This window comes from Streptosporangium sp. NPDC000396 (genome assembly GCF_042898655.1).
Lineage (GTDB): Bacteria > Actinomycetota > Actinomycetes > Streptosporangiales > Streptosporangiaceae > Streptosporangium.
Map to the genome: position 1 here is coordinate 1 of NZ_JBIAZA010000006.1, position 56,695 is coordinate 56,695.

Here is a 56,695-nt window from a genome sequence, read left to right on the forward strand (position 1 = left end):
GGGCCTTCAACAAGGACCTGCCCACCGCGCTGGGCGCCATGGGCCTGGTCCCGGCGGCCGTCTACGTGGCCTCCTGGGCCGGCTGGTTCGCCTCCCCGCTGGGATGGGGCCGCAACTGGGCCCAGGCGACCTCCCAGGGGCCCGCCTACTTCGTCTTCGACTCGCTGCGCTCCTGGCTGTCGTACCAGGTGCAGGTCCTGAGCTACCACACCGGGCTGACGGAGGGGCATCCCTACCAATCGGAGCCGTGGAGCTGGCCGCTGCTGCTACGCCCGGTGGCGTTCTTCTGGGAGTCGCCCAAGAGCGGATGCGGGGTCCAGAACTGCGCGCAGGCGGTGCTCGGGGTCGGCACCCCGGTCATCTGGTACGGCGGGCTCGCCGCCCTCATCGCCATGATCGCCTGGTACGTCGCCACCCGCGACTGGCGGGCCGGGGCCGTCCTGCTGGCCTACGCCGCCGGCTGGCTGCCCTGGTTCTACTACGCCATCGCCGACAACCGGACCATGTATCTGTTCTACGCGATCCCGATGGTCCCCTTCATGATCCTCGCGCTGACCCTGGCCGCGGGGCTGGTCATCGGAAAGGCGGACGCCGCGCCCAACCGCAGGGCGATCGGGACGGCGTTCGCCGGGACCTTCATGATCCTGGCGCTGATCAACTTCGCCTGGCTCTACCCGGTCTTCGTCGCGGAGGTCATTCCGCACTCGCAATGGTGGGCGCGGATGCTGCTTTCGCGCTGGGTCTGAAGCCGACTCTGAACCCGTGGCGTAGGGAGATCGCGGCGGCCAGGCACGCCAGCGGCACGGCGGGCAGCACGTAGCGGTAGTCGAACTCGGCGGTCGCGGCCGGGGCCAGGAGGAGGCCGAAGGCGGCCAGCCACGGCAGGAGCACCGGGCCGCCCAGTCGGCGCCAGCGCGCCACCACCCCCGCCAGGCCGATCAGCAGCAGGACGCCGAGCACGAGGCCGGGCAGCCGGACGATCTGCTGGTAGCCCTTGATGAACCCGGCCCACGGCTTGTGGATCTCGGTGCCGATCACCCTCTGCAGGCCGTTGATCTCCTCGGTCGGCAGGCTCGGGTCGTAGCTCTGGGCGTCGCGGTCGGTGGTGCTCCGGGAAGGCGAAGACCAGGAGGGAAGCACCTTGGCCTCGAAGGGGAACTCATACTGCAGGAAGGTGGCGTAGTCGGGGAAGCGCGGCCGGTCCCAGCGGAAGACGCGGACGAAGTCGAGGCCGACCCTGGCGAGGTAGTCGCCGGGCTGGGAGAGGATGGCCCGCTTGGCGAAATCGCCGGCGGACTTGTTCACCTTCGACGTGAACGTGCTGCCCGTCCCGAAGGCGTGAAAGCGCTGGCCGCCGTTGGTGAACCAGAGGTAGTTCTGCCCGGAGAACGAACGCTGGTCCGGCGGTTTGTTGATGCACAGCAGCGCCAGATCCAGCTCCTCGCGCGGGTCGATCTTCATCTTGCCGCAGTCGGCGAACAGCGCGGTGCGCATGTAGAGGATCGCGCCGTCGCTGTTGGTCATCGCGAAGTTGCCGTGCGCCGAGGCGAACCAGGCCATGTAGCCCAGCACCGGGATCGCGCACGCGGTCACCATGGCCGTGATCGGCTTCCAGCCGGTGCGCTTGACCAGCATGTAGACCACGACCAGCGCGAGGATCGGCAGCCCGATCGACCGGGTGAGCGCGGTGAGCGCGAGTAGCAGGCCGATCATCGCACCGAGCCGCCACGACACCTTCCGGTGCCACAGCACCAGCGTCACGACGCCCACGACCAGCAGCATGAACATCGTGTCGGACATGACGAGGTGTTCGAGCTGGATCTGGTAGCCGTCGAACAGCACCGGCACGGTGGCCAGCGTCGCCCCCCAGCCGGGCAGCCCGAACTTCTTGCGCAGCAGCGCGTAGACCAGCACCGCGATGCCCAGCCCCATCAGGTGCTGGGTGAAGGCGACCAGGCCGAAACTGTGGAAGGGCCGCAGCAGGAGCAGCCAGAAGGAATAACCGTTCGGGCGCAGGGCACTGGGCCTTTCGGGGTTCACCGCCCCCGACACGTATTCGTAGGAGTCGTTGAACCACAGGGCCGGGCCATACCCGAGCATGGTGACGACACGTAACGCGAAAGCGGCCGCCAGGGCGGCCACGAAGATGTGATGACGGCGCACGAACGCCCACAGACGCGCTCTCCAGATGGCTGAAGGAGCGTCCAGGCGCGGGGGCTCGGCGACGGTCACCATGCAATACAGGATGCCAGTCGTTTCACGGAGTTGACCCGCGCACTAGGTGTTAGAGGGCATCATGATGAGATTGGCCTGTGCCGTTACTGAAGGGTTGAGACGTGGAACTGACCGTGGTCATGCCTTGTTTGAACGAGGCGGAGACCGTGGAGACCTGCGTGCGTAAGGCACTGGCCTGCATGCAGGAGCACGGGATCGACGGGGAAGTGGTCATCGCCGACAACGGGAGCACCGACGGCTCGCAGCAGCTCGCGCGAGACGCCGGAGCCCGGGTCGTGCACGTGGACGCCAAGGGGTACGGCAACGCCCTCATGGGCGGCATCCGGGCCGCCCGCGGCAAATACATCATCATGGGCGACGCCGACGACTCCTACGACTTCACCGCGCTGCTGCCGTTCGTCGAGCAGCTCCGCGACGGAGCCGACCTGGTGATGGGCAACCGGTTCAAGGGCGGCATCGCGCCGGGCGCCATGCCCCCGCTCCACCGTTACCTGGGCAACCCGGTGCTCTCCTTCATCGGCCGCCTGTTCTTCCCCAGCGCGATCGGTGACTTCCACTGCGGCCTGCGCGGTTTCCGGCGTGACTCGATCCTCAAGCTCGGGCTGCAGACCGGAGGCATGGAGTTCGCCAGCGAGATGGTGGTGCGCTCGACGCTGACCGGGCTGGACGTGCGCGAGGTGCCCACCACGCTGTCGCCCGACGGCCGGTCCCGCCCGCCGCACCTGCGCTCCTGGCGTGACGGCTGGCGCCACCTGCGCTTCCTGCTGCTCTTCAGCCCGCGCTGGCTGTTCTTCATCCCCGGCCTGATCCTGATGACCATCGGCCTGGTCGCGGGCGTCGCCCTGACCTTCGGCCCGGTCTACATCGGCAAGCTCGCCTTCGACGTCGACACCCTCGTCGGCGCCTCGGCCGCGCTGGTGATCGGTTTCCAGGCGGTGCTGTTCGCCGTGTTCACCAAGGTCTACGCGGCCGAAGAGGGGTTCCTGCCGGAAGACCGGCGGGTGCGTAAGCTCGTCGACGTGGTGACCCTGGAGAAGGGCCTGGTCGTCGGCGGTCTGCTGGCCCTGGCCGGTCTCGGCGGCCTGGTCGCCTCGCTGGTCCACTGGCAGACGCGGAGTTTCGGCACGCTGATCCCGTCGGAGTCGCTGCGTCTGGTCGTGCCCTCGGCCGCCGCGCTGGTCATGAGCTTCCAGACCATCTTCGCGGCGCTGTTCGTCAGCATCCTCGGCATCCGCCGCACCCGGGAGACGCCGATCGACGTGGCCGCCTCCGCCGCGGAGGAGGCCGCCGAGGCCATCACCCGGGAGAGCACCAAGGCCTGAGCCCCGCGTCCCTTAGGCTTGGCATCATGTCCCAGCACATCCTGACCGCGGTCGCTTGGCCCTACGCCAACGGGCCCCGCCACATCGGGCACGTCTCCGGATTCGGCGTGCCGTCCGACATCTTCAGCCGCTACCAGCGGATGGCGGGCAACAAGGTCCTGATGGTGAGCGGCACCGACGAGCACGGCACGCCCATCCAGGTGCAGGCCGACAAGGAAGGGCTGACCGCCCGCGAGCTCGCCGACCGCTACAACCGGGTGATCGCCGAGGACCTCCAGGCGCTGGGGCTCTCCTACGACCTGTTCACCCGGACCACCACGGACAACCACTACGCGGTGGTCCAGGAGATCTTCAAGGGTCTCTACGACAACGGCTACATCTTCCCGAAGACCACGATGGGCGCGATCTCGCCGTCCACCGGCCGGACCCTGCCCGACCGCTACATCGAGGGCACCTGCCCGATCTGCAACTACGACGGCGCGCGCGGTGACCAGTGTGACAACTGCGGCAACCAGCTCGACCCGATCCAGCTGATCAACCCGGTCAGCAGGATCAACGGCGAAACGCCGATCTTCGTCGAGACCGAGCACTTCATGCTCGACCTGCCCGCGTTCGCCGAGGTCCTGGGGTCCTGGCTGCAGTCGAAGCAGGGCGACTGGCGGCCGAACGTGCTGAAGTTCGCCCTCAACCTCCTCGGCGACCTGCAGCCCCGGGCGATGAGCCGCGACCTCGACTGGGGCGTGCCGATCCCGCTGGACGGCTGGCGCGACCAGCCCAACAAGCGGCTCTACGTCTGGTTCGACGCCGTCGTCGGCTATCTCAGCGCCTCCATCGAATGGGCCCGCCGTTCCGGCGACCCTGAGGCGTGGCGGCAGTGGTGGCAGAATCCCGACGCCCGCGGCTACTACTTCATGGGCAAGGACAACATCGTCTTCCACGCCGAGATCTGGCCGGCGCTGCTCCTTGGCTACAACGGCCGGGGCTCCCGAGACGGCGACCCCGGCTCGCTCGGCGCGCTGAACCTGCCCTCCGAGGTCGTCTCCAGCGAGTTCCTGACCATGGAGGGGCGCAAGTTCTCCTCCTCCCGCCAGGTCGTCATCTACGTGCGTGACTTCCTGGAGCGCTACGACGCCGACGCGCTGCGCTACTACATCGCGGTGGCCGGCCCGGAGAACCAGGACACCGACTTCACCTGGTCGGAGTTCCTCAACCGCAACAACGGCGAGCTGGTGGCGGCCTGGGGCAACCTGGTCAACCGCTCGATCTCGATGGCGGCCAAGAACTTCGGCGTCATCCCGGCGGCGGGCGACCTCACCGACGCCGACCGGGCGATGCTGGAGCGCAGCCGCGCGGCCTTCCCGAAGGTCGGCGCCGAGCTCGAACGCTCCCGGTTCAAGAACGCGACGAACGAGGCGTTCGACGTCGTCCGCGAGGCCAACAAATACCTGGCCGAGCAGGAGCCGTGGAAGATCAAGGACAACCCCGAGCGGGTCAAGTCCATCCTTCACGTGGCCCTGCAGGTGGTCGACGACGCCAAGACCCTGCTGACCCCGATCCTGCCCGGCTCCTCCAACAAGATCTACACGATGCTCGGCGGCACCGGCGTGTGGTCGGGCATGCCGGAGATCCAGGAGGTCGACGAGGAGAGCGGCCGGACCTACCCGATCATCACCGGCTCCTACGAGGGCGCCGCCCGCTGGGAGTCCACCCCGATCAAGGCCGGCATCCCGCTCGCCCCGCCCACCCCGCTGTTCACCAAGCTCGACCCGAAGATCGTCGACGAGGAGCTCGGCCGCCTGGGAGAGTGACGCCCTCGCGGTTCCCTGCCCGGGGATGACGCGCGGTTCGCCCTTCGGAGGGTGAGGTTCCCGTGTTCTCCCCGTCCGGGGTGACGTCTGCGCGGCCCGCCCGTCCGGGCGGATGACGTGCTCGTACGGCTCGCGCCCGACAGGCGGCGCGAGCCGTACCGGCTTCTCGGTAGGTTGGGGCTGTGAGCACGACGAAGCTTCCTCCCGCCCCCGAACCCCTGGCCGCCGAGGTGTTCGACAGCCACTGCCACCTGGACATCATGGTGGGCAACCGCCAGGCGTCCTCGGGAGACCCCGTCGCGCAGGCCGCCCAGGCGGCTCAGGCGAGCGTCGAGGGGATCCTTGAGCAGGCCCGTTCGGTTGGCGTGACCCGGCTCGTCACGATCGGCTATGACCTGCCGTCCTCGCACTGGAACGCCGCCACGGCCGGGCTTCACACCGATGTCTACGCCGGGGTGGCGATCCACCCCAACGAGGCGCACGCCTCGACGCCGGAGACCCTCGCCGAGATCGAGGAGCTGGCCCGTCTGCCGCACGTCAGGGCGGTGGGGGAGACCGGGCTCGACTACTACCGCGACTGGGCCTCCAAGGACGACCAGCACGCCAGCTTCCGGGCGCACATCGAGATCGCCAAGCGGACCGGCAAGGCGCTGGTGATCCACGACCGTGACGCCCACGACGACGTGCTGCGGGTGCTGGCCGACCAGGGCGCCCCGGAGGTCGTGGTCTTCCACAGCTTCTCCGGCGACGCCGAGATGGCGAAGAAGTGCGTCGAGGCCGGCTACTTCATGTCCTTCTCCGGCCCGGTCACCTACAAGAACGCCGGTTATCTCCGCGAGGCCGCGGCGATCGCGCCCACGGAGCTGATGCTCGTCGAGACCGACGCGCCCTACCTTCCGCCGACGCCGCACCGGGGCAAGCCCAACGCGCCCTATCTCATTCCTCTCACGCTGCGCTGCCTCGCCGAGGTCAAGCGGATGGACCCGGCCGAGCTGGCCACGGCCATCGACGCGAACGGGCAGGCCGTCTTCGGCCCCTGGTGAGCCGCCCGGCCGCCTCGTTCGCCTGTCCCAGCCGGCCTGTTCCAGCCGGCCTGTCCCCGCCGGCCGGGCCGGGTCCGGCCGCGGCCTCAGCCCACCGCCGCGCCGAAGTCGGCCTGACCGCCGCCGTCGAGGACGGGCACCCTGCCGTTCCCCGGGGAGAGCCAGACGCCCGTGTCGTCGTTGCGGCCCAGCAGCGCCACCGCCCCCGAGGCTCCCCGGTCCGGCACGCCGACCAGCAGCCGGTTTCCGCTGAAGGCGACCGACCAGCCGAAGTGGTCGCCGGGCTTGCCCTGGTCGATCAGCCGGGCCTGCCCCGGATTCCCCACCGGCACCAGCCGCACCCCGCCTCGCCGGTCCGGCCCGTCGAACGGGACTCCCACGGCCAGCCGGGCGCCCTCCTGCCCGGTGAAGGCCAGCGAGAAGCCGTAGCCCTCGCCCGCGGCACCCTCGGCACCCTGGTCGAAGGTGCCCGCGGGGGTGATCTCCGAGGTGCTGGACGCCTGGAAGAGCTGGACCAGGCCGGAGTCCTTCACCTGACCGCCGTCTCCGAGCGGCGCGCCCACCGCCAGGTAGCCCACGTCGCCCTCCTCCGCGTAGGCCATCGCGTAGCCGAACCTGTCTCCCGCGTCGGCGTTGACGATCTCGCGGAGGTCCCATTTCTTGCTGACGTACTTCTCCCGGGAGGCGCGCACGTCGAAGAGCACGGCGATCGACCCCGAGTCGAGCTTTCCCTCACCGTCCTGCCGTCCCGCCCCGTCGTCGTTCTCGTACGGCGCGCCCACCGCGAGGTCCGGTTCGGCGGCGGCACCGCCCAGCCTGCCGAGGGCCAGGGACCAGCCGAACATGTCGCCGCTCTCGCTGTTGCCGGAGACCCCCTCGGTGTCCTGGGAGATCCGCCGGGCCTTGTCGAGCGCTCCGGTCTCGAACAGGTAGGCCGCGCCCGCGTCGCTGACCCCGTCGGCGTCCTCGTGCGGGGCCCCGACCGCCACCAGAGTTCCGGCGGAGGCCAGGGACCAGCCGAAGTGGGCGTCGCGCTCCGGCGTGGGGGCGGCCAGGCGGGTCGGCTCCCGCCGCGCTCCGCCGTACACGGCGTAGACCGCGCCCGCGTTCTTCTGCCCCGCCACATCCGCGTACGGCGCGCCGATCAGCAGGTCCGCGCAGCGGTCGGCGTCGAGGTGGGTCAGCTTCACCGACCATCCGAAGCCGTCGCCCGCCTGGGGGTCGGGGGCGGTCACGACCATGCCGCCCTCGTCCCGGCCGAACAGGACGTGCACGGCTCCGGCGCCGGAGCGCCCGCCGGAGTCGGCGAACGGGTCGCCGACCACCGCGTCGTCCACGCCGTCGCCGTTGAAGTCGTTCGGGCCCGCCGCGGGGCAGTCGGCGGCGACCGGGAAGGCGGCGGGGGCGGAAGCTACGGAGGCGGAAGCCGAAGCGGGGAGGACGGGGTAGGGGAGAGCGAGGGCGGGGAGGGAGGGGATGGGGAGGGCGGGGGCCGAGGCGGGCAGTACCGGCAGTACGGCCGCGACCAGCAGGCAAGCCATGAACCTCACGACAGTTTCACCTCGATCTCGGTTCCGCCGTCAACCACGCGACCGGTCAGCTTCAGCGGCCTGCGAGCCGGGGGCAGGTCGTAGAGGAGGAGCCCGTCCACCTTGTCTCCGGGTGCCAGGGTGCTCGGCAGACCCGTCGAGACCGGTTCGGGGCTGTGGGACGCGCCGCGGTCGTCCACCAGGGTGAGGGGGGTCCCGCTGATCGCGGCCGGTTCGCCCGCGGTGTTGAGCAGGGTCCACCGGATCGCGCAGAACCGCCCTCGGACGGGGGTGGCTCCCTGGTAGGAGGTCAGGCCGCACCGGGGGGCCTGCGGGATGATCAGCTGCGGGTCCCCGATGAACGAGCCGGTCGCGATCCGCCGGCCCACGTCGGTGACGGTGACGGCTTTCGCCCCCGGCTCCTGCCCGGTCCCGCGGTCCGTGTCGGCCAGCACGACCGCCGTGACGGCCACGGCCGCCGCCACGGCGAGCCCGGCGAGCAGCCAGCGCCGCCGGGGGGTTCTCCTGGCGGCGGTCGTGCCGGGCGGGGGCGTGACCAGGTCGGGGACAGGGGAGGGCGGGGATGTGACCGGGCCAGGGCCAGGGAAGGGCGGGGGCGTGGCCGGGCCAGGGAAGGGCGGGGGCGTGGCCGGGTCAAGGACGGGAGAGGCCGGGGACGTGTCCGCGCCCAGGACGCCGAGAGTCTGTGTGGAGTCCGGCTCCACGTTCGCCGGGGGTTGCCACGACTCGCTGAGCACGTCGGCGGCGATCAGAGTGGGCTGCTCCGCCGCGCCGGATGCCGCGGTGCCGGATGCCGCGGTGCCGGATGCTGCGGCGTCGGATGCCGTCGTGCCCGATGCCGTCGAGCCGAGCATCACGCCGGACACGGTCGTGCCAGGTGTTCCTGTGCCAGGTGTTCCTGTGCCGGGCACTGTCGTGCCGGGTGTCGTCACGCCAGGCGTCCTCGCGCCGGGAGCCGCCGCGCCGGGAGCCGCCGTGCCGGGCGCCGCGATCCCGCCGCTGACCAGGGCGATCAGCAGGTCCTGGGCGGTGGGCCGCTGGTAGGGATCCATCGCCGTGGCCCGGCGGACCAGGTCGTTGAGCGGGGCGGGCAGCGCGCCCAGGTCGGGCGGGTTGTTCAGCAGCCGGGTGGCCATGGTGATCAGATCACCCCGGCCGTAGGGGTGGCGGCCGTTGCCCGCGTAGGCGATCAGGCAGCCCCAGGCGAAGATGTCGGCGGCGGGGGTGATCTCCAGGCCGCGCACCTGCTCGGGGGCCCACCAGCCGGGACTGCCGAGCACCTCGCCCGACCGGGTGAAGCTGTGGGTGGAGTCCAGTGCCCTGGCTATGCCGAAGTCGATCACGCGCGGCCCGGATATGGACAGGATCACGTTGGCGGGCTTGAGATCGCGGTGGACCAGCCCGGCGACGTGGATCGCGGCCAGCGCGGCGGCGACCCCCAGGGCCACGCCGTGGAGGGGCCCGGGTTCGAGCGCGCCGTACTGGGTGATCTGGCGGGACAGGGGCGTGCCGGCGATGTATTCGGTGACCATGTACGGCCGGCCGTCGTCGTCGTTGCCGTTGTCGAGCACCTGGGCGGTGCAGAAGGAGGCCACCCGCCGGGCGTTCTCCACCTCCGCGTGGAAGCGCGCGGCGAACCCCTCCTCGATCGCGAACTCCGGCTTGACCACCTTGACCGCCACCGCACGCCCGGTCGGGGCCAGCGCGAGATAGACAGTGCCCATGCCGCCCTCACCAAGGCGACCGAGCAGCCGGTATCCCCCGATCTGCGCTGGATCGCCGGGGCGTAACCCTTCGACACCCGGCTGGTTCACGTCCTCTTCACGGGGTGGATTCCCTTCCTCACCGATGACCCCCCGTATGGCAACGTTATCCATCATGTCTATCCATCATCTCGGGGGAGGGGGACGCCAGGTTTACCTGCCGGTGGAATCGCCTCCCTGCTACGGGTTTTCTGTTCGAAGCGGTCAGGGCTTGGCCGTCGCCAGCCTCGGCCGAGGGAGGCGAGAAGCCGTTCTCTTCGGGGAGCGGAGGAGTCACAGCGGAACCTCTCGTGTCCGTCACGCGTCGTCACAGGTTGTTCGATGCGCGAGACTTGTCGGATGACGTGGGGAGTACAGCCGTGAGCGAACGCAGCGAACGAGTCAGTGGGCACAGCGGCCCGGCGGGCGCCGGTTCCGTGCCGCCGGGCGGGGAACCAGCATGAGCCTTCTCGGCCCGGTAGAGATACGTAATTTGGCGGAGAAGCTGGATATCCGCCCGACGAAGAAGCTCGGCCAGAACTTCGTGATCGACGGCGGCACGGTCCGCCGGATCGTCCGGGTCGCCGGGCTGCGGCCGGACGACGTGGTCATCGAGGTCGGTCCCGGCCTGGGCTCGCTCACCCTCGCCCTGCTTCCCGAGGTCCGCAACGTGGTGGCCGTGGAGATCGACCCGGTCCTGGCCGCCCAGCTTCCGCTGACCGTCGCCGAGCACGCCCCGGAGCTGGCCGGCCGCCTCACCGTCGTGCTCGCCGACGCCATGCGCGTCCTTCCGGGTGACCTGCCGGAGGACAAGCCGACCGCGCTGGTCGCCAACCTGCCCTACAACGTGTCCGTTCCGGTGGTGTTGCACCTGCTGGAGACGCTGCCGTCGCTGCGCAACATCCTGGTCATGGTTCAGTCGGAGGTCGCCGACCGGCTGGCCGCCACGCCCGGTTCCAAGATTTACGGCATCCCCTCGATCAAGGCCGCCTGGTATGCCGACGTGCGCCGGGCGGGTCCCGTCGGCCGCACGGTCTTCTGGCCGGTTCCCAACGTGGACTCCGGTCTGGTCGCGATGACCCGCCGCGAGCCTCCTGCCACCACGGCCACCCGCGAGGAGGTTTTCGCCGTCGTGGACGCGGCTTTCGCTCAGCGCCGCAAGACGCTGCGCGCCGCCCTGGCCTCCTGGGCCGGTACGGCGGCGGCCGCGGAGCAGGCGCTCAGGGCGGCGGGGATCGACCCCTCCCAGCGCGGCGAACAGCTCACTGTCGAAGATTTCGCGCGAATCGCCGAAAACCGCACATAGGCGGATTTGTCGAGGGGATTGCATGGGGCAAAGGCAGACCCCGTTACGATCGGCCTCGTGACTAGCGAGCGAGCGCCGATGAGGGACGCATGAACTCCGTGACCGTCCGCGTGCCCGCCAAGGTGAACCTGCAACTGGCGGTCGGGCCGCTGCGCGATGACGGCTACCACGATCTGGTGAACATCTTCCACGCCGTCTCGATCTTCGACGAGGTGACGGCCACCGCGGAGATCGGGGTGAGCGTCCGGGTCGAGGGCGAGTCCGCCGACCAGGTGCCCGAAGACGACGACAACCTCGCCATCCAGGCCGCCCTCGCGCTGGCCAGGCACGCGGGCCGTTCGTACGGCGTGAGCCTGCTCATCCGCAAGTCGATCCCGGTGGCAGGCGGCATGGCGGGCGGCAGCGCCGACGCCGCCGCGGCGCTGGTGGCCTGCAACGAGCTGTGGGGCCTCGGCCTGCCGACGGAGGACCTGCTGGAGATCGCCGCCGACCTCGGCAGTGATGTCCCGTTCGCCCTGCTCGGCGGCACGGCCGTGGGCACCGGCAGGGGAGAGCGACTGTCCCCTCTGGAGGTGGGCGGTACGTTCCACTGGGTGTTCGCCCTGGCCGACGGCGGTCTGTCCACGGCCAAGGTCTACGCCGAGTGCGACCGCATGCGTGAGGCGATCGGAGAGCAGGTGGCCTGGCCTCAAGCCGCCGACCCGCTGCTGGCCGCGCTCCGCGGGGGGGACGCCAAGGCCCTCGGCGCCGAGCTGGCCAACGACCTGCAACCCGCCGCCGTGATGCTCCGCCGCTCCCTGGCCCGCACCCTGGACACCGGCCGCGAGTACGGCGCCCTCGGCGCCCTCGTCTCCGGCTCCGGGCCCACCTGCGCCTTCCTGGCCGAGTCCGAGGCCCACGCCGGAGAGCTGGCCCTGTCGCTCAAGGCCGCAGGCGTGGCCCGCGACGTCATCACCGCCTACGGCCCGGTTCCCGGTCCGACGGTCGTGTAGTCCGAGACCGGATACCCTTGTAGGGCGATGAATCTGGTCAATCTTGAATCGGTCTCCCACTCGTACGGTCCCAAGCCTCTGCTCAGCGACGTCTCCCTGGGCATCGAGGCCGGTGACCGCATCGGGGTGGTCGGCCGCAACGGCGGCGGCAAGACCACGCTCATCTCGGTGATCGCCGGTGACCTCAAGCCCAACGCCGGGCGGGTCACCCACAACCGAGGTCTTCACGTGGAGACTTTGTCCCAGGGCGACGACCTCGATCCGGCGTTGTCGGTCGGGGAGATCGTCCTCGGCGGCAGGGCCGAGCACGAGTGGGCCGGTGACGCGGGCATCCGCGAGATCCTCGCCAACCTTCTCGGCGACGTCGACCTGACCGCGCCCGCCGGAAGCCTGTCGGGTGGCGAGCGGCGCCGTACGGCGCTCGCCAGGCTTCTCATCGGCGAGCACGACCTGATCATTCTGGACGAGCCCACCAACCACCTCGACATCGAGGCCATCGACTGGCTCGCCAGGCACCTGTCGGGGCGCAAGAGCGCGCTGCTGGTCGTCACCCACGACCGGTGGTTCCTCGACGCGGTGTCCACCAGGACCTGGGAGGTCGTGGACGGCTCGGTCGAGCGCTACGAGGGCGGATACGCCGCCTACGTGCTGGCCAAGGCCGAGCGCGCCCGGATCGCCGCCGCCTCCGAGGCCCGCCGCCAGAACCTCATGCGCAAGGAGATCGCCTGGCTCCGCCGCGGCCCGCCCGCCCGCACCTCCAAGCCCAAGTTCCGCATCGAGGCCGCCCAGGCGCTGATCGCGGACGAGCCTCCTCCCCGGGAGAGCGTCGAGCTGGTCAAGTTCGCCACCGCCAGGTTGGGCCGTACGGTCTATGACCTCGAAGGCGTCACCCTGCACGCCGGGGGGCCCGGTCAAGGTCCTCTGGTCCTGGACGGCGCCACCTGGCAGTTCGGCCCGGGTGACCGGATCGGCCTGATCGGCGTGAACGGCTCGGGCAAGTCCTCGCTGCTGCGCCTGCTCGCAGGGACGGTCCAGCCCGACTCCGGCAAGATGGTGCGGGGCAAGACGGTCCGCCTGGCGCACCTGTCGCAGGAGCTGGGCGAGGTCGATCCCCGGCGGCGCGTGCTGGAAAGCGTCGAGGAGATCCGCAAGTTCATCCAGGTCGGGAAGAAGGAGTGGACCGCCTCCCAGCTCCTGGAGCGCCTCGGCTTCAAGGGTGAGGCCCAGTGGAAGGTCGTCGGCGACCTGTCCGGTGGCGAGCGACGCCGGCTCCAGCTCCTGCGCCTGTTGATGGACGACCCGAACGTGCTGCTGCTCGACGAGCCGACCAACGACCTCGACATCGAGACGCTGAACGAGCTGGAGGACCTGCTCGACGGCTGGCCGGGCACGCTGATCCTGGTCAGCCACGACCGCTACTTCCTGGAGCGGGTGGCCGACCGGACGGTCGCGCTGCTCGGTGACGGCAGGCTGTCGATGCTTCCGGGCGGCGTGGACGAATATCTGGCGCGGCGCGCCTCGGGCGCGGCGCTGTCCGCCCGTGCGGCCTCAGGCGCTGCTTCCGCGGCTCCGGCCGAGAGCGCGCGGGCGGCAGAGACGGGCCTGTCCGCGAAGGAGGAGCGCGAGCTTCGCAAGGAGCTCTCCCGCCTGGAGCGCCAGCTCGACAAGCTGAGCGGCAGGGAGGCCAAACTTCACGCCTCCATGGCCGACGCCGCCGCCGACTACGGCCGTCTGGCCTCGCTCGACGCCGAGCTCAAGGAGATCCTCGCCGAGAAGGACACCATCGAAGCCGAATGGCTGGAGGTGGCCGACCGCCTCGGCGAATGAGTGCCTGACCTCGGCTGGTTTATCCCTGTATGACGGGGCAGAGGGCTCAGTGCGCTCCGGTGTCGGTCGCGTCAAAAGGGACAAGTAGCGTGCGCAGCAGGCCCGACAGGGCCTGCTGCTCATGTTTTCCGAGGCTTGCCAGCAGCTCCCGCTCGCGGCGGAGCAGGTCGGCGAAGGCGCCGTCCACCCGGGTCCGCCCGGCGTCGGTCAGGGAGACCAGGACCCCGCGCCGGTCCTCGGGGTCGGGACGCCGCCGGACCAGCCCGGCCGCGGTGAGGCGGTCGATCCGGTTGGTCATCGTCCCGGAGGTCACCAGGGTCGCGCGAAGCAGGGCCCCCGGGCTCAGCTCGTACGGCTCGCCGGCCCGGCGCAGGGCCGTGAGCACGTCGAACTCCCACGGCTCCAGGTCGTGTTCGGCGAAGGCGGCCCGGCGGGCGCGATCGAGGTGGCGGGCGAGCCGGGAGACCCGGCTGAGCACCTGGAGAGGCTCCACATCGAGGTCGGGCCGTTCCTGGCGCCAGGCGGCGACCAGCCGATCCACCTCGTCTTCCGACCGGCCGGCGTCGTGGTCCGCGTGGTGCAGGGTCATGCCGCGAGTGTATCTCTCTTGACATCGAGATAACTCTCCGGATACCAATTATCTCGATGTCAAGAGATATTTGGGATCCGACAATTTACGGCCGCTACGCCGACGAGCGTTCGAGGCCCTTCTTCGACCTCGTCGCCAGGATATCCGCAGAGCGTCCCGCCCATGTGGTCGACGCGGGCTGCGGCACCGGCGAGCTCACCGCCGAGCTGGCCAGACGCTGGCCGGAGGCCGACGTTCACGGCTTCGACTCCTCACCCGCGATGATCGAGAGGGCGCCGGCCGGGAACCGGCTGACCTTCTCCGTGGACGACGTCACACGATGGCGGCCCGGACGCCCGGTGGACGTGATCGTGTCCAACGCCGTCCTGCAGTGGGTGCCCGAGCACCGGGAGCTGCTGCCGCGCTGGGTCGACGCGCTCGTCCCCGGAGGCTGGCTCGCCTTCCAGGTGCCCGGCAACTTCGCGGCTCCCAGCCACGTCCTGGTCCGCGAGCTGTGCCGTACGAAATGGCGTGACCGGCTCGGAGACCTGGTCAGGGACACTCCGGTCGGGGAGCCGGGCGACTATCTCGCCCAACTCGCCGAGCTGGGCTGCCGGGTGGACGCGTGGGAGACCACCTACCTGCACGTGCTCCACGGCGAGAACGCCGTGCTCAAGTGGATCACCGGGACCGCGCTGCGTCCCGTGCTCGACCGGCTGACCCCCGAAGAGGCCGGTGCCTTTCTCGGCGACTGCGCGGCCCTGCTGGAGGAGGCCTATCCGCGCCGGTCCTACGGCACGGTCTTCCCCTTCCGGCGGATCTTCGTGGTGGCCCAGAAATGATCGACTCCTCAGAGTTTATGGACGAGTAGCCGGGCATCAATAAATACTGCTAGAACGCGGTAGATATCTGGGCAAGTCAGGGGATGACCGGTGGCGATAGAGATTGAGGACAAGTTCGATGTCCCCGCTGACTACGGGATCCCCGGGCTGACCGATCTGCCGGGTGTCTCGGAGGTCACGGGCCCCAAGGCCCACCGGCTCGTCGCGCTCTATTTCGACACGGCCGACCTGCGGCTCGCCGCGCGCGGCATCACCCTGCGGCGGCGCAGAGGTGGAGCCGATCCCGGGTGGCACCTCAAGCTGCCCAAGGCGAAGGGCGTCCGGCAGGAGATCACCCATCCCCTGACCCGCAGCACCAAAATGGTCCCGCCTGAGCTGGCGAATCTCGTGCTCGCCTACACCCGGGGAGCGCCTCTCGCCCCGGTCGCGGAACTCGACACCCGCCGTGAGGTGAGCACGCCGGTCAACGGCGCGGGCGTCCGGCTGGCGGAGATCGCCGACGACCGGGTCAAGGGCACGGTGTTCGGCGCCCACCCGCATGTCGAGCGCTGGCGTGAGGTCGAGGCGGAGCTGGTCGAGGGCGACGAGAAGCTGCTCAAGAAGATCGGAAAGCGTCTGGTCAAGGCCGGGGCCGTCCCCGCCGAGTCGGCCAGCAAGCTCTCCCGCCTGCTCGGCGCCGTGGGTCCGGTCCCCGAGACTCCGCACGCGCGGACCAAGCCGGGCTCCGCCGGCGGGGCCGTCGTCGACTATCTCTCCTCCCAGGTCGGGGTCCTGCTCTCCCAGGACCCCCGGGTACGGCGGGCGGAGGAGGACGCCGTGCATCAGATGCGCGTCGCCGCCCGGCGGCTCCGCAGCGCGCTGAAGTCGTTCAAGTCGATCGTCGAGGGCACCGAGAACCTCCAGGACGAGCTCAAGTGGCTGGGCCAGATCCTCGGCGAGGCGCGCGACCTGGAGGTCATCAGGGAACGCTTCGGCGGCAGGCTCGACAGCCTGGACGGCGACCTGATCGTGGGCCCGGTCAGGGCCCGCCTCAGTTCCGACCTGCTGGACGAGGAGCATGAGGCCTACGACCGGATCAGGGAGACGCTCAGCGGGGAACGCTACTTCGCCCTGCTCGACGCCCTCGACGATCTGATCGGCACCCCCGTGCTCACCAAGGCCGCCGGCAAGCCCGGCGAAATCCTGCACGCCGTGGCCGCCAAGAGCTGGCGCCGGGTCACCAGGGCCTACGACACCGCCCAGGCCATCGACGACCCCGCCGAGCGCGAACAGGCCATGCACGACGTGCGCAAGGCGGCCAAGCGGGCTCGCTACACGGCCGAGGCGCTCGGGATGGACAAACCTGCCAAGCAGGCCGAAGCCGTACAGGAGGTGCTGGGCACGCACCTGGACGGCGTCATCGCGCAGGGGCGGCTGGCGGCCGAGGCCGAGACCGCCCGGCGGGCCGGGGAGGACACCTTCACCTACGGCGTGCTGACCGGTCTGGAACGGGCCGAGGCCGAGCGCGCCTACGAGGAGTTCCCCCGCATCTGGGCCGAGACCACGCAGGCCATGCGGACGCTGCTCTGAGCGGGGGGATGTCGCTTTAAGGCGATATGGCGGCTTCGCTACGATCCTCGCCATGTCTGATGTCAGCGGGGACACCGCTATGAGGACCGGTCGTGTCGAGGCTTTCAGCGACGGTGTCTTCGCCATCGCGATCACCCTGCTGATCCTGGAGATCAGGCTTCCCGAGAAGCCGGGTCATCATCTCTGGGAGGCGCTGGTCGGGCTCTGGCCCTCCTATCTCGCCTACGCGGTGACGTTCATGCTGATCGGGATGGTCTGGATGAACCACCATCGGATGTTCCACCACATCCGCAGGGCTGACGGGATGCTGCTCGCGCTGAACCTGCTCCTGCTCATGGACGTGGCCTTCCTGCCGTTCCCCACGCACGTGCTGGCCGAGGCCATCACGGAGGGAGAGGGAAGCGGCGCCGCCGCGGTCTTCTACGGCGTGATCCTGGTGATCGGCGGAATCTTCTTCAACGGGTTGTGGTGGTACGCCTCGGCCGGGCACCGTCACCTCGGTGACAGCATCACACCCGCCGAGGCGCGGGCCCTGCGCATCCGCTGGGGAATGGGGCCGGTGCTCTACCTTGTCGCCACGATCGTCGGCGCGGTCAGCGCGATCGCCAGCCTATGCCTGTACGTCTTCTTGTTGATCTTCTACTTCTTCGACATGCGGCCGCGGACTAGGTGACGTAGCGGTCCATGCCCACGATCTGCCCGTCGGCGTGGTGCAACACCATGAACTCACCCTTGCGCAGATGCACGTTTCCCGGCCGGTCGGCGACCCCGGCGACCAGTTCGGGGAGCACCTTGCCGTGACTGCAGAGCACCGCGGGACGATCCGAGCCGAGGGCCTCGGCGACCAGGCGCCGCGCGGCGTGAGAGTCGTAGCGGGTCTCCGACAGGCACCGCTCCTCGCGGATCTCCAGGCCGGTCCGCCTGGCGTACGGTTCCAGGGTCTGGACGCACCGCCTGCTCGGCGAGCTGACCAGCTCCACGGGGCGGTAGCCGCGCAACACGTCCGCGAGCACCTCGGCCTGCCTCCTGCCGGACTCGTCGAGCGGTCGTTCGTCGTCGTCGCCCTCCCACTCCTGCCGGGAACCGGCCGTGCCGTGCCGGACGAGGATGAGCGGTGTGGTCACCAGGGGAAGCGCGGTGAGGGCATGGAGCAGCCCGGCGTCCCACTCGTAGGTCAGCCGCCGCCTGGCCTCGCTCACCGGCAGCCAGATCACCGCGTCGACCTCGTCCACCCCGCCTGCCTCGCCGGTGTCCGCCAAGACTCTCGGCTCCTCGGAGAGAGGCCGGGCCGCCCAATAGTCGACGCGCTTGAGCCGCTTGCCCTTCAGGTAGTGGATCGGCGGCAGCGAGCGGCCGAGCAGCACGGTGATCCCGGTCTCCTCGGCCACCTCGCGCAGGGCACCGGCGATGACGTGCTCGCCGGTCTTCAGCTTCCCCTTGGGGAACGTCCAGTCGTCGTACTTCGGGCGGTGAACGAGTGCGACCTCTGGCGCGGACTCCGGACCTCTCCACACCACCGCCCCGGCGGCGCGGATCATGTCGGTCGGCCGGACGTCCAGCTCAGTCATCAATCGCCCTCCACCGCCGCATGCCGACCAGATGGCTCTGCAGGTCGTCGCCGTCCTTCCGGGTCCAGGTCCCGTCGGAGTTGAGCCACCACGTGGAGGTCTCCTCCGAGGTCACCCGGTCGAGAAGCGCGGTGAGATAGAGCCGCTGCTGCTGGCTGGTCACCTTGACCAGCGCCTCCACCCGGCGCTCCAGATTGCGGCGCATCAGGTCGGCGCTGCCGATCCAGATCTCCGGCCTGCGGCCGTGGCCGAACTCGTAGATCCGCGAATGTTCGAGGAAGCGGCCCAGCACGCTCCTGACCCGGATGTTCTCCGACAGCCCCGGGACGCCCGGTCGCAGCGTGCACACCCCGCGCACCCACAGGTCCACCGGGACGCCCGCCTGGGAGGCCCGGTAGAGCGCGTCGATGATCGGCTCGTCCACCAGGGAGTTGGTCTTCATCCTGATCCTGGCCGGGCGGCCCGCCTCCTGGTGGGAGATCTCCCGCTCGATCCTGGCCAGCAGCCCGCCGCGCATCGAGTGCGGGGCGACCAGCAGCCGCCGGTAGGCCGAGTGGTTGGAGTATCCGGTCAGGTGGATGAACAGGTCGGTGACGTCCTCGCCGACCAGCGGGTCGGCGGTGAGCAGGCCAAGGTCCTCGTAGACGCGGGCGGTCTTGGGGTTGTAGTTGCCGGTGCCGATGTGGCAGTAGCTCCGGAGCTCGCCGGAGGGCTCCTGCCGTACGACAAGGGCCAGCTTGCAGTGGGTCTTCAGCCCCACCACCCCGTAGACCACATGGCACCCGGCCCGCTCCAGCTTGCGCGCCCAGGTGATGTTGGCGTGCTCGTCGAACCGCGCCTTGATCTCCACCACCACGACGACCTGCTTGCCCGCCTCGGCCGCGTCGATCAGCGCGTCCACGATCGGGGAGTCGCCGCTGGTCCGGTAGAGCGTCTGCTTGATGGCCAGCACGGCCGGGTCCGCCGCAGCCTGCTCGATGAAGCGCTGCACGCTCGTGGAGAACGAGTCGTACGGGTGGTGCAGCAGCACGTCCCGCTCGCGGAGCACCGCGAAGATGTCGTCCTCGACGTGGACGACCTCGGCGGGCACGAACGGGCGGAAGCTCAGCTCCCCCCGGTCCAGGTCGGCGATCGCGTGCAGCCCGGTCAGGTCCAGCGGGCCGGACAGCCGGTAGATCTCATGCTCGGCCACCCCCAGCTCGTCCACCAGCAGGTCGAGCACCTCGGGCGTGATGGTGTCCTCGACCTCCAGGCGAACCGGCGGGCCGAAGCGGCGCTTGAGCAGCTCGCGCTCCAGGGCCTGCATGAGGTTTTCGGTGACGTCCTCGTCCACGTCCAGGTCCTCGTTGCGGGTCACCCGGAAGACGTGGTGCTCGACGACCTCCATGCCCTTGAAGAGCTGGCCGAGGTGAGCGGCGATCACATCCTCAAGGGGGACGAAGCGGTCCTTGGACGCCGCGACGAAGCGGGGGAGCTGGCTCGGCACCTTCACCCGCGCGAACACGGTGTTACCGGTCGCGGGATTGCGAACGGTAACGGCCAGGTTCAGCGACAGGCCGGAAATATAGGGAAAAGGATGGGCGGGGTCCACCGCCAGAGGCGTCAGGACCGGCCGGATCCTCTCCCGGAACAGCTTGCGCATCTCGGTGCGCTCGTCCCGGCCCAGGTCCTCCCAGCGCACGATCTCGATGCCCTCGGAGGCCAGTTGCGGGCGCAGCCGCTCGTGGAAGCAGGCCGAGTGGCGCTGTGCGAGATCGTCGGCGATCGAGGCGATCCTGGCCAGTTCCTCGCGGGGCTTCAGCCCGCTTTTGGTGCGCAGCAGCAGGCCGGTGGCCATCCGCCGTTTGAGACCGGCCACCCGCACCCGGAAGAACTCATCCAGGTTGCTGGCGAAGATCGCCAGGAACCTGACCCTCTCCAGCAGGGGCAGGGAGGAGTCTTCTGCCAGTTCCAGGACCCGCTGGTTGAACTGCAACCAGCTCTCCTCGCGATTGAGGAAGCGTTCTTGCGGGAGGGGAAGCCCTTCAGGGAGTCCTTCGGAGGTGGGGTGCGCGAGTTCGGCGGACATATGACCAGAATGCCCGCTTTGGTTGAACGGAACGTTAATTTCGGCTCAACGACCGCTGTTGCTTACTCGGTCGGTTCAAGTTTTCCCTGCCTCTCGCCAGCGCGTTCGGCAAACCTGGCCTGCCTGGCGGTCTCCTTCTCGGTGGCCTTGGCCTCGCGGATCCGGATCTTCTCCAGTTCCCTGAACTCCCGTTCGCGGGCCTTCTCCTGCTCCCTGTAGAGCCGTTCCTGCTCGCGGAACTCGCGCTCGCGGGTCTTTTCCAGCTCACGCTGCTCCCGGAGCCGGGTCTTCTCCTGCTCGCGCGCCAGCTTCTCCGCCTCGCGTTGCTCGCGCTCCCGGATCTTCTCCTGCTCCTTGAGCTCGCGTTCGCGGGCCTTGCCCATCTCGCGCAGTTCTTTTTCGGTCGGACGCGGCGGCAGCGGTGCCCGGCGCTGTTCCATGCCCCGGGAGGAGGCGGTCAGTCGAGGCCGGGGGTCCAGTCCGGTGAGGCCGTTCCACGCGAGGTTGACCAGATGCGCGGCCACTTCCTCGCGCGAGGGCTTGCGCACGTCCAGCCACCATTGGCCGGTCAGCGCCACCATGCCGACCAGCATCTGCGCGTACATCGGCGCCAGCTTCGGGTCGTAGCCCCGCTCCACGAACTCGTCGACCATCACGTCTTCGACCTGGCTGGCGATGTCGTTGATCAGACTGGCGAACGTGCCCGTCCCCGAGGCCGCGTGCGAGTCGCGGACCAGGATCCGGAAGCCCTCGCTGTTCTCCTCCACATACGCCAGCAGTGCCAGAGCGGCCCGCTCCAGCTTGATCAGCGAGTGTGAGGCCGACAGTGCCTCCGTCACCATGCCGAGCAGCTTCTGCATCTCCCGGTCGATGACGACCGCGTACACGCCTTCCTTGCCGCCGAAGTGCTCGTAGACCACCGGTTTGGAGACATTGGCGGTCGCCGCGATCTCCTCGACCGATGTCCCGTCAAACCCCTTCTCCGCGAACAGGGTCCTGCTGATCTGGATCAGCTGTTCCCGGCGTTCCTTGCCTGACATGCGTCGTCGAGGTTCGCTCACGGTTCTAATAATGGCGCTAACTGGCGGTGAAGCGGGAACCACCTCCCGGACTACCTCGATCCCGACAGTCCCGGCAGTCCGGTCAAGTTTGACGGAATCGCTCGGCGTCGTCTGGGTGGTTTTTGGAAGTTCGGCGCGGGTGCGGGCCGCCTGTGCGGCCCTGGAGGAGTTGGCGCGCGGTGCGCGTGCGCGGGCGGCCCTGGGGGGGTCAGCGGGCGTTGTGTATGCGCGGGCCGCCTGGGCGGCCCTGGGGGGGTCAGCGGGCGTTGTGTATGCGCGGGCCGCCTGGGCGGCCCTGGGGGGGTCAGCGGGCGTTGTGTATGCGCGGGCCGCCTGGGCGGCCCTGGGGGGGTCAGCGGGCAATGCGTTTCGCCGCCAGTCGCTCGGGCGTCGGCCAGCGGACCGAATGGACCCATCCGGCCTTCTCGAACCAGCGGATCACGCCCGCGCTGAGGTCGATCTGACCCTTGAGCACGCCGTGCCGGGCGCAGGTCGGGTCGGAGTGGTGCAGGTTGTGCCAGGACTCGCCGAAGGAGGGGATGGCCAGCCACCACACGTTGCGCGACTTGTCACGCGACTCGAAGACCTCTTCGCCGAAGACGTGGCAGATGGAGTTGATCGACCAGGTCACGTGGTGCAGCAGGCCGATCCGGACCAGCGTGCCCCAGAAGAAGCCGGTGACCATGCCCCACCACGACCACGTCAGCAGGCCGCCCAGCACTGCGGGGAGCACCAGCGAGGTGATCGCCAGCACCGGGAAGAACTTGTGCAGCTTGATGACGTCCGGGTCTTTGACCAGGTCCGGAGCGTACTTCTCGCGGTTGGCGCGGTCGGTCTCGAACAGCCAGCCCATGTGCGCCCAGAGCAGCCCCTTGGTCACGGCGCGGAAACCGGTCCCGAAGCGCCAGGGGGAGTGCGGGTCGCCTTCCTTGTCGGAGAACTTGTGGTGCTTGCGGTGGGTGGCCACCCAGTCCAGCACCGACATCTCCAGTGAGATGCTGCCGGCGATGCCCAGCGCGATTTTCATAGGGCGCTTGGCTTTGAACGATCCGTGGGTGAAGTAGCGGTGCAGACCGACGGTCACGCCCAGGCCGGAGACCACGTAGAAGACGCTCGCGATCACGACATCGGTCCAGCCCAGGCCCCAACCCCATGCGAACGGGACTGCGGTGGCGAGGGCGATCAGCGGCGCGGCCACGACCACCCCGAAGGTGACGAGCTCGGGCTTGGTCTTCGGCTCGGGGTCCACATCCGGTTTGGGACCCGGTGCGGGGCGTTCTGCGATGACGGTCATGCGCTACCTCACGAGGAATCAGGGAGGAAGATGGGCTTTTGTCGGGCTACGCCACCGTAACCTACGCCATCGTAAGTTAGGAATCCCTAAGCGCCTAATGTGGGGAAGGTGAAGTTCCCGGGTTGACTGCCTAGGTGTTTCCTGTCTTGTGTACTACCCGTCTGACCTGGTAAGAGACAACCCATCATGTGACCCGTGAGCGTGCTGTGGCATCAACTCTCTGCCGTTTGACGCCCGGAGACGGTATGGTTTTGCTGATCGAACGGGCGAGCGATAACCAAACTTGGCCGGGAGAGCGGGTTGGGCGGGAAACTCCGGGCGACCGGGGTGGAAGACAGGGCAGCAGCATCAACGATCCGCGCGTGGTCGCGGGTCTTAGATGACTGGAATCCTCCGGATTCGTCCGCGAGGAGTGTTTCGAATCGGCGGCTCGGTATCGTATGGGGTGCCGGATGCTCGGACGGAAGTCTGAGGAGTCCGGCTGATCCGGCATTGGGTAATTGGCAGCCCGCAAGATTTTGGTTCTTGTTGTCCAGGTTCGAGTCCTGGTGCCGGAGCCATGACCTCTGTTGTTCGTTGACCGGGCTGGTCGGCTGAGTTGGTTCGCGGAGGGGAAGGTATCCTCACGTTGTCGAGTGGGTGACCGTGCGATGCCCTGGGGGTAGCCATCTGTCATCCCGCTCCGTCATGTCTCAGCCGCGACGCCGAGGGAGCCTCGTCCGTGAGTGTGCCGCGCCCGGCCGCCATCATTGTCCTCGCCGCAGGCGAGGGCACCCGGATGAAGTCGAAAACACCCAAGATCCTGCACGAGCTGTGCGGCCGTACCCTGGTCGACCACATGCTCACCGCCGCTCGAGGTCTCGAACCCGAGCGGCTCATTGTTGTCGTCGGTCATGAAAGGGAGCGGGTCCAGGCGCATCTGGCGCGGACCAGCCCCGACGCGCGGGCCGTTGTGCAGGCCGAGCAGAAGGGGACCGGTCACGCGGTCAGGGTCGTGCTGGAAACGATCGGCACGATCGACGGCACGGTCCTGGTCACCTACGGGGACACACCCCTGCTGCGCGCCGAGACGCTCGCCGCACTGCTCGGACGGCACGGCGAGGACGGCAACGCCGTCACCGTGCTCACCGCCGAGGTGCCCGATCCCCACGGCTACGGCAGGATCATCCGCGACACCACGGGAGCGGTCCTGGAGATCGTCGAGGAGAAGGACGCCAGCCCCGAGCAGCGGGCGATCAAGGAGATGAACTCGGGCGTCTACGCCTTCGACGGGCTCCTGCTGGCCGACGCCGTCAAGCGGGTGTCCACCTCCAACGCCCAGGGTGAGGAATACCTCACCGACGTCCTGTCCATCCTGAGGGAGGACGGCCACCGGGTCGGCGCGTACGTCGCGCCCGACTACGTCGAGGTGGAGGGCGTCAACGACCGGGTGCAGCTCGCCTTCGCCCGCAAGGTGCTCAACTCCCGGCTGCTGGAGACCCACATGCGCGCCGGGGTCACGGTGATCGACCCGGCCAGCACGTGGGTGGACGTGGACGTGACGCTGGAACGGGACGTGGTGATCCACCCGGGCACCCAGCTGCACGGCCGTACGGCCATCGCGGAGGGCGCCGAGGTCGGGCCGGCCTCCACGCTGACCGACACGGTCGTCGGCGAGGGGGCGGTCGTCCGCAACGCCGTCTGCGTCGAGGCCGAGATCGGCCCCCAGGCTCTGGTGGGGCCCTACGCGTACCTGCGGCCGGGAACCGTGCTCGCTCACAAGGCCAAGGCCGGAACCTACGTCGAGATGAAGAACGCCCGAGTGGGCGAGGGGGCGAAAGTACCCCACCTGACCTATGTGGGCGACGCCACGATCGGAGCCGGGGCGAACATCGGCGCCTCGGCGGTCTTCGTCAACTACGACGGGGTCAACAAGCACCACACGACGGTGGGCGAACACGCCTTCGTCGGGTGCGACACCATGCTCGTCGCACCGGTGAACATCGGTGACGGCGCATACACTGCCGCGGGCTCGGTCATCGACAGTGACGTCCCAGCGGGGTCGATCGGGGTGGCCCGGGGGCGGCAGCGCAACATTGAAGGGTGGGTCGTGCGCAGGCGCGCGGGCACCAAATCGGCCGAGGCAGCGCTGCGAGCAGCCGAAACCGGGAATCAGCAGGGGAGCAAGACGTGATTGAGCGAAGCGGGCGAGCCGATGGCAGCAGCGTCGCGAAGGCAATGACGAGCCGTCAGGCGAGGAGGGCGGCATGACCGGCATCACACAGACGGGCGAGAAGAAACTGATGTTCTTCTCCGGCCGCGCATACCCGGAGCTGGCCGAAGAGGTGGCCAGCCACCTCGGGATCGACACCACCCCCACCGCCCTGCGTGACTTCGCCAACGGCGAGATCTATGCCCGCTACCTGGAGTCGGTCCGGGGGTGCGACGCGTTCGTCATCCAGAGCCACACCGGGCCCATCAACAAGTGGATCATGGAGCAGCTGATCATGGTGGACGCGCTCAAGCGCGCCTCCGCCAAGCGGATCACCGTGATCATGCCGTTCTTCGGCTACGCCCGTCAGGACAAGAAGGGCCGAGGCCGCGAGCCCATCACCGCCCGGCTGATGGCCGACATGTTCAAGACCGCGGGCGCCGACCGGCTGATGTCGATCGACCTGCACACCTCGCAGATCCAGGGCTTCTTCGACGGCCCGGTGGACCACCTGTTCGCCATGCCGGTCCTGGTCAACTACCTCAAGGACAAGCTCGACCTGCAGACGACCACCGTCGTGTCGCCCGACACCGGCCGGGTGCGCCTGACGGAGCGCTGGGCCGACACCCTGGGCACCCCGATGGCCTTCATCCACAAGCGCCGCGATCTCGACGTGGCCAACCAGGTGACGGTGAACGAGGTCGTCGGCAAGGTGCGGGGCCGTACCTGCATATTGATCGACGACATGATCGACACCGCGGGCACGATCTGCAAGGCGGCCGACGCGCTGTACGAGCAGGGGGCCACCAACGTGCTCGTGGCCGCCACGCACGCGGTGTTCTCCGACCCCGCGGTGGACCGGCTGAAGAACTCCAAGGTCTCCGAAGTGATCGTCACCAACACGCTGCCGATCGCCGAGGAGAAGAGGTTCGACAAGCTGACCGTGCTGTCGATCGCCCCGTTGATCGCCCGGGCCATCACCGAGGTGTTCAGCGACGGCTCGGTGACGAGCATGTTCGAGGGCGACAGCTGATCTGAGAGGGTGCGCCGGTGATCCCGACCGAGGAGCGAGGACGCGACGAGGGACGGCACCGGCCACCGGCACCCGAGCCGCCGGGCGAAGCCCGGCGATATACGGGTAACCTATACAGGTTGCGTGCGCTCGTAACGCCTTCCGCTAGGGCGGGTGAGGGGGAGCGCACCCTTCCCATCGTCGAAGATCCCTAGGAGATCAGCCGTGTCCGAAGTAATCATCAAGGCCGAGGCCCGCGACGCGTTCGGCAAGGGCGCCGCCCGCAAGATCCGCCGCGAGCACAAGGTTCCCGTCGTCCTCTACGGGCACGGCACGGACCCCAGGCACCTCACGCTCCCCGGCCACGAGCTCCTGCTCGCCCTGCGCACGCCGAACGTGCTGATCCGCCTCCAGGGTGCGGTCGACGAGCTGGCGCTGCCCAAGGGCGTCCAGCGTGACCCGATCAAGGGCTTCCTGGAGCACGTCGACCTCCTCCTCGTCAAGCGCGGCGAGAAGGTCACGGTCGACATCCCCGTCACCGTCGCGGGCGAGGTGGCCGACGGCATCCTCGACCAGCAGCTGGTGTCCGTCTCGGTCGAGGCCGAGGCCACCCACATCCCGACCGGTGTCGAGGTCGACGTCGAGGGCATGGAGGTCGGCGCCCACGTCAACGCCGGCGACCTGAAGCTCCCCAAGGGCACCTCCCTGGTCACCGACCCGGAGACGCTGGTCCTGCACGTCATCGCGGCCCCGACCGCGGAGGCCGCCGAGGGTGAGGCTGCCGAGGGTGAGGCCGCCGAGGCCGCCCCCGCGGAGGCCGCCGAAGCCGCCGCCGAGTAGTTTTCTCTGCTACACCTGTCAGGGCAGCCCGGGATCGGGCTGCCCTGACGCGCATATGAAGGGATGCCGACCGTGGACCGCTGGTTGGTGGTGGGCCTGGGGAATCCCGGGCCGGAGTATGCCGGGAACCGGCACAACGCGGGTTTCATGGTGCTTGACGAACTCGCCGCGCGGGCCGGTGGGCGCTTCAAGGCGCACAGGTCGCGGGCCGAGGTGCTGGAAGGCCGCGTGGCGGACGCCCCCGCGGTGCTGGCCAAGCCGCTGTCCTTCATGAACCTCTCGGGTGGGCCGGTCAAGGCCCTGGCCGACTTCTACAAGGTGGAGCCGGCGCGCGTGATCGTGGTCCACGACGAGCTGGACATTCCGTACGGCGCGCTCCGGGCCAAGCTGGGTGGCGGCGACAACGGTCACAACGGGCTGAAGTCGATCACCAAGACCCTGGCCACCAAGGACTATCTGCGGGTGCGGTTCGGCATCGGCCGCCCGCCCGGCCGGATGGACGCCGCGTCCTTCGTCCTGCGGGACTTCGCCACCGCGGAGCGCAAGGACCTGCCGTTCCTGGTCGACCGGGCCGCCGACATGGTGGAGTCGCTGATCAAGGCGGGTCTTGAGCCGACCCAGAACACCTTCCACACCGGCGACCTGAAGGTCTCGGGTCCCCCTCGATAGCGCCGGACGGTGAAGGCGCGGCCAGTAATACGGCCAGGTAATGGGGCCATCGGCCTCAATGTCCACAGAGATATACGTTTCGATTTCCAACCGTCCCCTCGCTCTTCCTGTCGCTAGCATTCGGTTACCGTACGTTTGCAAGCAGTGACGCAGGGGGAGTGTGTGCGCGACGTGACCGCCGTCCAGGCGACCCCGAGATCGGTGCCGACGACCCGTCCGCGTATGCCGGACTGGGTGCGCGGGCATCGAGCGCGGGCCGTCGCCGCCGACATCGGCTGTGCCTCCCTGGCCGGGGCCCTCGCTTTGTTCGTTCGATTCGGCGAGGTCACTCCCTACGTCACCCCCTATGTCATGCTGAGCGCCGGACTGCCCGTCGTGTGGGTCTGCGCGGTCGCGCTGAACCGTGCCTACGAGCCCCGCCTGATCGGCCTAGGCTCGGAGGAGTTCCAGCGGATCTTCCAGTGCGGCTTCATGCTCACCGCGGCGCTCGCCATCGGCGCCTACGTGACCAAGACGGACGTGGCCCGCGGCTACGTGGTGCTGGCGATCCCGCTGACGACGCTGCTCACCCTCCTGGCACGGTACGGCCTGCGTCGTTTCCTGCACCGGATGCGGATGCAGGGTGGCTGCATGCGGCGGGTCGTCGCGGTGGGTCACCGGGCCGCGATCGCCGACCTGGTCCGCCGGCTCCGCCGGGAGCGCTACCACGGCATGGAGGTCGTGGGGGTCTGCATGCCGCACGACGGCGTGGGCGACGTGGAGGGCGTTCCGATTCTCGGAGACTTCTCCGACGTCCCGCTCGTGGTGGGGCAGGTCGCGGCCGACACGGTCGCGGTGCTGGCCTGCCCGGAGATGGACGGTGTGGCGCTGCGGCGGCTGGCCTGGCGGCTGGAGAAGACCGACACCGATCTGGTCGTGGCTCCGGCCCTGATGGAGGTGGCCGGGCCGCGGATCACGATCCGCCCGGCGGCCGGGCTGCCCCTGCTGCACGTGGACCACCCCGAGATCGCGGGCCTGCGCCAGGTGGTCAAGAACCTCTTCGACCGGGTCGGGGCCGGGCTGCTGCTGGTCGCGCTGCTGCCGCTGTTCGCCGGTCTGGTGGTGGCCGTACGGGCGTCGAGCTCCGGCCCCGCGTTCTTCCGTCAGACGCGGGTGGGCCGGGACGGCAAGGAGTTCACGATCTACAAGTTCCGGACGATGGGCACCGACGCCGAGCGGCAGAAGATCGAGTTGGCCGGAGACGGTCAGGGTGTGCTGTTCAAGATTCGCAACGACCCGCGTGTGACCCCGCTGGGGGCGCGGCTACGCCGTCACTCCTTGGATGAACTGCCTCAATTGATTAACGTGGTGCTCGGCCACATGTCTCTCGTGGGCCCTCGGCCGCCGCTACCGGAGGAGGTTGCCCGATATGGAGACGATGTCCGGCGCAGGTTGCTGGTGAAACCGGGAATGACCGGCCTTTGGCAGGTCAGCGGGAGATCTGACCTGTCTTGGGAGGAATCAGTGCGGTTGGACCTGCGTTATGTGGAGAACTGGTCCCTCACGCTGGACCTGCAGATCCTGTGGAAGACCTGGTCAGCCGTCGCGCGAGGAGCTGGAGCATACTGATGACGATTCGCGACGACCATGTTCTCGCCGCGGACCTGGCGACGGAGGCCGGCGAGAAGCTGCTGGCCCTGCGCGAGAAGACGGGGTTCGACGAGCCCTCCGTCCTGCGCAAGGAGGGTGACACCGCCTCTCACCTGTTCCTCACCGACGCCCTGGCACGATTGCGCCCGAGTGACAGTGTGCTGTCCGAGGAGGCGACCCAGCAGGAGCGTCTCGACCCTCGCCGCCTCACGGCCGAGCGGGTGTGGATCGTCGACCCGCTGGACGGCACGCGCGAGTTCGCCGAGGAGGGCCGCGCCGACTGGGCGGTTCACGTGGCGCTCTGGGAGCGCGGCACGCTGACCGCGGGGGCGGTGGCGCTGCCGGCGCAGGGCCGGACCCTGTCGACCCTCGAACCGCCCGTGCTCCCCGCGGTCCAGGCGGCGGCCAGGCCGCGGATCGCGGTCAGCCGGACCCGCCCGCCGGAGTTCGTCCAGAACCTGGCCCACCTCGTGGGCGCCGACCTGGTGCCGATCGGATCGGCGGGCGCGAAGATCTCCGCGGTGCTCACCGGGGAGGTCGAAGCCTACGTGCACGCCGGCGGCCAGTACGAATGGGACTCCGCCGCACCGGTGGCCGTGGCCCTCGCCTCGGGGGCCTACGCGAGTCGCATCGACGGCTCGCCGCTGGTCTACAACCAAGTTGACCCCTCACTGCCGGATATCCTTGTTTCCCTACCGGGACTAGCGCCAACGTTGCTCGCTGGGATCCGGGATCTGCACCGATAATCCCCGCTAGGAGAAGTGCGATGCTCCAGTGCGACTACACCACGTCGCAGCTCGATGTTCTCGAGGCAGAGGCCATTCACATCATGCGTGAGGTGGCGGCCGAGTTCGAACGTCCCTGTCTGCTCTTCTCCGGTGGTAAGGACTCCATCGTCATGCTCCGCATCGCGGAGAAGGCGTTCTGGCCCGCCCCGATCCCCTTCCCGCTGATGCACGTCGACACCGGCCACAACTTCTCCGAGGTCATCGAGTTCCGTGACCGCCGGGCCGCGCAACTGGGCGCGCGCCTGGTCGTGGCCAGCGTGCAGGACTCCATCGACGCCGGACGGGTGGCCGAGGAGACCGGCCGCAGGGCGTCCCGCAACCGGCTGCAGACCACCACCCTGCTGGACGCGATCGAGGACAACGAATACGACGCGGTGTTCGGCGGCGCCCGCCGCGACGAGGAGAAGGCCAGGGCCAAGGAGCGGGTCTTCTCCTTCCGCGACGAGTTCGGCCAGTGGGATCCGAAGAACCAGCGGCCGGAGCTGTGGAACCTCTACAACGCCAGGATCCGCAAGGGCGAGCACATCCGGGTCTTCCCGCTGTCCAACTGGACCGAGCTCGACATCTGGGACTACATCCGGCGCGAGGGCATCGAGATCCCGTCGATCTACTACGCGCACAAGCGCAAGGTGTTCGAGCGGGACGGGATGCTGCTGGCCGACAGCGAGTTCATCACCCGCGATGAAGACGAGCCGCTCTTCGAGGCCGTGGTCCGCTACCGTACGGTCGGCGACGTGACCTGCACCGGTGCCGTCCAGTCCACCGCGGCGACGGTCGAGGAGATCATCGACGAGATCGCCGCCACCCGGATCACCGAGCGCGGCGCCACCCGCGCCGATGACCGCGCCTCAGAGGCCTCCATGGAAGACCGCAAGCGAGAGGGCTACTTCTAGTGCGTGACGTCCTGTCGCACCGATCGATCCCCGCGGAAGCCCGGCCTCGTCACATCCGAGGGCCACTTCCGACGCAGTCTCCTCGCGAAAGCCGTACGACCCCTGGAGAGCAGCTTTAATGGACATCCTTCGCTTTGCCACAGCGGGAAGCGTCGACGACGGAAAGTCGACCCTCATCGGGCGGCTGCTCTTCGACTCCAAGGCGATCTTCGAAGACCAGCTTGAGGCGGTCGAGCGCACCTCCCGCGACCGCGGCACCGAATACACCGACCTGTCGCTGCTCACCGACGGCCTGCGGGCCGAGCGGGAGCAGGGCATCACGATCGACGTGGCCTACCGCTACTTCGCCACGCCCAGGCGCAAGTTCATCATCGCCGATACTCCCGGGCACATCCAGTACACCCGGAACATGGTCACCGGTGCCTCCACCGCCGACCTGGCGATCGTCCTGATCGACGCGCGCAAGGGCGTGCTGGAGCAGTCGCGGCGTCACGCGTTCCTGACCACGCTGCTGCGGGTGCCGCACCTGGTGCTGGCGGTCAACAAGATGGACCTGGTCGACTACTCCCAGGAGCGGTTCGAGGAGATCCGCGAGGAGTTCACCTCCTTCGCGGCCAAGCTGAACGCGCCCGACCTGACGTTCATCCCGATCTCGGCGCTGCACGGCGACAACGTGGCGTCGCGCTCGGAGAACATGCCCTGGTACAACGGCTCCTCCCTGCTGCACCACCTGGAGCACGTGCACATCGCCTCCGACCGGAACCTGGTCGACGTGCGCTTCCCCGTGCAGTACGTCATCCGGCCGCAGAAGGCCACCGACCCGGCCTTCCACGACTACCGCGGCTACGCCGGCCAGGTCGCCGGTGGCGTGCTGAAGCCGGGCGACGAGGTCATGCACCTGCCCTCGGGCCTGGCCACGCGCATCTCGTCGATCGACACCTTCGACGGACCGGTGGACGAGGCGTTCGCGCCGATGTCGGTGACCCTCCGGCTGGAGGACGACATCGACATCTCGCGGGGCGACATGATCTGCCGTCCGAACAACCAGCCGCACGCCGCCCAGGAACTGGAGGCGATGGTCTGCTGGATGACCGACGCCAGCAAGCTGGGCCCGCGCACCAAGCTGACCATCAAGCACACCACCCGTACGGCCCGCGCCCTGGTGCGGGACCTGCACTACCGGCTGGACGTCAACACCCTGCACCGCGACGAGTCCGCCCAGTCGCTCGGCCTGAACGAGATCGGGCGGGTCTCGCTCCGGGTCACCCAGCCGCTGTTCGTGGACGACTACGCCAGGAACCGCCTCACCGGTGGCTTCATCCTTGTGGACGAGGCCACGAGCAACACCGTCGGCGCCGGGATGATCGTCGAAGCCAGGTAGGCGTTTGTCCGGGCGACCGCCGTACGCCGAAGCCAGGTAGGCGACCGCCGTACGTCGAAGCCGGTTAGGCGTTTGTCCGGGTGACCGCCGTACGCATCACGACGGCCCTCTCCGCCGGTGTGCCCGTCATGCGGGCACGGTGGAGGGGGCCGTCGGCCTGTGGGCGGATGGTGAGCGGCCGTCGGGTGGTGGGCGGGCGGCCGTCGGGCTGTGAAGTCGGGCTGTGAACGGGCGGCGGGCTGGCTGCGGGCGATCCCGACGCGGCACATCCCAGGTAGATCCTTTGTCTGTTCCCTGACCGCTTGGTCACTCTCCGCGCTAGTGTCGGCACGTTCCGTATCCATCGGGTAAGGATTCGTGTCTGTGTCTGATAGCCCGCCTCCCGCCCGGGTCGTTTTCCTGGGCGGCCTCGGCCGCAGCGGGACCACGCTGCTGGAGCGCCTCCTCGGTGAGGTGCCAGGCATCGCGCCGCTCGGCGAGGTCGTTCACCTCTGGGCGAGGGGTGTGCTGACAAACGAGCTCTGCGGGTGCCGCGAGCCGTTCCGCCTGTGCCCGTTCTGGCGTAAAGCCGGTAAGCGCGCCTTCGGCGGCTGGTCCGAAGGGCTGGCCCACCGGGTGCTCGCGCTCCGGCACAGGGTGGACCGCACCCGGCACATCCCCGCCCTGGCCCAGCTCATCGCCGAGGAAAGGGTGGACGCCGGTGGGTGGCCGTCGCCCAAGATCGCCGAGCTGGACGAATACGTCGCCGCCCACCGCCGCCTGTACGACGCGGCGGGCGAGGTGGCCGACTGCCCGGTGGTGGTCGACTCCAGCAAGCACGCGTCCCTGGCTTTCTGCCTGGCGGCGGCCGGGGTCGACGTGCACGTCGTGCATGTCGTACGCGATCCCCGCGCGGTCGCGCACTCCTGGGGCAGGCAGGTCGCGCGCCCCGAGGACGGCCGCCCGATGACCCGATGGTCGCCGGCCCGCACCTCGTCGCACTGGCTGGCCCAGAATCTCGGCATCGAGTTCCTGGGACGCAGAGGCGTCCCCGTCACCAGGGTCCGCTACGAGGACCTGCTGGAAGCCCCGGCCACCACGCTCAGGCGCCTGGTCGCCAGGATCGGTCTCCGGCCCCGCCTGGACTTCCTCAACGGCACGCAGGCCGAGCTCTCGCCAGCCCACACGGCCTCGGGCAACCCCATGCGCTTCACGGTCGGCCGAATCGCGCTGACCCCGGACGACGGCTGGCGCACCGCCGCCCCGGCCCGGCACCAACGCCTGGTCACCGCACTGACCTGGCCCCTAATGATCAAGTACGGCTATTCCGGGAGGCTCGCGTGAGTCCATCGGTGGGCGTGGTCATCCCCACGCGAGGGCGTCGGCCCGATCAACTGCGCTCGGCCACGCGCTCCGCGCTCGATCAGGATCATCCCGGCGCCATCGAGGTCGTCATCGTCGTGGATGACGGCGATCTCGCCCTGGTCGCCGATCAGGTGGCCGATCTCCTGGCCAGCCGGGCGCTGGCGGTCCGGGGTGACAAGACGGTCTCGCGCAGCGTCCGGGTGATGGCCAACCGGCTCAGCCCCGGCCTGCCGGGGACACGCAACACCGGCATCGCGGCGCTGGACACCGACCTGGTGGCCTTCTGTGACGACGACGACCAGTGGCTGCCAGGCAAGATCAGTGCCCAGGTCGCCGCGCTGGAGGCGGAACCGGGCGCGGAGTTCTCCAGCTGCGCCATCGAGGTCGAGTACGGCTCGCGCCGCGTACCGCGTCTCGCCGGCATCGATCGGATCACCCGGGCTCACCTGGTGCGCTCGCGCATGGTGATGGTGCACTCCTCGACGTTCCTGTTCCGCCGCGGTGAGCTCTGGGTGGACGAGAGCGCGCCCAACGGCCAGAACGAAGACTGGGACCTGGCGCTGCGTGCCGCCGCGCGCCACCCCATCGTGCATGTCGACCGCCCCTTGGTGCACGTGCGCTGGGGCGGTTCCCTGTACGTGGCCCGCTGGGCCGACCGAATCGCCGGGCTGGAGTGGATGCTCGCCCGGCACCCCGATCTGGCCGTGGATCCGCGCGGCGCGGCGCGGGTCTACGGCCAACTCGCCTTCCACCACGCGGCCCTCGGCCGGCGGCGGGAGGCGAGCCGCTGGGCGTGGCGGGCGTTCACCGCACGGCACGGTGAACCCCGCGCGCCCATCGCGCTGGCCGTGGCGGCGGGCCTGGTGTCGGCCCAGGCGGTGCTCAGCACCCTGCATCACCGCGGACACGGCATCTGATGGCCCTCAAGACCGCCCAGGAGACGTTGAGGGTCCCGCGCCAACGGTCGCGGCCGGACAAGGCCACGCGCAAGCGGCTGCGCCGCAGGGTGCAGGTGGCCGGCCTCTCGATCGATCCGATGACCGAGGGGGAGGTCGTCGACCATGTGATCGCCGCGTTGAAGCGCGGCGAAGGCGGTCACCTGGTCACTCCGAACGTGGACATCGGCTGGGCCGCCGCCCGCGACCCCGAAGCGCGGAGGATCATCGAGGGTGCCGACCTCGTGGTCGCCGACGGCATGCCGCTGGTGTGGGCGGCGAAGTTGCTCGGCACGCCCATCCCCGCCCGGGTGACCGGTGCCGACCTGATCTGGTCCCTGTCGGAGGCCGCCGCCTTCTACCGCTACCCGATCTATCTGCTGGGGGCTCCGCCGGGTGTGGCCAGGCAGGCGGCCGGTCGGCTGACCGGTTGCCATCCCGGGCTGATCGTCGCTGGAACGGATGCCCCGCCGTACGGGTTCGAGGTCACTTCGGAGGGCTACGCGAAGGTCAGGGACGCCGTGGTGGCCGCCGCGCCCCGGCTGGTCTTCGTCGGGCTCGGCTTTCCCAAGCAGGACCGGCTCATCGCGGAGCTTCGCAAGGACCTGCCCGCCACCTGGTTCGTCGGCTGCGGCTCGGCGATCGCGTTCGCGGCCGGGGCGGTGCGCCGGGCACCCCTGTGGATGCGGCGGGCCGGGCTGGAGTGGCTGTTCCGGCTGCTCAACGAGCCCGGCCGGTTGGCCCGCCGCTACCTGCTCCACGACCTGCCGTTCGCGCTCTGGCTGCTCACGGCCTGCCTGTTCCGCCGCCTGTTCTCCTGAGGGCCGCCTGTTCTCCTGAAGAGAGACACGTCTCCTGAGGAGAGACGCGTGACAACCTGCTGGGACGGACGAAGAGCATCTGTCGGCCCATCGCAGCGAGCCGGTTCCTGGGCGGCGATTAGGTGATCGTTTGACTGGTAGCATCCAACCCGCATCGGGTGATAAGCGCGCGATTGTGGAGGTTCCGGGTGGCTGCCTCACAGCAGGGCGACGGTCCAAGCGGCACAGGAGAAGCCGCTGCCGGCTTGGTCAACGCGGTCGTCGGCGCTGATGGACTCCTGGAGAAACTGACGTTGAACCCGCGAGCGCTACGTTCGGGTTCGCAGGAGTTGGCCGAGCACATCGTGGTGGCCGTACGGGCCGCGCAGCGGCACCGGCTCAGCCAGATCGACAAGGCCGACGGAGACGATTCCGCGATAGACGACGCCGGCCTGGACGCGTTGCTGCAGCGTCTGGACGACTTGGAGGCCCAGGCCAATGTCGATTTCATGCGATTGACGTCGGCTCTTGACGACACCCTGCGGCGGATAGAGGAAAGCAATTCCGATGGCCGATGACGAACTGGTGATCGATGCCGATGGAAGATCCGTTTCTGGGCGCGGTTTCCAGAACCTCGCAGACCACTACGCACAACTTGACGCGCAGTTTCAGGGCCACCTGGACGGTGAGCCTCCGATGGCGGCCCGGACGCTCGGCGAACCAACCGGCTGAGAGCCGCGCGAGTGGATCGTCCGGCAGCGCCCGGCGGCCGGTGAGTCTCCCGAACGTGAACGCCGTGCCGTACCGGACCGTCATTGCCACGCAGGAACTTATATGGATATTCCGGCATGGTTCACCGGCGGTTTCGTTCTCCTCAACATGATCGGTGGCAGGAGTTCCCTGAGCACGAGGAGTGCGATGCGCCCCCTGACCGGCCTGGTCCCCGCCGCTTTGGCGATCGGCATGCTCGCGGTCGCGGTCATGCCCGCGACCGCGAGCGACCTGCCAACCGTCCGCCCCCGAATCGAGACCCCCGCGCTGTTCGACGACGCGGCCGGCGGCAACGCCAACGGCGACGACCCGGCGATCTGGGTCCACCCCACCGAGCCGGCCGGAAGCGTCATCGCCACCGCCGCCAAGGAAGGCGGCCTGTATGTCTACGACCTGGACGGCAGGCAGCTCCAGCACCTGCCCGCCTCGGCCGCGCCCGGCAAGGACGACGAGCCCGGCCGGCTGAACAACGTCGACGTGGTCTACGGCCACCCGTCCCGCTCCGAGCGCCGGGACATCTTCGTCGCCTCCGACCGCGGCTCCGACAAGCTGCGCGTCTACCGGATCGACCCGTCGAAGGCGGGCCAGGGCCAGGCACCGCTCACCGACATCACCGACCCCGCCGCGCCGTTCGTCTTCAACACCACGCAGGCGGAGGTGAACAAGGCCGAGACGGCGTACGGTCTCGCGGCCTGGAAGCGGGGCTCGAACACCTACGTCCTGGTGAGCCGCCGGCACACGACGCGGCTCGCGCTGCTGAAGCTCACCGACGCCCCGGACGGGAAGATCGGCTACACGCGGGTCCGCACCATCGACCTGCCGTCCGGTTTCACCCTCCCGAACGGCCAGAGCTGGACCCCCTGCGACGAGCCGGGGGTCGGGCCGCAGATCGAAGGCATGGTCGTCGACGCCCGGACCGGCACCCTCTACGCCGCCCAGGAGGACGTCGGCATCTGGCGGATCCCCGCCGACCTCACCGGCTCGCCGGTGCTGATCGACCGCGTGCGTGAGTACGGCGTGCCGGCCACCTACGACGCCGAGACCGAGGAATGCGTTCCAGGGGTCGATCCCGGGTACGGCGGCACCCACCTGACCGCGGACGCCGAGGGCCTGACCATCTACCACGGCAAGGACGGCAGGGGCTACCTGATCGCGTCCAGCCAGGGCGACGACACCTTCGCCGTCTACAACCGGGGCGGACGCAACACCTACATCGGTTCCTTCCGGGTCGGCGAGCGGGACGACATCGACGGTGTGCAGGCCAGCGACGGGGCCATGGTGATCAACGTGCCGCTCGGCCGTCGTTTCCCCAAGGGCCTGTTCGTCACCCACGACGGCGCCAACACCCCGGAGGTGAAGGATTCCGAGGGCGAAGTGCGTGAGAACACCGACTTCAAGTACGTGAGGTGGGACGACATCGCCCGACGGCTCCGGCTCGACATCGACACCGAAAGCTGGAACCCGCGCGGCTGACACCACGACCGCGGCTCGGATGGCATCGGTTCCTCGCCCCCGGCCGAGGCGCCGATGCCATCCGAGCCTTGGGCAATGCGCGACAACACGGGCTGCGGCCAGTGCGGTGGTCGCATACCTTCATCGTGTTGGCATCCTGGGAGCATGAGTTCTCTGAGGGGCAGGCCGTGCGAGCTCGACCGGACGCCGTCGTCGCCTCTCGCCGAGCTCGACGACCCCCGGCTAGCCCGCGCGGGCGTACAGGTCATCCTGAAACGCGATGACCTGATCCATCCGCTCCTGCCCGGCAACAAGTGGCGGAAGCTGAAGCACAACCTGAGACGAGCCTCCGAGCTGGGCCACGAGACCCTGCTGACCTTCGGCGGTGCCTACTCCAACCACGTGCGGGCCGTCGCCGCGGCCGGCGACCGTTTCGGATTCCGGACCATCGGCGTCATCCGCGGCGAGGAGCACCTTCCGCTCAACGACGTCCTGACCTTCGCCACCGGCCGCGGGATGCGGCTGGCCTACATGGACCGCACCACCTACCGCGCCAAGGACACCGCGCCCGTCATCGAGGAGCTTCGGCGGGAGTTCGGCCGTTTCCACCTGCTGCCGGAGGGCGGCAGCAATGAGCTGGCCGTCCGCGGCTGCGCGGAGCTGCCCGGAGAGATCGGCATACCGTTCGACGTCGTCTGCTGCCCGGTCGGCACCGGAGGAACGCTGGCGGGCATCGCCGCCGGGCTGGGCGCCGGTCAGCGGGCGCTGGGGTTCTCGGTCCTGCGGGGAGGGCAGTTCCTGGCCGGTGACGTCGCCAGACTCCAGATCGCCGCCTACGGCGAGGCATCGGCCAACTGGACGATCGACCACGACTTCCACGCCGGTGGCTACGCCAGGCGCAATCCCGAACTCGACGCGTTCATCGACGACTTCGCCGATCGCCACGGGATGCTGCTGGACTGGATTTACGTGGCGAAGATGATGTGGGGGATCTTCACCCTGGCGGAGCGCGGGACGTTCCCCGCGGGCACCACCATCATCGCAGTGATCACAGGACCGGTGGCGACCGTTCCGCGGCAGGGCGGGGCGTGAACCCGCGACCGGGGCCCGGGTTTGAGAAGCCAGGGCGACCCCATCCGGAACCGATTCCGCGAACTGCCGGAACACCCTGGTCGGGCCGGCGGCAGGTTTCCTAACGGCGCCCATGCCCAAGTGCGACGGCGTGAAGGGCCGAGCGTAGCCAGCGGTGCGCGGGGTCGGTGTGGCTGCGTCGGTGCCAGGCCATGCCGTACGGGATGTCGGGCAGGTCGAGCGGGATGTCGTGGATGGCCAGGGGGAGCAGCCGGGCGTAGTGGGCGGCCACCAGCCTGGGAAGGATGGCAAGGGTCTGCCCGTCCAGTGCGGTCAGGGCCGCGGCCCAGGAGGTGGCCGTGCTGGCGCGGGTGAGCCGGGTCAGTCCGTGTTCGCCGAGCAGCCGATCGAGGTCGTCGTGCAGGCGGCCCCGGCGGGAGATGGTCAGCTGTTCGGCGGCGGCGAACCGCTCAAGGGTCAGCTCCGTGCCCGCCAGCGGGTGGTCCCTGCTCATGACGGCGACCAGCCGTTCGGCGCCGAGCGCTGCGCTGAGGATGTCGGGCGGCAGCTCGTCGTGATGCCCGATGTCCAGGTCGACGCCGTCGGCGCGCAGTGCCGCCGGGTCGTCGTCGCCCTCGGGCAGGAAGCGCAACCGGATGCCCGGCGCCTGCGCGCGGGCCTGGGCCACCAGCGCCGGTAAGAAGAGGGCGTGCGTGTCGTGGTTGCCGCGTATGGTCAGCACGGTCTCCACAGCGGCCGGATCTTCTGGCGGCGCGGGGTGCAGTGCCGCGAGCGCGACGGCCAGCGCCCGTTCCACCTCCGGTTGCATCCGCCGCGCCCGTTCCGTGAGCACGAGGCGCCGTCCTGCGGGGACGAGCAGCTCATCTCCGGTGACCCGGCGCAGTCTGGTCAGTGTCCGGCTCATTGCCGAGGCCGACACGTGCATGCGTTCGGCGGCTCGCGCGACGCTGGCTTCGCGCAGCAGGGCGTCCAGTGCCGGGAGCAGGTTGAGATCTGGAAGCTGCATGGCATGCAACCCTAGCGTGTCAATTCGGAACTTGTGTGCATGGTTCGAGGCGGGCAGGCTGATCTTCGGTCAACCACATGCGATTACAGGAGCATCCATGCACTCATCTGACCAGGCCTACTGCCAGGACCTGCTGCGCCACGTCGGCCGCGCCGCTCTCGACGAATGGCGCCGAGCCGAGCCGCCCGCCGATCTCGCCTCCATGGTCACCCGCTACCACGCCGCCAACGACGCCATCAGCGCCCGGATCGGCGCCGCCCTCGCCGACCGCTTCCCTGCCATCGGCTTCACCGCTGAGGAGCTGGAAGCCGCCGCTCAGGGGCCCGGCCACGACTACTGGATCTGCGATCCCCTGGACGGCGTCGCCAACTTCGTCCAGGGTTTCGGCCCCTGGTGCATCACACTCACGCTGATCAGCGGCGGCACCGTCCGCGCGGTGTTCATCTACGACCCGATGAACGAGGAGATCTTCACCGCCGCCGCCGGTGGCGGCGCGTACCTCAACGGCGAACCCATCCGTACCGGCCGCAAGACCAGCCTGGACACCGCGGTCATCGCCACCGCGCATTCCGGTAAGCCCGGTGACCTTCAGGCCGACACCCCACGTTTCCTCGCCACGATGGAGCGTCTGACGGCCTCCGCCTTCTGCACTCGTGTTCTCGGCCCCGCGTCGCTTCAACTGGCCTACGTCGCCTGCGGCCGACTGGACGGGTATTGCGAACACGGTCAGGACATCAACGACTGGCTGGGCGCCGCACTGCTGGCTGCCGAGGCGGGCGCCACGGTCACCGCCGCCGACGGGACGGCGCTCACCCTCACCTCCATCGGCGTCGTCGCCGCCAACCCCGGCCTGCACCCCGAACTGCTCGCGCTGCAGCCCTGAACGGCGGTCACCTGGCTCGATATTCGGGCTGAATCGGGCCCGCGGCGGCCCAGCAATGTGCCGGAACCGTGCCTGGGCGGCTCCTTTCGGCCTGTGTGATGCTTTCACCTGGCATCTTGGCTGATCCAGTCATTCTGGGCAGCGGCACCCCGCCGACCCGGGCGATCCCGTGGTGTCGTCACCCGCCGAGGCGGCGGGCCGCGGTCGGGGGTCGGGGTCGTCCGTGCCACGGTCACCGGCGTCGGCGGCCTCGGCGACTTTGGCCAGCCACTCCTGCGCCGGCTCGGCGTCGCCGTACTCGTCGTGCCAGTTCCACCACTCGTACGGCGGGGTCTGGGGATAGCCCTCGGGCGAGTCCTCCCACTCCTCCTGCCGCCCGAGCGCGGTCATGTCGAGGTAGCTCCAGGTGCTCCCCATCGCCTCGTCGCCGCGGCTGTTGATGAAGTAGGTGCGGTACACGCTGTCGCCGTCGCGGATGAACGCGTTCGTGCCGTGCCATTCGTCCACACCGAAGTCGGCGTCGAACTCGTCGGTCATGGTGTACCAGGGCATCGTCCAGCCCATCCGCGCCTTCACGCGCTCGATGTCCGGCTGTGGCGCGCGCGAGACGAAGACGAGGGTGGTGTCGCGGGCGTTCAGATGGGCGACGTGGGCGACCTGGTCGGCCACCAGGGAGCAGCCGCGGCACGCGTGGTCGGGCCAGCCGAACACGCCGGGCTCGAAGAAGGCGCGGTAGACGATCAGCTGACGACGGCCCTCGAACAGGTCGAGCAGGCTCGCCCTGCCCCCGGGGCCGTCGAACGCATACTCCTTCTCCACCGCCAGCCATGGCATCCGCCGACGCTGCGCGGCCAGTGCGTCCCGGGCGCGGGTCATCTCCTTCTCCTTCACGAGCAGCTGCCGGCGCGCTGCCTCCCACTCTTGGGACGTGACGATCGGTGGGGTCTTCATCATGCTGTCCACCTTTCCGTTCAGGTCCCCGCTCACGTGCCGAGCGGGGACGTCGGCTTCTATCGCCCTTGACCGGCTGCCGCTTCTTCAGCGAGAAGGTGCGGTCGGCCGCGGCCGTTGGGCTTTCCCTTGGGCTTTCCCTCACCGGTGGTGATCAAGCTCTGCAGGTTGTCGTCGACGTAGAAGCTCCACGCGTTGGAGCAGACTTCGAAGCACTCGTAGGCGGGAACCAGGCCCTGATGGATGAATCCGTGCTCATCCATGTTGTTCTCCGCTTTCGTGGAGCGGGGTTGTGGTGGCCCCGCCGGCGGACCGGTCGAGGTGGTCCTTCAACGCGTGGAGCGGGTCGTCCCAGTCGCGGGCCAGCGCGGCCAGGATGGCGCGCCGGCTCGGGTCGGCCAGGGCGATGAAGACCTGTTCGGCGATCGTCTCGATGTCAGGCGGCATCGAGGGTCGGCGGCCGGGTCAGTACGGCTTCCGCAGCCCGGTGCCGTTGAGCGGACAAGGTGCCTGAACCACGGGGCCGTCACCCAAGTTCCACGAAGCCCGGGGCATCCTCTTGGCCTTCAGGGGTGCCGCGAACTTCCTGCCGGGTGTCATTTGAAGGGGATGTTGAGCCAGGGACTGTTCGGGTCGGTCGTCAGGATTCTGTGCGCGTTGAGCATTTCCCCGTACCAGTCGCCGAACTCCTCTTCGTCGAAGTGGAGGCAACGTCCCAGGATGTAGGCGGCCGAGAACTCTTCCCAGGAGCGGTAGTTGATCCGGCTGACCCGTCCGGCGCGAAGGACCGCCTGTTCGGCCTCCGCCAGGTCGCAGTAGCGGGCGCCGAGTCCCCAGCGGGCCATCTTCGAAGCCCGCCCGTAGTCCCACGCCTCCACCGAGCGCACGAACCTGCCCTCGGCGAGTAACCCGTCCGCACGGAATCGCGCCTCGTACCGGGTGATTCGTCCGATAAGCCGTTGCGCTCCGGCGACCTGGGCCTCTGTCTCGGAGTGACTGCGAGGAGCCGTCCTGGTGACCCCACCGGGGGTGATTTCCTTCTCCTCGGCACGATGCCGTATGACTCGCGAGGTCACCTGGCGCCAGTGGTCCACCTCGACCATGCCGCCGAAGTCGCGGGCCAGGGCGCTGCGTACTTCCAGCACGAACCCCCAGAACGGGCTGCTCATCCGGCCACTGAGAAGTTCCTCCTCCACACGCAGCCACTCTTCTCGGCTGGTGATCCCCCACCACTCCTTGAGGCGTTTCCTCTCTCGGACATAGCCGGTGCCGTGCCAGCCCATCGCGTTCCAGAGTGAGGCGTTGCTCACGCAGAGAAGTGCCCCGCAGGCGAGGCCGTGAGCGACGGGGCCGTGCAGCGGCCCCCCGGCCCACAGCGTGCGCAGTTGATTTCGGCGAGGGTGGGGCATCCGGTCGGCATGCCAGCGCCATGCCGACCGATGGCCGGCCGTCGTGGGGAAGAACGCTTCGCAGGGGCTGCCGGGGTTGATGGCCAGCCACGCGTCGTCCTGGGGCCAATCCTGGGCCAGCTCGCCCAGGTCGACCTCGAAGAAGACCGGGTCGGGCACGGGCGCCGGGAGCATCCCATCGGTGAAGAACACAAGAAACTTAGGGCCGGGCTGAGGACTCCGGTTTGTGGCGATGTACTGAACCCAGCCGGGGTTGGCGTCGGCCCAGGCGCGCGACATCGGGTGATAGAGGTCTGCGGTGGCGAGGACATCGAAGTACGCGGCCCAGTCGCCGCGCATCTTGGCCTCGTACAGGCCACGTTCAGTGTCGGTGGGCGCCTGCCATGAAGGGACTTCCCCCTCGTTGGGTGCGCCCTGGTTCGCCGTGAGACCAGGGTTCATGCCACTCCACGTCCTATGCGCCCCAATACATTACAACTGCCCCACGGCCCTGCCGCGCTTACGGAGCTGATCGACAAGTGGGGAGCGGTCCCGCAATCGCAGAGGGACTCCGGCATGCCCACTGAGTGGTACGGACGTTGGACCAGCGCCGAAGAAGCCGTTGGATCATCCTTCGCGAGCAAGCACCTCGTCGAGCCGCGCAGCCCGCCTGGCCAGGTCGTCGACCGCCAGCGGCTCCGCAAGATCGGGTGCGAACGCCTCCACCGCGGCTCGGCATGCCTCGGTGAAGTGCACGGTTCCGTCCTTGTCGATGCGCTCGACCCCGTCACCCTGGCCGACCCGCTCGTTGAAGGCGACGGCTTCGGCCAGATCGAGTCCCGGCGGTAGGTCCAGAGCCACCGAGCCGTCCGCGATGCGCACGGGATACCCCCCGGGAAGCCCGTTCGGGGCGGGCGTCGACCATCGCAGCGGCGCCCCGCCGGGCAGCAGCGCCTCCAGCACGGGCAGCGCGGCTGCCACTGTGACCGGGTTGTAGCGCGGTCCCGGGGCCAGCGCGGGCGCCCGGTAGGCGCAGGCATCGTCGCGCAGCCCCTCCTCTCCCAAGAAGATGCGGCATCGGTCGCCGGGATCGGCCGGCTTCCGCGACTGCATGACGTCGAGGACCTGCGCATGCTGCGCCAGCACGCGGATCAGGGAGAGATCGCTCTCGGGCCGGGCCGCCCGCAGCGCCGCCCGCGCACGCAGCAGGACCATCCCGGCGTTCCCGAGACCGAGTGTGGGCGCGAGCCCGAGGCGTTGCAGGACCGGTCCCGTCACATCCGGGAAGGAGAGGTTCGCCACCGGTCCGGTCCACCCCGCGTCCCGGACCGCCTTCATCACGTTGAGTATTACGGGGAGTTGGTACGGCAACCGCAGACCGAGCCCCGCGGCGAGCACTCCCTGCGTCCGGGGGCCGATCCGGCCCGCCAAAGCCCACGGACCCTGGAGCGCGGCACACTGGACGACGACATCGGGGCGTGTCCGGTCCAGCAACTCCGCGACGTCGTCCTGCCGCAGCGCATCGAGCCGTACCGGCTCGACCAGGCAATCGGAGGCGCTGGCGACCATTGCGGCGGTCTCACCGACAACCGCAGGAGAACGTCCGGCGAGAACCAGCCGGCGCACCCGTCCTCCTGCCGCCAGGCCCAGCGCGAGCTGCTGCCCTACGTCACCGACACCAATGATCAGCACTGTGCTCATCTCCGTGAGCATAGACACCTCCATCTCGACCGTCCTCTTTCGCGAAGCGGCATCACCTCTTCTCGCTGAGTTCACATCCGTCGCGTACGTCCGATTGCCAGGGATGTGAGGACGGCAAGGAACGCCCCGAACCACAGCGCGCCGGTGATCGCCAGGTTGTCGGCGACGATGCCGCCGAACAGCGCACCGAGTGCGATGGCCAGGTTGAATATCGATGTGTTCAGCGCGGTGGCGGCCTCGGCCGCCCCCGGTGCCGCCTTGAGGATCCAGGTCTGCACGCTCACCGGCACGCCACCGAAAGCCAGCCCCCACAGGATCAGCAAGCCCGTCCCACTGATCTCGTTGCCGCCGATGACCGGGAAGAGCGCCAGGATCGTGGCGAGCAAGACGCTGATGGTGATCACAGCCCCGCGCAGGTTGCGGCCCGCCATGCTTCCGACGATGAAGTTGCCGACGATCCCGGCGACACCGAAGGCCAGCAGAAGCGGTCCGATCAGGCCGGCATCGATTCCCGCGATGTTCTGCAGGATCGGGCTGACGAAGGTGAAAGCGGTGAAGTGGCCGCTGACCAAGAGGAAAGTGGAGATGATGCCGACGCGGACGGCGGGGTTGCGCCACTGCTCCGCGAGCGTGCGCAGCCGTACCGGCGAGGTGGCCGGCATCTTCGGCAGCAAGAGGAACAGGGCGATGACCACCACGAGGCCGAGCCCGCCCACGGCGGCGAACGCGACGCGCCAGTCGGTCAGATCTCCGATCAGCGTTCCCGCCGGCACGCCGAGCACGTTGGCGGCCGTGGCCCCGCCGAAGGTGAGCGCGGTGGCCCGTGGGACGTACTGTTCGGGCACCATGCGTACGGCGATGCCTGCCGCGAGCGCCCAGAAGCCGCCGATGCTGATCCCCACGAGGAACCTCGCCGTGAGCAGCACAGAGAACGCCGGGGCCAGCGCGGACATCAGATTGGCCAGCACCATCAAGCTGATCAGGCCGAGCAGGACGATCCGCCGGTCCAGGCGGCCGATCACCACCGGGAGGATCGGAGCGGTGGCCGAGGCGACCAGGCCCGGCGCGGTCACCATCAGGCCCGCCGTACCCTCCGACACCTTCAGCGACCCGCCGACCGCGGTGAGCAGGCCGACAGGGAGCTGCTCGACGGTGACGACGGAGAAGGTGCCGACTGCCACCGCCACGACGCCGAGCCATCTCTTGAGCGGCACGCGATCAGTGTTGAGCGGGTCAGGTTGTGCGGATTCGAGAATCGTCACGGTTGTGCTCCAAGCTCCGCTGCCCGCGGCAGGCAGCGGTATGACATCCGTCGTGGTGACGACGGCATGAGGGAAATGACGTGTGGGGATCAGACCAGGGTGCTGTGGGTGTGGACGGCCTGGCCGAGCACCCGGCCCGTCTCGTCGCCGACCAGCTGGGCGACGATGGGGGTGACATCGGCGGGGTGATGGCAACACTCGACCGTGTTGACGGTGATGCCCCGACCGGCGAGATCCTGGGCGGCGGCCAGCACCATGCGTTCGACCGCGGCCTTGAAGGCGGAGTACAGCCCGTACGGTCCGGTCATGATCGAGGGGAGGGTGGCGGAGAGCACCACGCACCGGCCGCCGTCGTTCAGGTGACGTGCGGTAGCACGCAGGATGTTGAAGACGCTGCGGATGTTGTGGTCCACGACGTGGTCGAAGTCCTCGTCGGTGACGTCGGCCAGTGGCTTCCCGATGACCGCTCCGGGCGTGTGCACGACGATGTCGAGCCTGCTGTGCCGGGACACCACACCCTCGAACAGCCTGTTCACATCCGTGGAGACGGTGGCGTCCGACCGGCTCGCCTCGGCCGTCACGCCATGCCTCTCCAGCATCGCCAGCCTGCGTTGTGCGGCCTCGTCGTCCTCGCTGTAGCCGATCACCGTGGTGGCGCCGCGCGAGGCGATGTTCTCGGCGAACGCCGCTCCCTGGCCATGGCTGCCGCCGACCACCAGCGCGACCTTGCCGTCAAGATCACGGAAGGGGGGCATGGCCGTCCTCTCAAAAGGCGTTATCGGATGCCCAAAATCATGCACCGGCCAGTCTTGCCTGCGGAAACAAAGGATTCCGGGGGTGTCACAGCCGCAGCTTGTGCCGGGAGGGCGAGGCCGGGCGTAATCGGGCGTAATACGGTGAACTCCATGACCGACATCGAGGTTCGCTATCTGGAGTCCTTTATCGCGGTCGCGCAGGAGCTCAACATCACACACGCCGCGGCTCGGCTCCATCTGACCCAGCAGGCGGTGTCGACGCACATCCAGCAGTTGGAGCGGGCCCTTCAAGTCACCCTTCTGGTCCGTACGTCCAGGGGTGTGCTCCTCACCCCGGCGGGCGATGAACTCGCCGCCGGCGGCAAAACGGTCGTCGCAGACCTGGCCGAGCTGGCCGAGCAGGTGCGTCGCACCGCCCGGCAGCAGTCCGGCGCCCTGCGCCTGGCCTGCTGCCCCTATGCCACCTCGTTGTTCGCCGCCGAGGTGGCCGACGCGATGGAGGCCGCGGTGCTCGGGCTGACGGTGGAGCTGACCAGCGTGCGCACCCCACGGGAGGAGCTGGGGCTGCTCAACGCCGGTACGGCAGACGTGGCGTTCATGTGGCTGCCGGTAGGCGAGGTCGGACTGCACCACGCGGTGATCCGTACCGACTCGCGGGTCGTGGCGCTGCCGGTAGACCACCCACTGACCTCACGCGAGTCGGTGTCGCTCGCCGATCTGGCCGCCGAACCCGTCATCTGCCCCGACGTCTTCGTGTCCGCCGAGGCCGAGCGCCACTGGATCTCCGACCCTCGCCCGGACGGCAACCCCGCCCCACGCGGTCCCTCCGTCACCCAGATCGAAGACTGCCTGCTCATGGTCGCGCGCGGCCGCGGGATCTGGCTGGCACCCGAGCCGCTCAGCCGATGGGCCCCGGCCGTCAACGTTCGCTGGCTTCCCGTCACCGACGCCGAGCCGTACGAACTGGCCGTCGTATGGAACCTGAGAGCACCGGGCCCCCTGGTGGCTCGCTTGATCGCAGAGGTGAGGAAGGTCATCTGACCTTCCTGCCGGCCGCCGGCGCGATCAGGCAGACGTCGTACCCGGTGTGGTCGTCGTCGATGCGGACACCTGCGTTGTCCACGCGGTTGGCGTGGTCACGCCAGGTCGCGCCCTCGTCGAAGGAGGAGCGGACGTTCATTCCCACCGGGTTGTCGCCAGTTTTCGGTGTGGAATCTCCCCGCCATGCGCGATGCCCCTGGTCAGGACGATTGACCGGGGGCATTTGCGATACACATTGAGAAGCGCGGTGCCGGTAAGAAATTACCCGAATATGGGATTAAGATTCGCCTGGAGTTGGCAATATATCTCTGCCCTGGATAGTTCACGTCGGCCGACCGTGCCATAACTTTAGCTTTCCGATAGCCGTTCAAGGTGCACTTTATATGGATTAAATCACCCGAAGCGAATAGTCTCGGATCCACTTGGGTGAAAGATGTGCCCGCGGGTAGCGCCGAGGACGGTGGGCAGACGGAAGGACATCCCATGCCGCGAAATGAGCCTGATTCGAAATTGGCTGAACGTGGGAAACCGGGTCCTACTAAGCCAGGTCCTGCCAAGCCGGGTCCAACTAGGCCGGATCCATATCCTGTGCCGCGTGAAGGCGAGCCGGCAGCTGACGCCGAGAAAGTGCCCTCCGGGCCACCTGGAACCCTTCAACTCGTTGTGATCAGCCCAGAGAATATTGACGAAATCCTGGAGAAGACGCAGGGCGTCCGATCGAGACCCGTCCACTACTACCAAACGGACGACCAACACGAACGCGGCGAAAGTCGCCCCGACGGCCGCGGCGGAGTAAACGGCAACTGCCGGAACTGCCCTGCCAATATCTTCTGCTGACCGAACCGCTTACCCTGCCTTCCCGTACAGATGTATGCAAAAGAATATGAGAAAGGGTGCGCCTGGTATGGCTAATTGCGGTTCGGATGGTCTGGTATGTAGATCCATGTATACCGTCGTCGTCGAAGGCGGCGACGGTGATTACCTTGTGTACAACACTCTCAGCGGTGCATTCTTGAAAACTCCCGGCAATGTCATTCGGTTCTTGGTTGACGATCCCGTTTGGCGCAGTGCCGTTTGCGATCTGTCGCCATTCCAGCGATATCTCCATGATGTCGGCATTCTCGTTGACGTAGAGCTGGACGAGTTTGAGATTTCGCGCCGGCTGCTGGAGGAGAGTCACGCGCGCGAGGACCGGCTCGAACTGTTTCTCCTGCCCCATGAGAACTGCAACTTCCGATGCACCTACTGCTATGAGTCGTTCGCCCGCAACAAGATGGAACCCTGGGTCGTCGAGGCGACCAAGCGATTGGTTCTGACACGGTCGGGAGCGCTGCGTTCGCTGTCGACGTCGTGGTTCGGGGGCGAGCCGCTGCTCGGTTACGACGTGATCTGCGAACTGTCGGCGTTCTTCGTCGAACTGTGCCGCCAGGCCGACGTCAATTACCAGTCGGGTATCACGACCAACGGCTACCTGTTGGATGCGGAAAAAGCCCGTCATCTCATCCATGACTGCCAGGTGCGGCAGTTCCAGATCACACTGGACGGGCCATGCGAACAGCACGACCGGCGCCGGCACCTCATGGGCGGTGGCGGCACCTACGAGCGCATTTACCAAAATCTCAAGGATCTGAAAGAGATCCCCGAATCGTTCAATGCCATGATCCGGGTGAACTTCGACCACGAGGTCGGCGCCGCCATGGACGACTTTCTCCGTGGCCTACGTGACGACTTCGCGGGCGACCCGAGATTCCTCATCCACTTCTTTCCCATTGTGAACCTGGGGGGAGCCACCCGCAGCGAGATCGACGAGCTGCCCTTGTGTGATGTCAACGCGACGCGCGTGCTGGAATACCAGCTCCTTGAGCGGGCTGTCGACTACGGTTTCCGGACGATGACCCGCGACCAGATTCAACCGCTGGGCTCGACCTGCTACGCGGCCGATCCCAGAAACTTCATCATTGGAGCGGACGGCACGATCTACAAGTGCACTGTCGCCTTCGACGACCCGCGCAACCATGTCGGTGTCATTCAACCGGACGGTTCGCTGCAGATCGACGCGGCCAAACTCGGCCTGTGGACCGAGCACGCCGGAGCGAGCGATCCGCATTGCCAGTCCTGCACGCTCAATCCGTCGTGCCAGGGTATGGCGTGTCCCCTGTACAGGATGAACACTGCAAGCCGAGCCTGCGTGCCCATGAAGTCGGATCTGCCGCGCACCATCCGGTTCCTTGCCCGGGAAATGGTGGCGCAGGAGGCGCGTCAGTGTCAGAGTCGGTAGCTCCTGCCGTAAGGCGACTGCTGGTGGGCGCCTGCGGCGCAGCCAACGTGGTGAACCTGCACGAATATCTCATTTCGCTGGGGCAGGTGGCCGATCGTGCCGCGGTCGTCCTGACTCGGTCGGCGCGCGAGCTCGCGTCGCCCCGGTCGATCCGGGCAGTCACCGGGAGCACCGTATACACCGACGAGGACCATCACGGCCTGGCCGTCCCGCACATGGAGCTCGCACTCTGGGCGGATCTGATCGTGGTGGTTCCAGCCACCGCGAACATCCTCGGCAAAACGGCACACGGCATCGCCGACGACCTTCTTTCCTCGATCATTCTGGCGTATGCGGCACCTGTGATCTTCGTGCCCAGCATGAATCCAGCGATGTGGATGAACCCCGCCGTGCGCAGAAATGTCGAACTGCTCAAAGAGGATGGGCACCGTTTCCTGTTCTCCGACACCACGCGACCGAGCCTGGAAACGGCGACAGGCGAATGGATCATGAGTGAACTGGGCCTGAACCCGGAGGAATTGGTGAAAAAAGTCTCAACCGAGGCTGAATCCCTTGAGTTTCTCAAGCAGACAGCGGAGTGATCGATGGGCACAGGAGTGTACCTCTTCCGGGGCGGCCGGTACCTGCGCTACGACCGAGGTGACGACACCGCGGGTGATTCGTTCGGGGTCGCGGGGAACTGGCCGGGGCTCGCGGAGACTGGATTCGACCAGCCTGATGCGGCGGTCAATTTCGAGGCGGGGAAGGTCTATTTCTTCCGCGGACCAGACTATGTGCGGTATGACGTGGCAAGCGACAAGGTCGACTCCGGTTACCCTCTGCCTGTCGCCGATCATTGGCCGGGTTTTCAGGAAGCCGGTTTCGGTGCGAATATCGATGCGGCGGTCAACTGGGGAAACGGAAAGGTCTATTTCTTCAAGGGGCCGGATTATCTCCGCTATGACATCGCCGACGACAAGGTCGAGCCCGGTTATCCTCTGCCTGTCGCCGATCATTGGCCGGGTTTTCAGGAAGCCGGTTTCGGTGCGAATATCGATGCGGCGGTCAACTGGGGAAACGGAAAGGTCTATTTCTTCAAGGGGCCGGATTATCTCCGCTATGACATCGCCGACGACAAGGTCGAGCCCGGCTACCCTCTGCCTATCGCCGACCACTGGCCCGGTCTCGGCCCGACCGGCTTCGGGGCGTCGGTCCGGGCCGCCGTCGACCTGTTCGACGGACGTGACGTGTGGCTGCCGCGCGCCGAGCGTATGCCGGCCACGAAGAACGGTCCTAAGTATCTGCCTCTGCCGTGGCGCGGAGTACTGCACACGACGGAGGGCCCCACTATCGCAGGCGCCCTGCAGACCTTCCGCGACACCAATTTCTGGCCCACGCTCACCATCGAGCCGAACACGTTCCGAGTGGTCCAGCACTACTCACTCAACGCGGGTGCCCGAGCCCTGTCCGACCGCGCGACCGCCGAGAACGCCGCACGTTGTGTGCAGATCGAGATCGTGGGATTCGCCGCCCAGACCCCATCGTGGGCACCCGAGCAGCTGGCCTTCATCAGAGAGGTCATCCGCGACATCGAATCCCTCGTGCCGATTCCCCGGCAGTCGAGCCGAACGTTCCTGGACGCGGCCGGTGTGAGTTCGAAACCCGGCAACCGCATGTCAGTCGAGGAGTGGAAGAGATATTCCGGTTGGTGCGGCCACCAGCACGTACCCGGTGAGTCGCACTGGGACCCGGGGGCCCTGGACATCGCCGCCGTGCTGGGCTGACGAACTCGTCTTACCACCGTGCAGAAAGGAGCCGACCCGTGGCGGGAATCGCCGTGCACGTCGGGCTCAACGGCGTGGATCGCAACGCCTACGAAGACTGGGACGGCGCACTGGAGGCCCCCGAAAACGATGCCGTCGCGCTGGAAAAGGTCGCCCGGAAGCTCGGATACGACACGAAGGTCCTCCTCACCCAGGAGGCCACGACGAAGGCGGTTCTGGGCGAGATCAGCCGAGCCGCAAGCTCCATGGCCGACGGCGACATCTTCGTGATGACGTACGCCGGACACGGCGCGCAGCTCACGGACCTGGACAACGAGGAGCCCGACCGGAAAGACGAGACCTGGGTCCTGTACGACCGCCAACTGCTCGATGACGAGTTGCGGGTGGCGCTGTCCGGGTTCGCAGCCGGCGTCCGGGTCGTCATCGTCTCGGACAGCTGCCACAGCGGCACAGTCATCCGTGCCGCGGCCGAAAAACTGCTGCGCGAACGCGAGATCACCGCCGCCTTCGCCAAAGTCGCTCCGCACGTGCGCAGCAGGGACTTCGCGGGGCCGGGTGCCGCGGCCGCGCCCCCTAAGGTGCGAGAGATCCCGCCGGCAGTCCAGAAGCGCATCGAAGCCAAGCAAGGCGACATGTATCGCAGGATTCGCCGGAGCACCCCGAGGGCAACCGAGCTCACCCCCGACGCGAGCATCATCTTGCTTGCCGCATGCATGGACAATCAGACCGCCGCCGAGCAGCACGGGCACGGGCTGTTCACCGCGGCCCTGCTCGAACAGTGGGACGGTGAGACCTTCGGGGCCGACTACGACGAAGTGATGTCCTCGGCCTGCAAACAGATCCCCGCCCTGCAGAGCCCGCACAAGATGACGATGGGCCGGAACTGGCCCGCCTTCGAAGACCAGATCGCGTTCACGGTGGCTCCGCCGGCGACCACCACGGCCGCCCAAGGCCAGACACCGACTGACACGTCCACAAATCATCCCGGTGAGGAGACGACACCCGTGACCGAGCCCAAACAGCCGACAGCCTCGCCAGCGAGCGGAGCAGCGCCGCAGCTGACGCTCTCCGTCGGTGTGACGTTGCGTCCCACAGATCGGCTCAGCGAGATACTGCTCAACCTCCTGTCCGCCTCGTCAGACGGTTCGGACAAGTCCGGCCGGCGAGATCTGGCCTCGCTCTTCCTCGAAACTCTCTACTGCGAGACGCCCGATGACCTCGGCGGCGACGAACCGATCATCACATTCAATGGCGAGAACGTGTGGAGCGCCTCGGGAATGGACGCGGGAGACTCGCGCGTCGTCAACTACCGGCGGGCCTTTTCCGACTTCGTCATCGTGAAGCTGTACGACGAGGAGCTGGGGGCGGACGACGAGATCGGCACGCGAGTCATCAGCTCTGATGAAATGGGACTCGGCACACGGCATGCCTACTTCTCGGCACCCGGAGGCGCCCGCTACACGTTGACCTATTCCGTCGAATGAAGCCTCACTGGAGCGCGTCACCGCTTTGGCCAGGTGGTGGTCGGCCACGCTGGACGTCTGCGCTTCCCGGACGTGCAGCCAGGGGCTGAGTGTGGCAGAGGCTTCATGGCACAGTGCGAGAACTTCGTGCGCGGGCACAGCGGGATCCGGGTCGACGAGAGTGTGGGCCCACCAGGCCTTCAGGAATTTCCAAACCACTGCAACCTGCTCGTCAGGTCACTGCTGCCCCCCTGGCACTCACAGTTGTGCTCATCCTCGATGACCACTTCGAAGTCGGCATGCTCACTCGTGTCGATCACGTTGCCAGAAGGATGTCGACCGCCCGGGCGATGACCTCCTCGCGGTTGCGGCCGAGGTGCTCCGCGGCGAGGAAGTGACTGCCGATCGCCGTACAAAACGCCAGCAGGCTGCGGGCCTCGACCTCATCCGGATCGGAGCAGAAGGTGCCGATCATCTCGCGCAGCAGAGCCATTCGCCGGTTGTCCACCCGGCGCAGCCGTACGGCGACGGCCACGTCATACCGGGCCCAGTCACGGATGGCGAGATCGATCGGGAGCAGCCGGTCGGGGGAAAGGGTGAGCCGACCGGCCAGCTGGATCTTGGCTCGCGGATCACCGCCCTCCTCCTGGATCCTGCTGAGGACATCGTCGATACTCTCCCGCTCCCAGGCTTCCAACATCTCCTCAAGCAGTGCGTTCCGGTCCGCGAAGTATCCATAGAAGCCGCCCTTGGTCACCCCGAGCGCCTTGGCGAGAGCCTCGACCCGCACCGCATCCGGACCGCCTTCTGCCAAGGCCTTCAGGCCCTGCTCGACCCATGCTTCGCGAGGTGTCCTAATCGCACCCACGACGTGACTCCTCTCACACACCCGACATCTATACGGCAGCGTATATGTGGGGCTATCGTCCTTAATATACGGCACCGTATATGAGGAGGTCGCAATGAAGACAGGCTTCATCGCCTATCACTATCCGTACGCCCACTATCGCGATCAGTTCGCCAGGCACGTGGAAGGAGTCGCCCGGGTCTTCCGCAGCGCGACCGGATGCCTCTCAGCCGATTGCTGGCTTGCCGAAGACGGCGAATCCGTCGTTTCAATCGTGAAGATGGAGTCTCCGGGGGCGCTTGAGGCGGCGTTCGCGACGCTTCGGTCGGCGGAGACAAGGGAGGCCCTTGAGGCGGAGTTCGGCGCGTCCCCGCCCGGGACCGTTGATGGCACCAATGACGAACTCTTCGTCCGCCCCCACGTGGTCCATCAGATCGTGTCCCTCTGAGGCCACATCACTCCGCCGCCAAACGGATTATGAGAATCCTCGGTAAGTGGCGCTCCCTGTCGGGACACGACGCTTTCTGTCGCTCTACCCGCGAATATCCTCATGCTGGGGCGCGACCATGCGTGTCACGGCCAGAGGGCGCCAACCATCGGCGGCTGAAGGATCCACAGCGATCCCGGATGCGGGCCTGAGCGCCGGGGCCACCAGCTCACAGATGCCACCACGGGTCCGGCTCGGGTGATCTGTTGACGAGGTGAGCCTGCTGCCGGACGAAGCGGAACAGCGAGGCCGGACCCATTCGGGAGCCACCCAGTCCCGAAAACTTGAAGGAGTTCTTCGCCCCATCGTGGATGAAGGCTGTCAGCGCCGCGTCGTTGACGCTCACCGCGCCGACCTGGAGCTGAGCCGCGACAACCCGGGCCGTGTCGAGCTGCTGGGCGAAGACGGCCGCCGACAGGCCGAAGGCGGAGTCGTTGGCCAGCTGTACGGCGTGCCGCGCGTCCGAGACCGGCATGACGGGGATGACCGGGCCGAATGTCTCTTCCGTCATCACCAGCATGCCGTGATCCACTCCGGTGAGCACGGTCGGCTTGCACCACCGGCCGCCATCCAGTGTCTCGACGGTCCCGCCGCAGCGGGCGACGGCCCCTTTGGAGAAGGCGTCGTCCAGGTGCCGTTCGATGACGAGTGCCTGGCCGGGGTCGATCAGCGGCCCGATCTGCCCGTCGGCCGGGCCCGGCCTCGCCAGCCGTAGCCGCTCGGCCTTGGCCGTAAGGAGGGCGACGAACTGCTCGAAGTCCGCTTCCTCGACGTACACTCGCTCGATCGACAGGCACGACTGTCCGGCATTGGCGGTCGCGCCCCAGAGGATGGCCGAGCTGGCCCGCTCCAGGTCGGAGCCTGCCAGTACGATGGCCGGATCCTTACCGCCGAGCTCCAGGAATGCGGGGATGAAGGCTGCCGCCGCGGCGGCTCCGACCGCGCGACCCGTGGGTACGCTGCCGGTGAAGGCCAGTACGTCGACCAGCCCGACCAGTTCCGCACCGGTCGCGCCGTCGCCTTCGACGAAGGCCACCACCTCGGCGAGCGGGGGCACCCGCCGGATGGTCTCCATGAGCGGTGCGACGAAACGCGGGGTCACCTCGCTCGGCTTGGCCAGGACGGCACTGCCCGCGGCCAGCGCCGGGATGGCGTCGATCAGCCCGAGGAGCAGCGGGAAGTTCCAGGGGCTGATGACTCCGGTCAGCGGGTAGGGAACCAGGGCCTGGCAGACCTCGATGCCTGGTACGGCTGCCGCCTGCGGAGCTCCGGGCGTCAGGAGCGTGGGTGCCAGGGTGGCCCAACGCTCCAGCATGCCCAGCACGCTGCGCACCTCAATGACCGATTCCGCGTATCGGCCGGTATCGGCGATCAGTGCGGCGAGCAGGGTGGGCTCGGCAGCGGCGATCTCCTTCCGCCAGGCCGACAACGCCGCCCCGCGAGCCTCGGGCGAGAGCGCTGCCCAGCCAGGCTGGGCAGCGCGTAGGCGGGTGGCCAGCTGAGACAGTTCGGTCGCACTGGGCGGGCACAGGTCGCGCTCGACCTTGCCCGTGCGCGGGTCACGGACCTGGTACGTCACATGATCACCCCTGCTTTCCGTAGCTGTTCGATCGTCGCGCGCTGGCGTTGGGAGAACCAGGCCATCTCCGGTACGGTATCGCCCAGCTCGTCCGGCTGCTCTTCCTCGTGCCTGCCGTACTCCCGCGTCCAGAGCGCCGGCGTGGCACGGGCCGGCAGGTTCCCCATGCCCGGCCGCGCGCGGTAGCGGCGCAGGGTTCGGAGATCGAGTTCGGCGGTGGCCATCAGGCTCTCGCCGACGCCCACGGCGACGGCGGAGGGAGTGGCCGAGGCGGACTCGCGTACGCCGTTGGCGATCGACGGCCGGCTTTCATGACGGGACGCGGGTCTCGTCGATCAGGGTTCGCTGGATGCATTTCCCGCCGCGGATCCACTGCCAGACCCGGTTGCGGGTGTTGCCGTCCGGGCTCAGCACGATCAGTTCGAACAGCCTGAGGTCGGCGTCTGTCTCCTTGTAGATCCATGACAGGTAGATCGTGTCGTCGTCGACGGCCCAGAACTCGCCTTTGATTCGCTCGGTGTCGAAAGCGCAGCGGCCCTGGCCCAGGTAGGTGCCGGGGAAGCGATGCTCCTCGGTACGGCCGTCCTCCCAGGTGTAGCGGTTGATCTGGTAGTAGTCCCAGTCTCCGCTGTCCGGCAGGGTGCAGGTGAGCCGGGCGTGATGGCGGTCGACGACCGTGCCGTCGGGATCCACGTAGGT

52 protein-coding genes, 1 tRNA gene and 1 pseudogene (1 of these 54 cut by a window edge) are annotated in these 56,695 nt (G+C 68.3%); 33 read left to right on the top strand and 21 right to left on the bottom strand.

Features of this window, described 5'->3' with window-relative positions:
- Positions 1-746, top strand: a pseudogene (locus ACFY2X_RS11115) (phospholipid carrier-dependent glycosyltransferase); the annotation flags it as partial.
- Here the strand turns inward: ACFY2X_RS11115 and ACFY2X_RS11120 are convergent.
- Positions 694-2,235, bottom strand: coding sequence for a hypothetical protein (locus tag ACFY2X_RS11120; RefSeq protein WP_389935821.1), 1,542 nt, complete (start codon positions 2,233-2,235; stop codon positions 694-696). The pseudogene ACFY2X_RS11115 and the gene ACFY2X_RS11120 overlap by 53 nt on opposite strands.
- 101 nt (positions 2,236-2,336) lie before the next feature.
- Between ACFY2X_RS11120 and ACFY2X_RS11125 the strand changes: the two genes are divergently transcribed.
- The 3 genes from ACFY2X_RS11125 (at position 2,337) to ACFY2X_RS11135 (ending at position 6,408) form a co-directional block, all read left to right on the top strand.
- Positions 2,337-3,557: a glycosyltransferase gene (locus ACFY2X_RS11125; protein WP_389935824.1), complete on the top strand. Its 1,221-nt coding sequence runs from the start codon at positions 2,337-2,339 to the stop codon at positions 3,555-3,557.
- 26 nt (positions 3,558-3,583) lie between these two features.
- Entirely contained in the window at positions 3,584-5,365 is a 1,782-nt protein-coding gene (gene metG, locus ACFY2X_RS11130) for a methionine--tRNA ligase (protein WP_389935827.1), read from the top strand.
- A 182-nt stretch (positions 5,366-5,547) separates the two neighbouring features.
- Complete coding sequence (locus tag ACFY2X_RS11135; RefSeq protein ID WP_389935830.1) at positions 5,548-6,408, top strand: TatD family hydrolase; 861 nt, start codon at positions 5,548-5,550, stop codon at positions 6,406-6,408.
- Between the two features lie 86 nt (positions 6,409-6,494).
- Here ACFY2X_RS11135 and ACFY2X_RS11140 read toward each other — a convergent pair whose 3' ends face one another.
- Both ACFY2X_RS11140 and ACFY2X_RS11145 read right to left on the bottom strand, forming a co-directional pair.
- A complete protein-coding gene (locus ACFY2X_RS11140; RefSeq protein WP_389936821.1) occupies positions 6,495-7,949 on the bottom strand; it encodes a hypothetical protein in 1,455 nt (484 codons plus the stop codon).
- Positions 7,950-7,954: 5 nt separating this feature from the next.
- Entirely contained in the window at positions 7,955-9,772 is a 1,818-nt protein-coding gene (locus tag ACFY2X_RS11145; RefSeq protein ID WP_389935833.1) for a serine/threonine-protein kinase, read from the bottom strand.
- Between the two features lie 388 nt (positions 9,773-10,160).
- Here ACFY2X_RS11145 and rsmA point away from each other — a divergent pair, with 388 nt between their 5' ends.
- The 3 genes from rsmA to ACFY2X_RS11160 all read left to right on the top strand — a co-directional run bounded on the left by rsmA (position 10,161) and on the right by ACFY2X_RS11160 (position 13,825).
- Positions 10,161-11,006: a 16S rRNA (adenine(1518)-N(6)/adenine(1519)-N(6))-dimethyltransferase RsmA gene (gene rsmA, locus ACFY2X_RS11150; RefSeq protein WP_389935835.1), complete on the top strand. Its 846-nt coding sequence runs from the start codon at positions 10,161-10,163 to the stop codon at positions 11,004-11,006.
- A gap of 89 nt (positions 11,007-11,095) precedes the next feature.
- Positions 11,096-11,998 (top strand): 4-(cytidine 5'-diphospho)-2-C-methyl-D-erythritol kinase, encoded by a 903-nt coding sequence (locus tag ACFY2X_RS11155; RefSeq protein WP_389935838.1) that lies wholly within the window; start codon positions 11,096-11,098, stop codon positions 11,996-11,998.
- Positions 11,999-12,025: 27 nt separating this feature from the next.
- Positions 12,026-13,825, top strand: coding sequence for an ABC-F family ATP-binding cassette domain-containing protein (locus tag ACFY2X_RS11160; protein WP_389935841.1), 1,800 nt, complete (start codon positions 12,026-12,028; stop codon positions 13,823-13,825).
- 46 nt (positions 13,826-13,871) lie between these two features.
- Here ACFY2X_RS11160 and ACFY2X_RS11165 read toward each other — a convergent pair whose 3' ends face one another.
- Positions 13,872-14,414, bottom strand: coding sequence for a MarR family winged helix-turn-helix transcriptional regulator (locus ACFY2X_RS11165; RefSeq protein WP_389935844.1), 543 nt, complete (start codon positions 14,412-14,414; stop codon positions 13,872-13,874).
- Between the two features lie 56 nt (positions 14,415-14,470).
- On the opposite strand from ACFY2X_RS11165, the gene ACFY2X_RS11170 reads away from it, so the two are divergent.
- From ACFY2X_RS11170 to ACFY2X_RS11180, 3 genes are all read left to right on the top strand, one after another.
- Positions 14,471-15,235 carry a trans-aconitate 2-methyltransferase gene (locus ACFY2X_RS11170; RefSeq protein ID WP_389935847.1) on the top strand — a complete coding sequence of 255 codons (765 nt, stop codon included), beginning with the start codon at positions 14,471-14,473 and terminating at the stop codon, positions 15,233-15,235.
- A gap of 90 nt (positions 15,236-15,325) precedes the next feature.
- A complete protein-coding gene (locus tag ACFY2X_RS11175; RefSeq protein WP_389935850.1) occupies positions 15,326-16,804 on the top strand; it encodes a CHAD domain-containing protein in 1,479 nt (492 codons plus the stop codon).
- Between the two features lie 52 nt (positions 16,805-16,856).
- On the top strand, positions 16,857-17,477 hold the full coding sequence (locus tag ACFY2X_RS11180; protein ID WP_389935853.1) for a TMEM175 family protein: 621 nt from the start codon (positions 16,857-16,859) through the stop codon (positions 17,475-17,477).
- Here the strand turns inward: ACFY2X_RS11180 and ACFY2X_RS11185 are convergent.
- The 4 genes from ACFY2X_RS11185 to ACFY2X_RS11200 all read right to left on the bottom strand — a co-directional run bounded on the left by ACFY2X_RS11185 (position 17,470) and on the right by ACFY2X_RS11200 (position 22,795).
- Positions 17,470-18,372, bottom strand: a complete 903-nt coding sequence (locus ACFY2X_RS11185) for a histidine phosphatase family protein (RefSeq protein WP_389935856.1) — start codon at positions 18,370-18,372, stop codon at positions 17,470-17,472. The two genes, ACFY2X_RS11180 and ACFY2X_RS11185, sit on opposite strands and share 8 nt — an antisense overlap.
- On the bottom strand, positions 18,365-20,440 hold the full coding sequence (locus tag ACFY2X_RS11190) for an RNA degradosome polyphosphate kinase (RefSeq protein ID WP_389935859.1): 2,076 nt from the start codon (positions 20,438-20,440) through the stop codon (positions 18,365-18,367). Before ACFY2X_RS11190 ends, ACFY2X_RS11185 begins: the two co-directional genes overlap by 8 nt.
- 62 nt (positions 20,441-20,502) lie before the next feature.
- Complete coding sequence (locus ACFY2X_RS11195) at positions 20,503-21,501, bottom strand: TetR family transcriptional regulator (RefSeq protein WP_389935862.1); 999 nt, start codon at positions 21,499-21,501, stop codon at positions 20,503-20,505.
- Between the two features lie 352 nt (positions 21,502-21,853).
- Complete coding sequence (locus ACFY2X_RS11200) at positions 21,854-22,795, bottom strand: acyl-CoA desaturase (RefSeq protein ID WP_389935865.1); 942 nt, start codon at positions 22,793-22,795, stop codon at positions 21,854-21,856.
- A gap of 485 nt (positions 22,796-23,280) precedes the next feature.
- Here ACFY2X_RS11200 and ACFY2X_RS11205 point away from each other — a divergent pair.
- The 16 genes from ACFY2X_RS11205 to ACFY2X_RS11280 all read left to right on the top strand — a co-directional run bounded on the left by ACFY2X_RS11205 (position 23,281) and on the right by ACFY2X_RS11280 (position 38,592).
- Positions 23,281-23,355 (top strand) — tRNA-Gln (locus ACFY2X_RS11205).
- Between the two features lie 161 nt (positions 23,356-23,516).
- Positions 23,517-24,968: a bifunctional UDP-N-acetylglucosamine diphosphorylase/glucosamine-1-phosphate N-acetyltransferase GlmU gene (gene glmU, locus ACFY2X_RS11210; RefSeq protein WP_389935868.1), complete on the top strand. Its 1,452-nt coding sequence runs from the start codon at positions 23,517-23,519 to the stop codon at positions 24,966-24,968.
- Between the two features lie 73 nt (positions 24,969-25,041).
- A complete protein-coding gene (locus ACFY2X_RS11215; RefSeq protein WP_389935870.1) occupies positions 25,042-26,019 on the top strand; it encodes a ribose-phosphate diphosphokinase in 978 nt (325 codons plus the stop codon).
- Positions 26,020-26,223: 204 nt separating this feature from the next.
- Positions 26,224-26,838: a 50S ribosomal protein L25/general stress protein Ctc gene (locus ACFY2X_RS11220; protein WP_389935873.1), complete on the top strand. Its 615-nt coding sequence runs from the start codon at positions 26,224-26,226 to the stop codon at positions 26,836-26,838.
- 63 nt (positions 26,839-26,901) lie between these two features.
- The gene (gene pth, locus ACFY2X_RS11225) at positions 26,902-27,507 is read left to right on the top strand and encodes an aminoacyl-tRNA hydrolase (protein ID WP_389935876.1); all 606 of its coding nucleotides are present in this window, start codon (positions 26,902-26,904) and stop codon (positions 27,505-27,507) included.
- A gap of 222 nt (positions 27,508-27,729) precedes the next feature.
- On the top strand, positions 27,730-29,115 hold the full coding sequence (locus ACFY2X_RS11230) for a sugar transferase (RefSeq protein ID WP_389936824.1): 1,386 nt from the start codon (positions 27,730-27,732) through the stop codon (positions 29,113-29,115).
- The gene (locus ACFY2X_RS11235; RefSeq protein ID WP_389935879.1) at positions 29,115-29,882 is read left to right on the top strand and encodes a 3'(2'),5'-bisphosphate nucleotidase CysQ; all 768 of its coding nucleotides are present in this window, start codon (positions 29,115-29,117) and stop codon (positions 29,880-29,882) included. The genes ACFY2X_RS11230 and ACFY2X_RS11235 overlap by 1 nt, the downstream gene beginning before the upstream one ends.
- 20 nt (positions 29,883-29,902) lie before the next feature.
- Complete coding sequence (cysD, locus tag ACFY2X_RS11240; RefSeq protein ID WP_389935882.1) at positions 29,903-30,817, top strand: sulfate adenylyltransferase subunit CysD; 915 nt, start codon at positions 29,903-29,905, stop codon at positions 30,815-30,817.
- Positions 30,818-30,935: 118 nt separating this feature from the next.
- The gene (gene cysN, locus ACFY2X_RS11245; protein WP_389935885.1) at positions 30,936-32,198 is read left to right on the top strand and encodes a sulfate adenylyltransferase subunit CysN; all 1,263 of its coding nucleotides are present in this window, start codon (positions 30,936-30,938) and stop codon (positions 32,196-32,198) included.
- 357 nt (positions 32,199-32,555) lie between these two features.
- Positions 32,556-33,521 carry a sulfotransferase gene (locus tag ACFY2X_RS11250; protein ID WP_389935888.1) on the top strand — a complete coding sequence of 322 codons (966 nt, stop codon included), beginning with the start codon at positions 32,556-32,558 and terminating at the stop codon, positions 33,519-33,521.
- The gene (locus ACFY2X_RS11255; RefSeq protein ID WP_389935891.1) at positions 33,518-34,459 is read left to right on the top strand and encodes a glycosyltransferase family 2 protein; all 942 of its coding nucleotides are present in this window, start codon (positions 33,518-33,520) and stop codon (positions 34,457-34,459) included. The genes ACFY2X_RS11250 and ACFY2X_RS11255 overlap by 4 nt, the downstream gene beginning before the upstream one ends.
- Positions 34,459-35,298, top strand: a complete 840-nt coding sequence (locus tag ACFY2X_RS11260) for a WecB/TagA/CpsF family glycosyltransferase (protein WP_389935894.1) — start codon at positions 34,459-34,461, stop codon at positions 35,296-35,298. Before ACFY2X_RS11255 ends, ACFY2X_RS11260 begins: the two co-directional genes overlap by 1 nt.
- Before the next feature lie 188 nt (positions 35,299-35,486).
- Positions 35,487-35,855: a YbaB/EbfC family nucleoid-associated protein gene (locus ACFY2X_RS11265; protein ID WP_389935897.1), complete on the top strand. Its 369-nt coding sequence runs from the start codon at positions 35,487-35,489 to the stop codon at positions 35,853-35,855.
- The gene (locus ACFY2X_RS11270) at positions 35,845-36,009 is read left to right on the top strand and encodes a hypothetical protein (protein ID WP_389935900.1); all 165 of its coding nucleotides are present in this window, start codon (positions 35,845-35,847) and stop codon (positions 36,007-36,009) included. The genes ACFY2X_RS11265 and ACFY2X_RS11270 overlap by 11 nt, the downstream gene beginning before the upstream one ends.
- A gap of 186 nt (positions 36,010-36,195) precedes the next feature.
- Positions 36,196-37,521: a phytase gene (locus ACFY2X_RS11275; RefSeq protein WP_389935904.1), complete on the top strand. Its 1,326-nt coding sequence runs from the start codon at positions 36,196-36,198 to the stop codon at positions 37,519-37,521.
- Positions 37,522-37,665: 144 nt separating this feature from the next.
- Entirely contained in the window at positions 37,666-38,592 is a 927-nt protein-coding gene (locus ACFY2X_RS11280) for a 1-aminocyclopropane-1-carboxylate deaminase/D-cysteine desulfhydrase (protein ID WP_389935907.1), read from the top strand.
- A 100-nt stretch (positions 38,593-38,692) separates the two neighbouring features.
- Here ACFY2X_RS11280 and ACFY2X_RS11285 read toward each other — a convergent pair whose 3' ends face one another.
- Positions 38,693-39,598, bottom strand: coding sequence for a LysR family transcriptional regulator (locus ACFY2X_RS11285; protein WP_389935910.1), 906 nt, complete (start codon positions 39,596-39,598; stop codon positions 38,693-38,695).
- Positions 39,599-39,695: 97 nt separating this feature from the next.
- On the opposite strand from ACFY2X_RS11285, the gene ACFY2X_RS11290 reads away from it, so the two are divergent.
- A complete protein-coding gene (locus ACFY2X_RS11290; RefSeq protein ID WP_389935914.1) occupies positions 39,696-40,481 on the top strand; it encodes an inositol monophosphatase family protein in 786 nt (261 codons plus the stop codon).
- Between the two features lie 129 nt (positions 40,482-40,610).
- On the opposite strand, the gene ACFY2X_RS11295 is transcribed toward ACFY2X_RS11290, so the two are convergent.
- The 7 genes from ACFY2X_RS11295 to ACFY2X_RS11325 all read right to left on the bottom strand — a co-directional run bounded on the left by ACFY2X_RS11295 (position 40,611) and on the right by ACFY2X_RS11325 (position 46,538).
- Positions 40,611-41,435 carry a DUF899 domain-containing protein gene (locus ACFY2X_RS11295; protein WP_389935917.1) on the bottom strand — a complete coding sequence of 275 codons (825 nt, stop codon included), beginning with the start codon at positions 41,433-41,435 and terminating at the stop codon, positions 40,611-40,613.
- Positions 41,436-41,491: 56 nt separating this feature from the next.
- Positions 41,492-41,695: a hypothetical protein gene (locus ACFY2X_RS11300; protein ID WP_389935920.1), complete on the bottom strand. Its 204-nt coding sequence runs from the start codon at positions 41,693-41,695 to the stop codon at positions 41,492-41,494.
- A complete protein-coding gene (locus tag ACFY2X_RS11305; RefSeq protein ID WP_389935923.1) occupies positions 41,688-41,879 on the bottom strand; it encodes a hypothetical protein in 192 nt (63 codons plus the stop codon). Before ACFY2X_RS11305 ends, ACFY2X_RS11300 begins: the two co-directional genes overlap by 8 nt.
- A gap of 149 nt (positions 41,880-42,028) precedes the next feature.
- On the bottom strand, positions 42,029-43,282 hold the full coding sequence (locus ACFY2X_RS11310; protein WP_389935926.1) for a DUF1266 domain-containing protein: 1,254 nt from the start codon (positions 43,280-43,282) through the stop codon (positions 42,029-42,031).
- A 165-nt stretch (positions 43,283-43,447) separates the two neighbouring features.
- Positions 43,448-44,521, bottom strand: coding sequence for a hypothetical protein (locus ACFY2X_RS11315; protein ID WP_389935929.1), 1,074 nt, complete (start codon positions 44,519-44,521; stop codon positions 43,448-43,450).
- Positions 44,522-44,592: 71 nt separating this feature from the next.
- Positions 44,593-45,783, bottom strand: coding sequence for an MFS transporter (locus ACFY2X_RS11320; protein WP_389935932.1), 1,191 nt, complete (start codon positions 45,781-45,783; stop codon positions 44,593-44,595).
- Positions 45,784-45,872: 89 nt separating this feature from the next.
- Entirely contained in the window at positions 45,873-46,538 is a 666-nt protein-coding gene (locus ACFY2X_RS11325; RefSeq protein WP_389935935.1) for an SDR family oxidoreductase, read from the bottom strand.
- A 150-nt stretch (positions 46,539-46,688) separates the two neighbouring features.
- Between ACFY2X_RS11325 and ACFY2X_RS11330 the strand changes: the two genes are divergently transcribed.
- Entirely contained in the window at positions 46,689-47,579 is an 891-nt protein-coding gene (locus tag ACFY2X_RS11330; protein WP_389935938.1) for a LysR family transcriptional regulator, read from the top strand.
- On the opposite strand, the gene ACFY2X_RS11335 is transcribed toward ACFY2X_RS11330, so the two are convergent.
- Positions 47,572-47,718, bottom strand: coding sequence for a hypothetical protein (locus ACFY2X_RS11335; protein ID WP_389935941.1), 147 nt, complete (start codon positions 47,716-47,718; stop codon positions 47,572-47,574). The two genes, ACFY2X_RS11330 and ACFY2X_RS11335, sit on opposite strands and share 8 nt — an antisense overlap.
- An 804-nt stretch (positions 47,719-48,522) precedes the next feature.
- On the opposite strand from ACFY2X_RS11335, the gene ACFY2X_RS11340 reads away from it, so the two are divergent.
- The 4 genes from ACFY2X_RS11340 to ACFY2X_RS11355 are packed head-to-tail and all read left to right on the top strand — an operon-like array spanning position 48,523 to position 53,104.
- A complete protein-coding gene (locus ACFY2X_RS11340) occupies positions 48,523-49,857 on the top strand; it encodes a radical SAM protein (RefSeq protein WP_389935944.1) in 1,335 nt (444 codons plus the stop codon).
- 23 nt (positions 49,858-49,880) lie between these two features.
- Positions 49,881-50,438: a flavoprotein gene (locus ACFY2X_RS11345; RefSeq protein ID WP_389935947.1), complete on the top strand. Its 558-nt coding sequence runs from the start codon at positions 49,881-49,883 to the stop codon at positions 50,436-50,438.
- Between the two features lie 3 nt (positions 50,439-50,441).
- A complete protein-coding gene (locus tag ACFY2X_RS11350; protein WP_389935950.1) occupies positions 50,442-51,620 on the top strand; it encodes a hemopexin repeat-containing protein in 1,179 nt (392 codons plus the stop codon).
- Between the two features lie 38 nt (positions 51,621-51,658).
- Entirely contained in the window at positions 51,659-53,104 is a 1,446-nt protein-coding gene (locus ACFY2X_RS11355) for a caspase family protein (RefSeq protein WP_389935953.1), read from the top strand.
- Between the two features lie 295 nt (positions 53,105-53,399).
- Here ACFY2X_RS11355 and ACFY2X_RS11360 read toward each other — a convergent pair whose 3' ends face one another.
- Positions 53,400-53,951, bottom strand: coding sequence for a TetR/AcrR family transcriptional regulator (locus ACFY2X_RS11360; protein WP_389935956.1), 552 nt, complete (start codon positions 53,949-53,951; stop codon positions 53,400-53,402).
- 94 nt (positions 53,952-54,045) lie between these two features.
- Between ACFY2X_RS11360 and ACFY2X_RS11365 the strand changes: the two genes are divergently transcribed.
- Entirely contained in the window at positions 54,046-54,378 is a 333-nt protein-coding gene (locus tag ACFY2X_RS11365) for a hypothetical protein (protein ID WP_389935959.1), read from the top strand.
- A 208-nt stretch (positions 54,379-54,586) separates the two neighbouring features.
- Here the strand turns inward: ACFY2X_RS11365 and ACFY2X_RS11370 are convergent, their stop codons facing one another.
- The 3 genes from ACFY2X_RS11370 to ACFY2X_RS11380 all read right to left on the bottom strand — a co-directional run.
- Positions 54,587-55,996: an aldehyde dehydrogenase family protein gene (locus tag ACFY2X_RS11370; protein ID WP_389935962.1), complete on the bottom strand. Its 1,410-nt coding sequence runs from the start codon at positions 55,994-55,996 to the stop codon at positions 54,587-54,589.
- Positions 55,993-56,241 carry a hypothetical protein gene (locus ACFY2X_RS11375; RefSeq protein WP_389935965.1) on the bottom strand — a complete coding sequence of 83 codons (249 nt, stop codon included), beginning with the start codon at positions 56,239-56,241 and terminating at the stop codon, positions 55,993-55,995. Before ACFY2X_RS11375 ends, ACFY2X_RS11370 begins: the two co-directional genes overlap by 4 nt.
- 64 nt (positions 56,242-56,305) lie before the next feature.
- Positions 56,306-56,695, bottom strand: partial view of a DUF3598 family protein gene (locus tag ACFY2X_RS11380; protein ID WP_389935968.1) — the 3' portion only. 63 nt of this gene lie beyond the right edge of the window; only the last 390 of its 453 coding nucleotides appear in the window; its start codon lies off the right edge, out of view; its stop codon occupies positions 56,306-56,308.

Excerpts from the sequence above, each read along its gene's own strand:
- ACFY2X_RS11120 (WP_389935821.1), bottom strand. The coding sequence starts at position 2,235 with ATGGTGACCGTCGCCGAGCCCCCGCGCCTGGACGCTCCTTCAGCCATC.
- metG (WP_389935827.1), top strand. The coding sequence starts at position 3,584 with ATGTCCCAGCACATCCTGACCGCGGTCGCTTGGCCCTACGCCAACGGG.
- ACFY2X_RS11140 (WP_389936821.1), bottom strand. The coding sequence starts at position 7,949 with ATGGCTTGCCTGCTGGTCGCGGCCGTACTGCCGGTACTGCCCGCCTCG.
- rsmA (WP_389935835.1), top strand. The coding sequence starts at position 10,161 with ATGAGCCTTCTCGGCCCGGTAGAGATACGTAATTTGGCGGAGAAGCTG.
- ACFY2X_RS11155 (WP_389935838.1), top strand. The coding sequence starts at position 11,096 with ATGAACTCCGTGACCGTCCGCGTGCCCGCCAAGGTGAACCTGCAACTG.
- ACFY2X_RS11160 (WP_389935841.1), top strand. The coding sequence starts at position 12,026 with ATGAATCTGGTCAATCTTGAATCGGTCTCCCACTCGTACGGTCCCAAG.
- ACFY2X_RS11165 (WP_389935844.1), bottom strand. The coding sequence starts at position 14,414 with ATGACCCTGCACCACGCGGACCACGACGCCGGCCGGTCGGAAGACGAG.
- ACFY2X_RS11170 (WP_389935847.1), top strand. The coding sequence starts at position 14,471 with ATGTCAAGAGATATTTGGGATCCGACAATTTACGGCCGCTACGCCGAC.
- ACFY2X_RS11180 (WP_389935853.1), top strand. The coding sequence starts at position 16,857 with ATGTCTGATGTCAGCGGGGACACCGCTATGAGGACCGGTCGTGTCGAG.
- ACFY2X_RS11185 (WP_389935856.1), bottom strand. The coding sequence starts at position 18,372 with ATGACTGAGCTGGACGTCCGGCCGACCGACATGATCCGCGCCGCCGGG.
- ACFY2X_RS11190 (WP_389935859.1), bottom strand. The coding sequence starts at position 20,440 with ATGTCCGCCGAACTCGCGCACCCCACCTCCGAAGGACTCCCTGAAGGG.
- ACFY2X_RS11200 (WP_389935865.1), bottom strand. The coding sequence starts at position 22,795 with ATGACCGTCATCGCAGAACGCCCCGCACCGGGTCCCAAACCGGATGTG.
- ACFY2X_RS11215 (WP_389935870.1), top strand. The coding sequence starts at position 25,042 with ATGACCGGCATCACACAGACGGGCGAGAAGAAACTGATGTTCTTCTCC.
- pth (WP_389935876.1), top strand. The coding sequence starts at position 26,902 with ATGCCGACCGTGGACCGCTGGTTGGTGGTGGGCCTGGGGAATCCCGGG.
- ACFY2X_RS11230 (WP_389936824.1), top strand. The coding sequence starts at position 27,730 with ATGCCGGACTGGGTGCGCGGGCATCGAGCGCGGGCCGTCGCCGCCGAC.
- ACFY2X_RS11235 (WP_389935879.1), top strand. The coding sequence starts at position 29,115 with ATGACGATTCGCGACGACCATGTTCTCGCCGCGGACCTGGCGACGGAG.
- cysD (WP_389935882.1), top strand. The coding sequence starts at position 29,903 with ATGCTCCAGTGCGACTACACCACGTCGCAGCTCGATGTTCTCGAGGCA.
- cysN (WP_389935885.1), top strand. The coding sequence starts at position 30,936 with ATGGACATCCTTCGCTTTGCCACAGCGGGAAGCGTCGACGACGGAAAG.
- ACFY2X_RS11260 (WP_389935894.1), top strand. The coding sequence starts at position 34,459 with ATGGCCCTCAAGACCGCCCAGGAGACGTTGAGGGTCCCGCGCCAACGG.
- ACFY2X_RS11270 (WP_389935900.1), top strand. The coding sequence starts at position 35,845 with ATGGCCGATGACGAACTGGTGATCGATGCCGATGGAAGATCCGTTTCT.
- ACFY2X_RS11275 (WP_389935904.1), top strand. The coding sequence starts at position 36,196 with ATGCGCCCCCTGACCGGCCTGGTCCCCGCCGCTTTGGCGATCGGCATG.
- ACFY2X_RS11280 (WP_389935907.1), top strand. The coding sequence starts at position 37,666 with ATGAGTTCTCTGAGGGGCAGGCCGTGCGAGCTCGACCGGACGCCGTCG.
- ACFY2X_RS11285 (WP_389935910.1), bottom strand. The coding sequence starts at position 39,598 with ATGCAGCTTCCAGATCTCAACCTGCTCCCGGCACTGGACGCCCTGCTG.
- ACFY2X_RS11290 (WP_389935914.1), top strand. The coding sequence starts at position 39,696 with ATGCACTCATCTGACCAGGCCTACTGCCAGGACCTGCTGCGCCACGTC.
- ACFY2X_RS11295 (WP_389935917.1), bottom strand. The coding sequence starts at position 41,435 with ATGATGAAGACCCCACCGATCGTCACGTCCCAAGAGTGGGAGGCAGCG.
- ACFY2X_RS11300 (WP_389935920.1), bottom strand. The coding sequence starts at position 41,695 with ATGGATGAGCACGGATTCATCCATCAGGGCCTGGTTCCCGCCTACGAG.
- ACFY2X_RS11305 (WP_389935923.1), bottom strand. The coding sequence starts at position 41,879 with ATGCCGCCTGACATCGAGACGATCGCCGAACAGGTCTTCATCGCCCTG.
- ACFY2X_RS11310 (WP_389935926.1), bottom strand. The coding sequence starts at position 43,282 with ATGAACCCTGGTCTCACGGCGAACCAGGGCGCACCCAACGAGGGGGAA.
- ACFY2X_RS11315 (WP_389935929.1), bottom strand. The coding sequence starts at position 44,521 with ATGAGCACAGTGCTGATCATTGGTGTCGGTGACGTAGGGCAGCAGCTC.
- ACFY2X_RS11325 (WP_389935935.1), bottom strand. The coding sequence starts at position 46,538 with ATGCCCCCCTTCCGTGATCTTGACGGCAAGGTCGCGCTGGTGGTCGGC.
- ACFY2X_RS11330 (WP_389935938.1), top strand. The coding sequence starts at position 46,689 with ATGACCGACATCGAGGTTCGCTATCTGGAGTCCTTTATCGCGGTCGCG.
- ACFY2X_RS11335 (WP_389935941.1), bottom strand. The coding sequence starts at position 47,718 with ATGAACGTCCGCTCCTCCTTCGACGAGGGCGCGACCTGGCGTGACCAC.
- ACFY2X_RS11340 (WP_389935944.1), top strand. The coding sequence starts at position 48,523 with ATGTATACCGTCGTCGTCGAAGGCGGCGACGGTGATTACCTTGTGTAC.
- ACFY2X_RS11350 (WP_389935950.1), top strand. The coding sequence starts at position 50,442 with ATGGGCACAGGAGTGTACCTCTTCCGGGGCGGCCGGTACCTGCGCTAC.
- ACFY2X_RS11365 (WP_389935959.1), top strand. The coding sequence starts at position 54,046 with ATGAAGACAGGCTTCATCGCCTATCACTATCCGTACGCCCACTATCGC.